Origin of the sequence: Lysinibacillus antri, assembly GCF_003977595.1 — a bacterium.
Lineage (GTDB): Bacteria > Bacillota > Bacilli > Bacillales_A > Planococcaceae > Ureibacillus > Ureibacillus antri.
Map to the genome: position 1 here is coordinate 1 of NZ_RYYR01000013.1, position 57671 is coordinate 57671.

Below are 57671 nucleotides of genomic sequence, written 5' to 3' on the forward strand. Positions count from 1 at the left end.
GTTTTCATTTTACTTTTAGAAATTTCTTAAGTTTATTGTAAAAGAAAAAAGACTGTAGGCAAACTCGAAATTTATCGAGTTTGTCTACAGTCTGAGGCATTCAGAAGTGATCTGAATGCCTTTTTTGTTTCATAATGATACAATGGTTTATTTGTTGTTATTTTGCAGTAATTGTTAACCCCATTTTCATCATTGCATCGGATAAATCATGTGATGTTTTGTCATAGATGGATAAACGGTAAATGAATTCATCTTTTTCAAGTACAACCATAATAACTTCTTCTTCACCTAAGTTTGCCATATATGCAGTCGAATTTTTATATTGACCAGCTTTCACATAAGGTGTTAAATCAAAGGCTTCATATTGCTCACTTATAGCTTTCATCGTTTCTTCTGTATTGGTAACGATATTTTCAAACGTTGTATCATTTACAGACATTGGTTCAATACGCATAAATATAGCGTCATCTTTTTCAAGGAATAACACATCTCGACCAGGTTCTTCTGCAGTTAGTGAAAACCCAGGTATCGCTTGTATTGTATATAGTTCGCTATCGATTGAAGTAGTTTTTTCTGTATGCTCTTTATCATTTGACGTATAAGTAATGGATTGCCCGTTTCCATCGTTTGTTGGTTCTTCTTCGTTCGTTATAGGTGGATTATCCGTTTCTACACTATCTTTAATTTTACTATCGTCAGCAGTAATCGTATCACTAGCGGGTTCTGTTTGTGGATCTGCAGTGTTACATGCTGTTAGAACTAGTAATGCTAGCACAAAGGTCAATAATAATCGAAAGTTCATTTTCATAAAATTTATCCTCCTTGTTGTATTAAACGTTTAAATTTGCTAAAAGTTTCAAAATTCCTCCATCGCTTTAAGACAATGGGGCAATCATAAATAATAATAAGATAAATACTTCGTGAGAGACGATGATGAGTGGCATACTCTTCTTCCACTCATAAAGGAAGCCCCATACAAGGCCTGTAACAAGCGCTGCAACGGCTCCAAGTACAAATCCACTAATCCATACTGAAAAGGCAAATAACACGCTTGTAATCAGTACAGCAATCCAAGGAGATACCCATTTTTTTAATTGTTGCTGAATATACCCTCGCCAGAATAGTTCTTCACCCACAACGATAATAAAAATTAATAATAGGTAATGCCAAATGTTTGCTGGACCATATTCATTTAAAAATTTTGAGATAGTTTTTGCAGTACTTCCATCAATTTTTACTAATACAATATAACCTAACTTTACGATTGCATAGAGAATGGTACCGTAACCCACTCCAAAAATTAGATATTTCCATGTTGGAAGCTCGTCCTTAAAATCTCCTGCAATTGTCGCGATTGCGATACCGACAAGCAGTGTAAAGGTGTAAAGATACCAAAAGATTTGAGATTCCTCAAAAGTGTAAAATAATATGGTATAGATGAATAACAATGAAAGAAGGAGTGCTACATTTTGTTTAGAAAATCTCATTTGTTCTAACCTCCTCCTTAACATATTATCAAAAAAAAATTTCCCTATCATCTTTTAACGATAGAAAGGGAAATTAAATTAATATACTGTTTGATGTAGGAAAGTGAAAATGACGGTTATTTGTTTTAATCAGTACCATGATATATGGTAGTAATTTCATTGGTTAAAATTGAGTTACTATTTTATATCGTTTATGGTTTACAACTGTTTTTTCTTCCATCTCAAGGTCATGAAAATTATCCATAATTGTTAAGTCTACAATTACAGAGTTTTCATTTACTTTTTCAACAATGCCTTTTAAACCCTCTTTAAACTCGACAATATTTCCAACCTCTGCTATTTTCATAAGAGTCAGCTCCTTATCGACTAATATTAAGAAAGTTTGCATTAATTTTTAAAAAAAGTAAAGAGCTTTTTGAATAATTCATCAATTTTAACTATTTTATCTTCATTAAGCTAATAAATATCAGCTAAATGAAGATAAAGCCCCGACGGATGTCACGGATTTTTACATGAAAGTAAGGTGTTTTTTATGGAAATTTATAAAAATATGATTGAACAACTAAAAAAACGGGAAGTAAAGAGTATAGAAATTAAAAAAGAAGAGTTTTTACAATTTCGTGAGGTATTAGTGAAGGACGAATTATTTAAACATTTCCGGGGAGAGGCTAAACAGGGGGGGAATGTTGTTTTTACCTTTTTAGACCAGCCTAGAAGTTAAATGTCGAACTTTGTCAAAGGATTTTCACCCTATTATTAGTAGGAAAATATTATAATGGGAGAACATCACGAATTTTAGGAGGGGTTTTGTGGGAAGAAACCTTTTGAAAAAACTTGAAGAGACAAGACAATTGATGATTGAATCGGGAATGGAAAATGGTCTTCAAAACCCAAAAACAATTCGTTTGAGTAAAAAATTAGATCGACTAATGAATCAAATTGATGATGAACCCACTCTATTAGAAAATGAACAGCACCATAAATATATACAATAATTTTTTTGAAATATTGGTTTAAAATTTTTTAGGCATGGGAATATTAATTATGAACACAGCAACATTCTCATTTCCCCCTTTTAGAGCAGGAGTTTATACTTCCTGCTCTCTTTTTTGTGGGTAAAATGTAAAAAATGTGTAATTATTCCACACAAATATCTACAAGTAACAATTCTTTTGATACACTAAAATAAAGTGAAACTTCAATCCGTGGGGGTTTTCTTCATCCCCCACGGATTGTTAGTTGAACCAATCGGGCTTTTATAGGCAGTTGATCTCCCACTTATCTTTTTCGCTTCACTAAAATCTTGAAGTGGGAGTCTTGTACCTGTCGTAAAGCTTTCGGTACAGATACATTACTGCCCGTTAATGCGGGATAAATGGAAGATGTAAAGGAGACACGTAGTCATGGGACAAAGTAAAAAAATCGCCTTTATCGGTACTGGTGTAATGGGATCAAGTATCGTTCAACATTTATTAAAAGCGAATTATGAAGTAACAATTTATACGCGTACAAAAGAGAAAGCACAAGAGTTATTAAATCAGGGTGCTTTATGGGCTGAAACCCCAAGTAAAGCGGCAGAAAATAAAGATATTATATTCACAATGGTTGGTTTTCCATCTGATGTCGAAGAAGTATATTGTGGTGAAGATGGTATATTTCAAGCCGCTAAAAAGGGTGCCATTGTTATCGATATGACGACATCTGAGCCCTCACTAGCAATCAAACTGTACGATGAGGCAAAGAAGAATGGCATTGGTAGTCTTGATGCACCTGTTTCTGGCGGTGATATTGGTGCAAAAAATGGCACACTTTCGATTATGGTCGGGGGAGATCAAGATACATTTTCAGAAGTATATCCGATTCTACAATTATTCGGCTCGAATATAGTGTATCAAGGTGGAGCTGGAGCTGGTCAACATACAAAAATGTGTAACCAAATTTTAATAACGACAAATATGATTGGTGTTTGTGAGTCCATTAGCTATGGCTTAAAAGCAGGTTTAGATATTGAAAAAGTATTTCAATCAATTTCGAGTGGTGCAGCAGGATCGTGGTCGTTATCGAATCTTGGTCCCCGTATGATAAAAGGGGATTTAGAACCAGGCTTTTACATCAAACACTTTCTAAAAGACATGAATATAGCAATTAACGAAGCAGAACGCATGAATTTAGATTTACCGGGTTTAAAATTATCAAAGGAGCTATATACAACCCTTATAGAAAAAGGCTATGGAGAAAAAGGAACCCAAGCATTAATAAAGTATTATGAAGGATAAAGTGAAACTTCAATCCGTGGGGGTTTTCTTCATCCCCCACGGATTGTTAGTTGAACCAATCGGGCTTTTACGGGCAGTTGATCTCCCACTTATCTTTTTCGCTTCACTAAAATCTTGAGGTGGGAGTCTTGTACCTGTAGCTAAAGCTTTCGGTACAGATACATTACTGCCCGTTAATGCGGGATAAAGTAGACCTTGAAACCAATTTAAAGGATAGGAGAGAGTAAATGGCCAAACAACAAAGGAATACAATCCCTGGGCAAAGAAGTCAGCTTGCTTTATTTCTGTCTTTACCTATTCTTTCATGGGCATTTTATGACTTTGCTAACACGATTTTTTCGTCCAACATTAATACGGTGTTTTTTCCTTTCTACATGGATGAAGTGTTAGGGACAAACGAAGTACGACAGCAAGTAGCGAGCACATTTATTTCATATGCCAATGCGGTTGCAAGTTTCTTTTTAGTTTTATTTTCGCCTCTGTTTGGGGTATGGATTGATAATACCGGATACAAAAAAAGGTTCATTGTTTGGTTTGCTTCGATTTCCATCCTTTTCACGTTTCTCATGGGTGTTTTTGCTCAGTTTGATTTTAATCTCGACTATTCGGGAATACCATTGAGTTTATTTTTAGTTGTGATTAGCTTTGTTATCGCAAAATTTTTCTTTAATTCAAGTTTAGTATTTTATGATACGATGATGGCCGACCTTGGGACAAAAGAAGAAATGCCCCTTATATCAGGTTTTGGAGTTGCAGTAGGGTATTTAGGTACGATTTTTGGTTTACTAGTTTACTTGTTTGTAAGTGATGGAGATTTCCATCGCGCCTTTATTCCAACCGCCATTCTTTATTTGCTTTTCTCATTGCCATTATTTTTCTTTATAAAAGATCAACCTATTCCTAAAGCCCAACGTAAGTCGATGAAATTTTTAGATGGTTATAAGGAAATTGTTCATACATTTAAAGAAATGAAAAAGCACAAATCTATATTTACCTTCATGATTGCATACTTTTTCTTAAATGATGCTATTGCAACAACTATTGCCATGATGGCCGTATATGCAACAGCTATTGTAGGGTTTTCTTCTGGTCAATTTATCATTCTTTATTTAGTAAGTACCATCTCTACAGTAATAGGTTCTTTAGTTTTTGGTTATATTACAAAAGCAATTGGTGCAAGGAGAGCGGTTACCATTGTGGCAATTCTCATGATCATAGCCCTAACTGTTGCGGTTTTCGCTACCCACCAATGGATGTTCTGGATTGCAGGTAGTATGTTTGGGATTTCCCTTGGCTCAATGTGGGTGACGTCTCGAACACTTATTATTGAACTCTCACCAGAGGAAAAACGCGGTCAATTTTTCGGTCTATTTGCTTTTTCCGGGAAAGTATCGTCTATCATCGGACCAGCCACTTATGGAACTGTGACACTTTTGTTAAAAGACTACGGTACATTAGCTAGTAGAGTTGCATTAGGGTCATTAATTATCCTTACAATTATCGGACTTCTTGTACATTTAAAAGTTAAGAATGAAACGTAAAAACGATTATAGGAGAAAAGACTTCCCTATGATACAATCAAATTATATTACTAGATATTTATAGTTAGGGAAGGAGCGGGAAACTTATGGAGCAAAAAGGTATTTTACTTGAGAGTGGAACAAATGAACTTGAAATAGTAGAGTTTGAAGTTTCAAATAATAAGTTTGGAATTAATGTTATTAAAGTAAAAGAAATCATTCAACCGATTCCAGTTACATTTATTCCCCATGCACACCCACATGTTGAGGGGATCGTTCAGTTGCGCGGTGAAGTATTACCAGTTGTAAACATGCTAAAAGTATTAGGTATTCCGAGTGGGGAATTTAGCTCACAACAAAAATATATTGTGGCGGAATTCAATAAACAAAAAGTAGTTTTCCATGTGGATAATGTTACGCAAATTCACCGTATTTCTTGGGATCAAATTGAGAAGCCATCTGATATGTATCAAGGTGGTACTTCACAAGTAATCGGCGTAATTAAACAAAACAACTCGATGATCTTATTATTAGATTTTGAGAAAATTATGGTCGACATTAACCCAGATTCAGGCATTAGTATGGAATCGGTTAAAAAACTAGGGAAACGCCAACGCTCAGAAAAGAAAATTGTCTGTGCAGAAGATTCCCCGCTTCTACGTAAATTGCTTCATGACACAATGAATGAAGCAGGATATGTAAATCTTGAGTTTTTTGAAAATGGACGAGATGCATATGAGTATTTAGAAGGACTATTAAAATCAGGTAAAAAAATTGAAGAACAAGTCCAATTAGTTATTACAGATATTGAAATGCCTCAAATGGATGGTCATCATTTAACGAAAAAAATCAAATCACATCCAGAACTTGGGAAATTACCTGTTATTATTTTCTCAAGTTTAATTACAGATGATTTACGCCATAAAGGTGAAGAAGTAGGCGCTGAAGATCAAATTAGTAAGCCAGAAATCGCTGAGTTAATCATAAAAACAGATGAATTGATTTTATAATAAATAATATAAACTCCGACTCGAAGTTTAAGCAAATTTTATATGTTTTGACGAAGGCCGGTTAATTAAAATATCCGGTCTTTTCTATTGTTCATTTTGGAGCAGCTAGCAACTTGCTTTTTAATTTCCTTTTGGAAAATATTGTTTAAACCAAGAACGAATGAACCATTCTGATAGTAGAAGGTTACATACAATAAAAGTAGCCCATATCGAATATAAAAGAGAGAAGTGATACTGTGGAAAGTTTAAATACAGCTATTATTGATATTGGTTCAAATACGATCCGTCTTGTTCTTTATAAATACAATTCAAAAGAAGGGCTACGTGAATTTGGCAATATTAAAACGGTTGCAAGACTACGCACCTATATTCAATCAAATGGTGAAATGTCTGAGCAAGGAATTACTATTTTAGCAGATACTTTAAATGCATTTAAAAAAATATTAGATGACTATGAAGTAACGGACATATATGCTGCTGCTACAGCGGCAGTTCGTCAAGCGAAAAATAAAGATTTGATTATAAAGCGCATGGCAGAAGAAACTGGTATTACCATTGATTTATTAAGCGAAGAAGAGGAAGCTTATTTTGGTTATATCGCAGTAGCTCATTCCATGGACACTCCGTCTGCCGTTACAATAGACATTGGTGGAGGATCAACGGAGCTTACGTTGTTTGTGAACAAAAAATTACAAAAAACGATAAGTTTTCCATTTGGTACAGTTTCTCTTAAGCAAAAGTTTGTTGCTGGCGATATAATTAATGAAGAAGAAAAAAAACTTTTACATCAATATGTTAAAAAGCAATTTGAAAAATTAGAGTGGATCAGGGACGTACAATTACCAGTTGTTGCAATTGGTGGTAGTGCTCGTAATATTGCACAAGTTCATCAACATATTGTTAACTATCCGATATCAGGAGTACACCAATATGAAATGAAGATAGACGATTTAACTAATTTAAGTACAACCTTAAGTAAAATGTCTTTTGAACAGTTAAAACAGTTAGATGGTTTATCTTCTGATCGAGCAGACATTATCGAAATTGCCCTCGAGGTATTTCGTAGTTTAATGAGTGTTGTCCGTGCTAAGAAGTTCCAAGTAAGTAAAAAGGGATTACGTGAAGGATTAATTATCAATCGTGTACTACAAAGCGATCCACAAAGCTTTGATAAAAATAATGTATTTAATGTAAACGCAAAAAGACTTACCTATGAGTATGGGCGCCAAAATGAAGAATGTTTGATGCTAACAACAATCACAGAACAGTTTTATAAAGAAAGTTGTAGGTTGAATTTATTTATTTATAACGAGGATCACTTAAATTTACTTAAAAAAGCAGCTAAGGTTTTTTCATTAGGTGAATACATCGAGCAGGATTCTTCCAATCAACATACGTTTTATTTACTTGCAAATCAATCGATTGCAGGACTGTCCCATGTAGAACGGGTGAAAGTAGCATTACTCGCATCTTACAAAAATAAAGACTATTTCCGTCGCTTTTCGGCGCCATTTTTAACTTGGTTTACACGGGAAGAATTGAAGTCATTGAAAGATTTCGGTGCCATATTGAAATTTATTTATTCTTTAAATGTTTCCAAACGGAATGTTGTAAAGGATATTAAATTTGAAATAGTCAACGATACGATACACATTTATATTACGGCGAGTAAACTTCCAATGGCAGAGATATACCACGCTGAGCGCCAGAAAAAACATATCGAACGTGTGTTTAAGAAACCTGTAAAAATTGAATTTATTAAAGAGGGTGTAGGAGATGACAACAGAAATTTCTCAAGGTGAACATGAAAATCAGTTAGAAGGTTCTTATCTTCAAATGTTACAAGAAATTGCCAAACCACAATACTATAATAACCGTGAATTAAGTTGGTTAGCTTTTAATGAACGAGTTCTAGAAGAGGCTGAAGATATAGAGAATCCTTTATTAGAAAGGTTAAAATTCCTTGCCATTTTTAGTTCCAACTTGGATGAATTTTTCATGGTTCGTGTTGCGGGACTCCAAGATCAAGTTCGAGCAGGATTTCATAAACCAGAAAATAAATCTGGTTTAACACCAAAAGAACAACTAACAAAAATTGCTGAACGTACACAAGCATTAGTTCGTCGCCAAATGGAAGTGTTCCGTCATTTAATTTTTGAATTACTCCCAAAAGAAAACGTCAATCTTCGTGAATTTAAAACGTTAAATAGTGATCAGAAAAAGTATATTGATGAATTATTTGAAGAAACGGTTTTTCCAGTTCTTACACCAGTAGCGGTGGATGCTTATCGTCCATTTCCTACTTTACTTGGGAAAACATTAAATTTACTTGTGATGTTAGAAGAAGAAAGTAATTCTCTAGAGCCACATGAAAAAGTGGCAATTGTGCAAGTGCCATCTGTTTTGGAACGCTTTATAGAGCTACCAAGCATGAACGGAGAAAAAGATTTTGTTTTATTAGAGGATGTTATAACAAGTCATATTTCTAAGTTGTTTTATGGGTATAATGTGAAGTCTACTCAAGCCTTCCGATTAACACGAAATGCTGATCTAACGATTCATGAAGAAGGCGCCCAAGATTTACTTGTTGAAATTGAAAAGGAATTAAAGAAACGTAAATGGGGAGTAGGGAGCCGTTTAGAAGTACGTGATGGTGAAATGAGCGACGACGTACTGGATTACTTGCTGGAAGAATTTGAAATTGAGGAATCGGATGTATTTAAAATAGATGGTCCTCTGGATTTAACTTTTTTATTTGGATTTGTCAAGAAGATCTCGCCTGGATTAGAGCATTTAGAATATGAAAGCTTCATTCCCCAACCACCAAAAGATTTAAAATCCGACGAAAATATATACGAAAAAGCCTTATTACAAGATATTTTCTTTCACCATCCATTTGAATCGTTTGAACCAATTGTTGATTTTATAACGGAAGCTTCTACTGATCCGACCGTTTTAGCAATCAAGCAAACATTATATCGAGTAAGTGGAAATTCACCAATTATCGGTGCATTAAAGCAAGCAGCAGAAAATGGAAAACAAGTAACAGTTTTGGTAGAATTAAAGGCTCGTTTTGATGAGGAAAATAATGTACACTGGGCTAAAGAATTAGAACAAGCGGGTTGCCTTGTTATTTATGGTATGAACAATCTAAAAACCCATTCCAAAATTACCCTTGTTGTTCGACGAAATCATGGGAAAATTGAACGTTTTGTTCACTTAGGAACAGGGAATTATAATGATGCTACTGCAAAAATTTATACGGATATGGGAATTATTACATCGGATAAAGAATTTGGGATTGATGCAACAAACTTCTTTAATTATTTAAGTGGGTATACAGAAAAACCAACATTCCATCATATCGTAGTAGCACCTTTTGATATTCGTGACGAATTTATTAAACTAATAGACGAAGAAATTCGAATGCATAAAATATACGGCAATGGATTTATTCGTGCAAAAATGAATTCATTAACCGATAAAGATTTAATTGTGAAGCTTTATGAAGCATCCGTTAATGGTGTGAAAATTGAACTGCTTATTAGAGGAATCTGTTGTTTACGTCCTGGTATCCCAGGGATCAGTGAAAATATTACTGTCTCAAGTATTGTTGGACGCTTTTTAGAGCATTCTCGAATCTTTTGGTTCCATCATAATGGGGAAGATAAAGTATTCCTTTCTTCAGCGGATATGATGACGCGAAATATGGTAAAGCGTGTAGAAATTTTATTCCCTCTCTATTCTCAACAAATTAAAAATAGAGTGATGGACATTTTATTGACGCAATTAAAAGATACTGCAAAAGCACGTATACAAGATTCTACTGGAAAGTACCACTATAAAACGGAGCGTCAAAGTTCTGAAGTGTTAAATTCACAAGAACAATTTTTAATTGAAGCAATGAGTACGGTTGTTGTGGAAGAATAAAAATTCATGTAGAATAGTGTAGTCTTGGAAAAGACTGCACTATTTCCGAAAAGTTGTAATTTTACTTGTATTTAATGGGGGATAACCTATGATAAACTTTCCAATTATGGAAATTGAAGATTACTTGCGTGATATTTTGAAACTAAATCCTTTTGAAGCGGTTATCATCTTAAAACAACAAGAACGACAAGCGTATAGCGTTGAAATGATTAATTCGAAAGCATCGATTTTATCTCCTGTTACATTTTCAAGAGGAATGGATGCAAAGCAATTTTTTCAAGGGTTACATTGGGATCAGTTGGTAAATATCATTCAAAATAGTAATGGTGAATTAAATTACATATCAGTTGATGAGGATAAAAAACGACTATCTTTTTATGTGCAGCCTGTTTCTTCAAAGGAAGATGTGTATTTTATCTTAATCATTAAGCAAGTATTACAAGATAATACCCCATTTAGTTTATTAACTTTCCAAGATGAAAATACGGGCCTTTTAAATCGACGTGCATTAAATGTAAGATGGTCTGAGCATTATCGTGATTATAAAGATGATAAGAATATTGCACTATTACTCATTGATTTAGATCGATTTAAAAAATATAATGAATCCTTGGGTAAACACAATGCGGATATTATGATAAAAAAAATAAGTGAACGCTTTAATGATTTACGAAATGAACAATGTGAACTGTTTCATTACAATGGTGATGAATTTATCTTGTTAGTTCGCTATTATTTGCGAGAAGAAGTAGATCTCATTGCAAATCAAATTTTTGAAAAGCTCAAAGATTCATTTTTTATTGATGGACAAGAATATTTTGTGACATGCTCTATTGGGATTTCCACGATACTAAATGATCAAAGCCGTGATTTAGAAACGATGTTACTGCAAGCGGAACAAGCTTTATTTTATGTGAAAAAACATGGTAGAGCCCATTATCGATTTTATCGTGAAGAAATGAGTCATACGTTCCAAAATGAAGTGCTGATGGAATCGCATTTACGAAGAGCCATTGAATTTAATGAGCTGATTATCCATTTGCAACCTCAAATTGATTTTGAAACCAATGAAATTGATAGCTTTGAGGCATTGATTCGATGGAATAACCCGAAATTTGGTTTCGTTCCGCCTTCTCAATTTATTCCTCTTGCAGAATCATCTGGACTCATTCTTCAAATTGGGGATTGGGTTCTTGAGGAAGTTTGTAAGTATCAAAAACAATGGCGAGAAAAAGGGTATCGTCCTGTCCGAGTGGCGGTAAATATTTCACCAAAACAATTTAAACAAGAACAATTTACTGAGAAAATAAAAATGATTTTAGAGAAATATGAAGTCGAGCCAAAATATATTGAACTGGAAATAACGGAAAGTTCCATGGAAAATGTGGATGAAACACAGAAGATTTTAACGAATTTAAAAGCGTTAGGTGTATATGTGTCTGTGGATGATTTTGGTACAGGTTATTCTTCCTTAAGTTATTTGAAAAAGTATCCAATCGATATTATTAAAATTGATCAGTCGTTTATAGCGGATTTAAATAAAGATGAAAAAAATGAAGCGATTGTGAAAGCGATTATTGCGCTTTCTCAAAATCTTGGGATGGATGTCATAGCTGAAGGTGTGGAAGAACTTTCTCAGGAAGTTTTCTTAAAGCAGCATCGTTGTAAGAAGGGGCAAGGGTATTTATACAACAAACCGCTCCCGGTAGAAGAGATTATTGAACAATATTTAATCCGTTAATATGAACCAACAAATTTTATGTGAATAGAATTTGTTGGTTTTATTATTGTTGTTAAGTAGATACTGAAAAGTTTTTAATAAAGTGTTGCTTTGTGAAGATCATTAAAAGTTTCTAGATATAGTGCGCGGCTTACGGTGGTAGGTCACGACTTTTCAGTTTGTTTGTAATACTTGACCTTGAAGGGAAAATGCAGAAACGTTTTAGAAATTAAGTTACTATGCCATATCTTTATGAGGTGTTGCTTAGTGAAAGATCCGCTCACATTTGTGAATACCTACAAAAGTTTCTAGATATAGTACGCAGCTTACAGTGGTAGACCGCGGCGCTTAAGTTTAGTTATAATACTAGATCTTTAAGGAAGAATACATAAATACATTAGCCAAGTCCGTGGAAAGCGAAGTGAACTTCACTTCATAGTTAGAAAAGTGTAGATTATTAATTAAGATTAGGAACTACCTCCTCAAACAGGTGTATCACTGTATCTTGAGGTTGCGATTTTAAACTGTTAACCTCGACTTTTGGTGAGGAATTCTTAAACATTAGGTTTAGTATTTTCTATATTTTCAGAAAATAGAATGACAGTTTGACTCCAATGCTGTAAAATTGAAAATGAATATTCATTCAGTTTTGATAGGATAGGGGATATGGGATGTTAAACAATGAAACGATTATTGTAACTGGTGGGTCTAGTGGAATGGGACTAGCGATGGCGAAACAGTTTGTAAAAGAGGGCGCGAACGTCGTGATTACTGGTCGGGATCAAGAACGATTACAACAGGCAAAAAATGATATTTTGAAAAATGGTGAATCGATCGAAACTTTTCAAATGGATGTACGAGAAGTGGAACATGTGAAAGCGATGGTCCAATTCACTATTAATAAGTTCGGGAAGGTTAATAGTTTAGTAAATAATGCAGCTGGAAATTTTATCGTTCCTGCTGAAAAGCTATCACCAAACGGATGGAAAGCAGTCATTGATATTGTATTAAATGGTACATTTTATTGTTCTTCCGAGGTAGGAAAGTATTGGATTGAAAATAATATCAAAGGAAAAATCTTAAATATGGTAGCAACCTATGCATGGGGTGCTGGTGCGGGGATTGCTCATTCTGCTGCTGCCAAAGCTGGAGTCTTATCACTAACTAGAACGTTAGCGGTGGAATGGGGTCATCAATATGGTATTCGAGTAAATGCCATCGCACCAGGACCAATCGAGCGAACAGGTGGTGCGGATAAATTGTGGGAATCTGAGGAACAAGCCAAACGAACACTTCATTCTGTCCCTTTAAAACGGTTAGGTACACCTGAAGAGATAGCGGACCTTGCTACATTTATTTTATCCAATAAAGCCTCGTATATGAATGGAGAATGCGTCACTTTAGATGGCGGTCAATGGTTAAATCAGTTTCCTTTTTAATTATGGAAAATAGCACCAAAGAATAAGCGCTTTTATGAAACACATACTAAGTACACTTTCTAAAGTAAAAAGGGGGTGTACTAATGTTTGGGGTTTGGACAATACCAGCGCTTATAGCAGGGATTATTCTAGTCTTTATTTCGTACTACTTAACGGTAGGAGTCATGAAAAAAGTTGAAAGACGTGCAGCCATAACGGATACGCCAATCAGTAAAGTAATCAGGGATCATCCGATAGCCTTAAACCCAATAATTTTATCATATGTAGTATTCCTGGCGTTTACTGGGATTATAATATTTTATTATTGGGCTAAATACGGCTATTAGTATGTGACATTTACCAAAAATCATCCTTCTACTCCGAAATACTACCTCCTTATCATGGTCAATTGTGAACAATTTGTGATATTATATAAGTGAGGTAGTAATTGTACGTAAGTTTTACAAATAAAGGAGTAGAAGGCCATGATTTCAACAAACAGAAGAGCATTATTAGATACTCCAATCAGTGAGTTTATTATTTCGGCGGAAAAAGTTGCTCATGTTCAAGTAGGAAATAGTGCGGAACATGCTTTACTCGTATTAACAAAAACAGGTTATTCATCCGTACCCGTATTAGATACGAAATTTCGGCTACACGGATTATTAAGTACAAAAATGATTACCGAATCAATTTTAGGACTTGAACGTATCGAATATGATAAATTAGCGAATATAAAAGTAGATGATGTGATGGATAAAGGCGTCATGTACTTAAAAATTACAGATACATTCCAAAAAGCATTAGACCTTGTCATTAACCATGCCTTTTTATGTGTGGTTGATGATGAAGGTACTTTTGCGGGTATTTTAACTCGTCGTGTAATATTAAAGCAATTAAAGAAATACATTTATCAAGTAGATTAAGAGATTTCAATCGACAAAACCAGAGTTAAAGGTTTTGTCGATTTTTCATTACGTTTGTGATAGGGATGATGATTTTGACTGCAACAGAGGCAGAAATTATAAAAATATTAGCTGAAGAAAAAAATATGAGAAAAGCGGCAGAACGACTTTTTCTTACTCAACCCGCTCTTTCTCAACGTCTTCAGTCCATCGAAAAAGATTGGGGAGCGCAACTTTTTATTCGCTCTCAAAAAGGACTGACTCCCACACCAGCAGGAGAACTAGTGATTCAATATGCAATTGAAACGATTACTCGCAAAGAAGAAGTTTTCGAAACGATACAGGCACTTCAGTCGAAAGTACATGGAACATTAAAAATCGCCTGCGCTTCAATTGTCGGACAAAATTGGTTGCCAAAAGTACTGAAGGATTTTGTGACACAATATCCAGATGCGAAAATTTCGCTCATTACCGGCTGGAGTTCAGAAATTGTAAAAGCTTTATATGAGGGGGAAGCGCAAGTAGGGATTGTGCGCGGACAAGCAGAGTGGAAAGGAAAAAAAGTACACCTTTTTCGAGATATGATGTATTTAGTGGACAAGGAAATTGAAAAAATAGATGATATCTTAACAACAGATCGGCCCTTTATTCAATTCAAAAGTGACTCAAGCTATTATCAAGAAATCCAACTATGGTGGCAGCGACATTTTTCATCCAATCCAAAGCGTCAAATTATAGTCGATCAAATTGAAACATGTAAACAAATGGCCATGAATGGCATTGGGTATGCGATTCTACCTTCTATTACGTTAAATGAAGGGGAGGAGGTAAATAAAATTCCGATTACAAACACAGATAAAGATTTAGGGTTAACTCGTGATACATGGTTAATTGGTTATGAATCTTCCTTTGAATTACGGCAGGTGGAAGCTTTCGTTGAGGTCGTACAAAAACATGCGAGTTGTCTTTATGATTATACAAATTAATTACGTGCTATTTAGGCGGAAATTTAGTACAATCTTCATGTTAGAAGAAATTACATGTATGGGGGATTCAATATGTCGAAAAAATTAACTGCACAAGAAATTATACAATTTATCTCAGAATCTAAAAAAGTTACGCCTGTTAAAGTTTATGTTAAAGGTGAAAATGTAGCTAACTTAACATATGGAGCGAATACAAAAGTATTCGGAGAAAATAACTCTGCTGTAGTATTTGGCGAGTGGAGCGAAATCGAACCAACTTTAAAAGAACATGCTGATCAAATTACAGATTATGTAGTTGAAAATGATCGTCGTAACTCGGGTGTGCCAATGCTAGATATTAAAAATATCAATGCACGAATTGAACCAGGCGCAATTATCCGTGACCAAGTAACAATTGGTGACAATGCTGTTATTATGATGGGATCAATTATCAACATTGGCGTTGAAATTGGGGAAAAAACGATGATTGATATGGGTGCTGTATTAGGTGGCCGTGTAATTGTTGGGAAGAGATGTCACATCGGTGCTGGTACGGTTCTTGCAGGTGTAATCGAACCACCTTCAGCAACGCCAGTTATTATTGAAGATGATGTAGTAATCGGTGCTAATGCGGTTGTTTTAGAAGGTGTACGTGTTGGGCAAGGTGCAGTTGTTGCAGCCGGAGCAATCGTTATTAGCGACGTTGAACCATATACGGTTGTAGGCGGAGTACCTGCTCGTGTATTGAAAAAAATGGATGAAAAGACAAAATCAAAAACAGAAATCATGGATGCTTTAAGAAATATTTAAGAAGGTGTAAAAGATGGATTCACTCGTTCAAATAAGAAGGGAATTACATCAAATCCCCGAGTTAGGTTTTCAAGAATTTAAAACACAAAAATATTTACTTGAAAAAATTGCACAACTTCCACAACAATATTTAGAAGTTGTGACATGGAAAACGGGAATTGTTGTAAAAATTACCGGAAGTAATCCAACAAAAACAATTGGGTGGCGAACGGATATTGATGGATTGCCGATAATAGAAGAAACGGATTTACCTTTCGCTTCCATTCATGAAGAAAATATGCATGCATGTGGTCATGATTGCCATATGACGATTGCACTTGCGCTTGTTCAAGCTTTTGCTATTAATCAGCCAAGTCAAAATGTTATTGTATATTTTCAGCCAGCCGAAGAAGGCCCAGGTGGAGCAGAACCGATGCTACAGTGGTTGAAGTCGGAAAGAGCGGATTTAATACCTGATGAGATCTATGCATTGCATATTGCACCAGAGTATCCAGTAGGTACCGTCGCAACCCGTCCTGGATTGTTGTTTGCCGATACGTCTGAATTATTTATTGATTTAAAGGGGCTTGGTGGACATGCAGCTTATCCTCATAAAACACGTGATATGACTGTTGCTGCTGCAAACTTAATTTTACAATTGCAAACAATTATTAGTCGTAACATTAATCCATTAGATAGTGCAGTTATTACAATTGGGAAAATGACATCTGGTACTGTACAAAATATTATTGCGGAAAATGCTCGACTTGAAGGGACAATTCGTACCTTAAATGCAGAAGCGATGAATGATGTGAAAAGAAGGATCGAAGCAATTTGTTCAGGTATTGAAGCCTCTTTTGAATGTTCGATTTCCATTGACTATGGTTCTATGTATTATGAAGTGAATAATAATGAGCGATGTGCGAATGCTTTACTTTCTTTTGCGGAAGAGTTTGAAGGATGTAACGCTTATTTATGTTCTGAATCAATGACCGGTGAGGATTTTGGTTACTTTTTAAAGGAAATCCCGGGGGCACTGTTTTGGGCAGGGGCAAATTGTGAATATGGGTTACACCATGCAAAATTGACTCCTGATGAAAATTTACTTTCGATCAATGCAAACTTTGTTGAACAATTTATTAGAAGTTTATAAGGAAAAAACGGTGAAGAGACCTACTTCTTCACCGTTTTTTTATTTATCCCGCGGGATAATGCTATAGAAAATTCTAATAAAGTATTGCTTTGTGAATAGCATCAAAAGTTTCTTGATATAGTACGCGACCTACAGTGGTAGGCCACGGCTTTTAAGTTTGGAAATATTACTAAGGATAAACGTTTTAGAAATTAAATTACTACAAGATATTTTTAGGGGATATTGCTCAGTGAGCGGATACTTTTATACATTTTTATAGTATAACTTCTTTTTTCTTTCCTATTTTTTGAATCGTAATCTTATTCATTGTACTGTATAGCCTCCATCTAAAATAACGGCTTGGCCTGTCATGCCCGATGTTGCGTCGTCTGCTAGAAATAGTGCTACATTGCCAATTTCTTTTACATCGAGTAACCGTTTTTGTGGAACGAGGGGATAGATGACTTCCTCTAACACATTGTCTAAAGGAACGTTTCGTGCTTTTGCTAAATCTTCCAATTGGTTCCGAACGAGGGCGGTATCGACATAGCCAGGGCATAGAGCATTGACTGTGATGCCATCTGTAGCCGTTTCTAACGCTGCTACTTTTGTTAATCCAATTACGCCATGTTTTGCTGAATTGTAGGCAGCTTTTCCTGCAAATCCTACAAGTCCATTAATAGAGGAAATGTTAATAATGCGCCCGAACTTCTGTTTTTTCATATGTGGAAGTACATGTTTCATCGTGATAAAAGGTGCAGTTAACATAATTTTAATTAATAGCTCAAAACGCTCTGTTGGAAAATCTTCAATCATCGCGACATGCTGCATTCCTGCATTGTTAATTAAGATATCTACTCGTCCAAACTGATCAATTGTCGTTTGAATAGCACGTTTGATGTCCTCTTCACATGTCACATCACATTTTAGCGCAATTGCATTTTCGTTTAGTGATGCCGCCGCGACTTTTACTTGTTCTTCATTGCTATCCGTTAATACAATTTGTGCACCTTTTTCATGGAATTGTTTGGCGATTTCGAATCCAATCCCCTGTGCGGCGCCCGTAATCAAAACAACTTTATTTTTTACCATAAAATGCCCTCCCTTTTAAATAAGATAATGATATATATGCTTTTAATTGGAATAAAATAGAGGCTGCACCAAATAACTGGTACAACCTCTACGAAATTATTCTGCTTTCATTAAATTTGGAGCTTTTTTCATAGTCCATCCATAAGCTAGGGCAAAGCAACCAAGTAAAATAATTGCACCTAATATGAATGGTGAAGATAGCTTCCATTCAAGTAAAACCCCTGCTAGAGCAGGTCCAATCATATTTCCTAAGCTCATATAGGCATTGTTCATCCCAGCAGCGAAGCCTTGATCATTTCCAGCAAATTTTGAAATTAACGTGTTAACAGCTGGTCGAATAAAGACAGTGGCAATTTGGAATAGCGTTGTCACGAGAATGATAACAAAGAAACCGCCAATAAAGATCATGAGTACCATCGTAATCGCGGCTGCAATTAAGTTGACTAAAATCACTTTCATTTCACCGTATTTTCTAAACAACTTATCAATAATAAACACCTGCAGAATAACACCTGCAAGACCACCAATAATAATGACGATGGCGATATCAGTAGGAGAGTAATCAAATTTGATCGTTAAAAACATGGATAATGTAGATTGGAAATTAGCAATTCCGAAACTAAATGTAAAGACAACGATTAGAAAAACAAAATACGGTGTTTTTACTGAGCGTACAAGTTGTTTGAATAGATTTTCGCGTTTACCACTTGTCGCTTCGGTAACTTCCGGCTTAATGTTAGGTAGGACAATAATTGAGATAACAGATGCAGCTAATGCAACAGCTCCTGCTAAATAGAATGGGAAATGTAAGTTGACATTGGCTAATAATCCACCAAGTCCAGGTCCAATCATGAACCCAAGTGAAATGGCTGCACCAATCATGCCCATTCCTTTACCACGTTCTTCTAAAGTCGTAATATCCGCTACGTACGCCATCACTGGAGGCATAATAAACGCAGCACCTAATCCACTTAAAAATCGTCCAAGGAATAACATCCATATATCAGTAGCTAAACCAAAAAGAATTTGTGATAGTCCATAAATGATTAACCCAGTAACAATGAATATTTTTCTACCATAGCGATCTGACAAATCACCGGCAATCGGTGAGAAGATAAATTGTGCCAAAGCAAAAATGGCGATTAAATAACCATATACTTGGCCACCCACGCCAAAAATTTCTAAATAAGAGGGTAATACTGGAATGATAATCCCAATACCACCCATTGTAATGAACATATTAAACATTAAAATGCCTAAAGCTAACTTTTTCTTTTTTTCAGACATTCAAGTTCTCCTTCCCATAAATTCCCCGACATATCTTTTGAATTCGTATTTCATAGCTTACCATATTGTATATGGATAAACTACAAAAAAGTCGTAGTTTCCAAGAGTAAGGTAGAAAGGTGCATGGAAGAAAATTATTTTACTTTTGATCATAAAAAAACTAACCTAAAAGAGAGAATACTTTCATTTTTCAGGAAGTTTAGGGAAGGGGAGGGATTGAATGGTTGAAGCAATAAAATCAGGGGATAAAACGGTGTATCCTTTCATTTTTCCAATCAATTACGGTGCGATGACATCTATAAATTATTTTTTATATGACGATGGCAAGTCGCTTACGTTAATTGATGGAGGGATTCAGAGCATAGAAAATGAAAAATATTTTTTTACTATGTTACAACATCATAATCTTTCAATTCACGATATTGATCAAATTTATTTAACGCACCACCATGAAGATCACATCGGGGTAGTCAATCGGGTACTATCAGACAAAAAAGTTCCCATCTACGCCCACCATTTAGCACTTCCACGATTATATTTTGAAGAACAGTATTTACGGAATAAAAAAGAGTTCTTTCAAAAGATTTATACAGAATATGGTTGTATCCACCTAGCAGGAAATCGCTTTGAAAAAATGGAGCAAACGTATCGAAATCGTGAAAAACTAAAATTAAAAGCAGATATTATACCACTCTATGATGGGGATTCCATTGGTGGTATGACAGTAATTGAAGTTCCGGGGCATTCGCCAGATTCCATAATTTTTTATAACGATGCGACGAAATGGCAATTTGCTGGTGACTTAGTTTTAGAAAATACGCCGACAAATGCATTAATTGATTATGATGAAAATTTAAACCTTTTACCATCAGTCCTGCAATATGAAAATTCTTTAAAGAAAAGTTTGGAATTACCAACGACTTGGATATTCCCGGGACATCAAAATCCGTTTCAAAATCATAAAGTAGAAATTGAAAAGAAACTTCAACGTCTAAAAAGAAAAGAATCGAGAATTGTGGAAACAGTAGAGAAGGGGTACCAGACTACATTGGAGATTGCAGAGGCGCTGTATCACAAGCGGGTGGAAAGAGAATTTTTGTTTATTATGTCAGAGGTTATTGGCTACTTAGACTATGCAATAAGCAAAGGAAAATTAGAAAAGACGATGCGAAATGGGCAGTGGCATTTTACGAAAATTGAAGAAAACGAGCAATGACTAGGAACGTCAAAGCTCGTTTTTATGTTTTCCGCCAAATTGCTAAAAATATCCGCCAAAAAGAGCGATTTATCCGCCAAAATTAAGTAGAAATCCGCCAAAATTTCAACTATTTCCGCCAACTGCTTTTACTGTCGGAGCTGGGCGAGCGTCTTCCGCTTTTCTAACGTATACTCATTTTAAATTCTAAAAAGTATTCATTGTATTTGCCTAGCCATTCAAGACCGAGGTTTTCGTATACTTCGAGTTTGTCGCGTAATGCCTCACTTGGATAAAACCGTTCATCTTCAATTACTTCAGGGTCCATTAAATCCATTGCTGCGCGGTTGGGTGTTGAATATCCAACGTAATCATTGTTTTGAGCAGAGTTTTTTGCATCTAGCATAAAGTTAATAAAGGCATGGGCCCCATCAATGTTTGCGGCTGTTTTTGGAATGACAAAGCTATCAAACCATAAATTAGATCCTTCTTCCGGTACGGCAAAGTCTAAATCTTCATTTTCCCACATCATATCTTGTGCTTGCCCAGACCATGTGAGGGCAACGGTTGCTTCATTATTAATCATTAAAGGGGTAATTTCGTCCCCAATGATCGCTTTCACATTTGGCGATAATGTAATTAATTTATCCGTTGCTTGGCGAAGGAGTTGTTCATCTTTTGCGTTAAGTGATTCGCCTAATGAATTTAACCCCATCCCCATCACTTCGCGGGCACCGTCTACTAAAAAGACTTTTCCTTTTAGGGAAGGGTCCCATAAATCTTTCCAAGTTGTAAATGTTAAATGATCTGCTACTTTCGTTGGATTAAACACAATGCCAACTGTTCCCCAAAAATAAGGGACTGTATATTTGTTGCCAGGATCAAAAGCTAAATCTAAAAAGTATGGGTCGATATTTTGTAAGTTTGGTAACTTCGAATGATCTAGTGGGATCAGTAAATCTTCTTCTTTCATCATCTCTACCGTGTACTCAGAAGGAACGGCGATATCATAGGCAGATCCACCTTGTTGAACTTTGGTCATCATAGCTTCATTCGAATCGAACGTTTCATATACGACTTTAATGCCTGTTTCTTCTGTAAATTGTTTTACTAAATCTGGGTCAATATATTCTCCCCAGTTGAAGACGGTAATGGTATCTTTATTGCCTTTTGACCCGGCTGATTCAAGTCGATCTGCTGCGAAAAAAAGAAGGGCACAAACGACTAGGATGGCGATCACAGCTTGCATTAATGATTTCATCGTCGTACCTCCCCGTTTTTAAGTTTTGCGCGATTATTAAAGTAATAATAACCAATAACTACAAGGACAGTTACAAGGAACACAAGGCCAGATATTGCATTAATTGTGAGTGTAATTCCAGCACGAGCCATCGAATAGATTTCTACCGATAATGTGGAAAATCCATTTCCTGTAACGAAAAAAGTTACGGCAAAATCATCTAAAGAATACGTTAGTGCTAAAAAGAATCCAGCAAAAATTCCTGGTTGGATATACGGGAGAATGACTCTTGTTAAGACATCCTTTTTTGATGCGCCTAAATCACGGGCAGCATCAATTAGTGAAGTGTTCATTTCTAATAATTTTGGTAAAACCATTAAGACAACAATTGGAACACTAAAGGCAACGTGGGAAACGAGGACAGATGCAAATCCAAGTTTGACCCCAATCATCGTAAATAAAATTAAAAAGCTTGCACCGATTACAACGTCAGGACTAACAATTAAAACATTATTTAACGATAGTAGAGTATTGCGCATTTTTTTATCTTTGATTGAAACAATCCCAATCGCTCCTAACGTTCCAATGACTGTCGCAATTAATCCAGATAGTAAGGCAATGATGACTGTATTAATTAGGATGACAATGAGTCTTGAATCTTCAAAAACTGCTTTGTAGTGTTCGAGTGTAAAGGATTCAAATTCATTCATTGAACCGCCGCTATTAAATGAGTAGTAAATAAGATAGAAAATAGGCGCATATAAAATGAAGAAAACGATGACTAGATAAAGTCTTGAACCAATGGATAATTTTCTCATCGTATACGGCCTCCTTTCTTTTGACCCCCCGTTACTGACATGATGACTACCATGATGATAATTAAGAATACGGCTATGGTTGAACCCATTCCCCAATTTTGTGATACAAGGAATTGTTGTTCAATCGCTGTACCAAGCGTGATGACTTGGTTTCCTGCGATTAAACGTGTAATCATGAAGAGGGAAAGGGCGGGGATAAACGTTACTTGGATTCCTGATTTCACCCCATCAATCGTTAGGGGGAAAATGACCCGTCGAAATGTGGTAAAGCTTGACGCCCCTAAATCACGAGCAGCATACACTAAAGTTGGGTTTAATTTATCCAACGAGTTAAATATTGGAATAATCATAAATGGAATAAAAATGTAAACTGATACGAAAATAAAACTAAAATCTGTAAATAAAATTTGTTGTGGTTCTAAGCCAAAAACTTCTACAATTGCATTAATTGGTCCATATAATCCGAAAAGACCAATGAAAGCATACGTTTTTAATAGTAGGTTAATCCAAGATGGAATAATAATAAGCATTAACCATAGATGCTTATGTGTTGTTTTTGTTAAAAAATAAGCAGTTGGATATGCGATTAAAAGAGTGAATGCAGTAATTAAAAATGCATACCAGAAACTTGTTAATGTCATTTTTAAATAAACTGGTGTGAAGAATGCTTGGTAATTTTCTAAGGTGAAATTTCCTTTTAAATCTAACATGGAATAATAAACGACAAGGGCAATCGGTGCGATTACAAATAGAGCAATCCAAATTACATATGGGAGTAGAGACCCTTTTGATGCTTTATTAAACATTATCTTCTTCTCCGTAAGATTCAAGTCGTTTATCAAATTCTTCTTCTGTTTCGTTCAGTCTCATGACATGAATTGCTTCTGGTTCAAAATTTAAACCGATTTGTGCACCGACATCTGCTTTTTTTAAGGAATGGATTAACCATTCATTGCCATCTTGATCATAAGTAGATAGTTCGTAATGGACACCGCGGAACAGTTGCGTATCTAAGGTTACTATGAGTTTTCCTTTATCTATAGACGTAATTTCTAAATCTTCTGGTCGAATGACAATATCCACTTTTTCATTGGGCTTCATTCCTTGGTCAACGCATTCAAAGGTTTTCCCAGTAAATTGCACTTGAAAGTCGTCTATCATAACACCATCAACAATATTAGATTCGCCAATAAAGTCCGCAACGAAGCGATTAATAGGTTCATCATAAATATCTACAGGTGTTCCGGATTGTTGAATTTCACCATCATTAATGACGAAAATTTCATCGGACATCGCGAGCGCTTCTTCTTGGTCATGGGTAACAAATACAAAAGTTTTTCCTAAATTTTGTTGTAATTCACGAAGCTCATATTGCATTTCTGAGCGTAATTTTAAATCAAGAGCGCTAAGTGGTTCATCTAGCAAAATCACCTCTGGATCATTAACGATTGCACGAGCGATTGCCACCCGTTGACGTTGACCACCAGACATTTCCGAAATTTCACGATTCTCATACCCAGATAAATTAACAAATTTTAAAGCTTCGAAAACTCGCTCTTTAATTTCGCTTTCTTTTAACTTCTTAATTCGTAGTCCAAAGGCAACATTTTCAAATACATTTAAATGGGGAAAAAGCGCATAGTCTTGGAATACGGTATTCACTTGGCGTTCGTTTGCTGGTACATTGTTAATTTTTTTATCATTAAAATAAACAGAACCGTTTGATGGGGAGGTAAACCCAGCTATGATTCGAAGTATAGTCGTTTTACCACAACCAGATGGACCAAGTAATGTGTAAAACTTACCCCGCTCCAACTCAAAATTGATATTTTTTAAGACAGTTGTTCCGTCATCATAGGACTTTGACACATTTTCGAATCGAATAATTGTCTCGCTCATTTTCTAACCTCCTAATTATAAATAAGATTCTGTTGCGACTAACAACACCCTCGTTACACCATCATTGGCATTATAAATTTGATGGTTATGACTTGCTTCGTAATAAACGGAATTGCCTTTAATTGCGATATATTCTTGATTTCCTAAAACGACACGAATTCTTCCTTCTAGTACATAAATAAAAGTTTCCGCAACGGAAGGCTCAAATTGTTTATACTCGCCACCTTCTTCAAGTGTTATAATGACAGGCTCCATTTCTTTTTCATTTGAAGTAGGAATTAACCATTGCAATCGATATTTTTTTTCATCATCAAAATGAATGGTTTGATCATCCTCGTTGTAGACAACTTGTTGATCTTCTAAAGAATCATCAAAGAAATCTTTTGGTTTTGTACCGAGTACTTCCAATATAGAAAATAGTGTTTCGATCGAAGGGGAGTTTAAATCTCGTTCTAATTGAGAAATGTACCCTTTTGTTAAATCTGTTCTTTCGCCTAATTCTTCTTGTGTTAATCCCTTTTTAATACGTAATGCTTTAATTTTTGCTCCAATTTGCATGTATGGTCTCCTTTAGTTTACTATATATAAACTTTAAGTATATAAGTTTACTTTAACGAAACTTTATGTTTACAATTGACGATACCATTATACTGAAGTCTTTAAAGAAAGCAATAAAAATGTTAAAAAAACATTTTTCATTGTAAAACGTATAAATAAATAAGAAAAAACCAATAAATAAATTTGACAATTTTTTGTCGATTATAAAAGTTATAATTTAAGAATGAGACCAAATTATTGAAAAAAATTTTGTCGTTTGTTATCGTAAAGTTGTAGAAACATCTAAAATGATGGAATAATGAAACGAAATGAAGGAGAGATAAATATGGCAGAACGTATGGTAGGGAAACAAGCACCTAGCTTTGAAATGGAAGCAGTATTAGCTGATAAATCTTTCGGTAAAGTATCTTTAGAAGAAAACATGAAAAATGATAAATGGACAGTTTTATTCTTCTATCCAATGGACTTCACTTTTGTATGTCCAACAGAAATTACAGCAATGTCTGATCGTTATGATGAATTTGAAGATTTAGATGCTGAAGTTATCGGGGTTTCAACTGATACAATCCACACGCACTTAGCATGGATTAACACAGAGCGTACTAAAAATGGTTTAGGTCAATTAAAATACCCATTAGCTGCAGATACAAACCACACTGTATCAAAAGAATATGGTGTATTAATTGAAGAAGAAGGTATTGCTCTTCGTGGATTATTCATCATCAACCCAGAAGGCGAATTACAGTACCAAACTGTATTCCACAACAACATTGGCCGTGATGTAGATGAAACATTACGTGTACTTCAAGCGCTTCAAACTGGTGGATTATGCCCAGCGAACTGGCGCCCAGGTCAAGCAACTCTTTAATATTAACGTTATTAGAAAAGTAAATCCCCACAAATAGCAGTGGGGATTTTTACTTATCAAGGAGGAAATAAAATGAAATTACGTTCACCGATGCCTGAATTAGAAGGCGCAACAAAGTGGTTAAATGGTCAAGTATCAAAACAAGATTTAGTCGGCGAAAAACCAACATTAATTCACTTTTGGTCTGTTAGTTGCCATTTATGTAAAGAGGCAATGCCAGATGTAAACAACTTCCGTGACCAATACAAAGAAGAGCTAAATGTAATCGCGGTTCATATGCCACGCTCTGAAGAAGATACAGACTTAGACCAAATTGAAAAAGTAGCAGCTCAATTTGATATTTTTCAACCGATCTTTGTAGATAACGACATGAAATTGACAGATGCATTTGAAAATCAATACGTACCAGCTTATTATGTATTCGATAAATCAGGCGTATTACGTCATTTCCAAGCTGGTGGCAGCGGAATGAAAATGTTAGAAAAACGTGTTAACCGTGTATTAGACGAAGTTCGTAACGAACAACAATAATGCAATAAGAACGTGAGGGGTTTTGTTACCCTCGCGTTTTTATTTTGTCTAAATAAATCAATGCACAAAGTAAGCTTATAAATAAAAGTTATAACAACTATTAAAATTATCAAATATTTTTATTAACAATACATCGATATAATGAGGATAGATTTAACAATAAATTCCAAACCAAGGAGATGGTAGTAATGTCCAATAAAGTAAAGGATCAGTGGAATGCTGCATTATACGACCAAAGTCATTCATTTGTATCGAAATTCGGAAGTAATATTGTTGAGTTATTAAACGCATCAGTAGGCGAAGAAATTTTAGACCTTGGTTGTGGGACAGGAGATATAGCAAATCAATTATTTAATAAAGGCGTTCATATTTTAGGAATTGATAAATCGGAAAATATGGTTTCTGCTGCAAAAGAAAAATATCCCCACATCCCATTTAAAGTAGAAGATGCAACAGAAATTGATTATGATCGACAGTTCGACGCCGTTTTCTCAAATGCCACTTTACATTGGGTAAAAAATCCGAGTAAGGCTCTAGCAAGTATCTACAAAGGTTTAAAAAGAGGTGGACGATTTGTTGCTGAATTTGGTGGGAAAGGGAATGTGGCCATCATTACCAATGAAATAGTTCAGCAAATGCAACAAACAGGCTTTGAATTTGAGGAAGAAAGATTCCCTTGGTTTTATCCAAGTATTGCTGAATATACAACGTTAATGGAGAAAGCAGGATTTCGTGTTATTTTCGCGCAGCATATTGATCGCCCAACACCATTAGAAGGAGAAGATGGATTGAAAAATTGGATAACGATGTTTGGAATGGATTTGTTAAAAGGAATTGATGAAGAGATGAAAAATCAAATCATAACGAATGTAGAAAATGCTTTAAAACCAATCCTGTATAAAGATAGTGGCTGGGAAGCGGATTATAAAAGAATTAGAGTAATTGGTATAAAAGAGTAAAAGAGGCCAAATAATCAAAGTTTGTACAAACATAATGAGTACGTTAAAATAGTACCAAATAGTTTGGTGCGGAGGATATTATGAAAAAGGAATTTGTAGTAATTGGTCTTGGGAGATTTGGAGGAAGTATTGTTAGGGAGCTTGTTCGACTAGGTGCGGATGTATTAGCAATCGATTCTTCAACAGAACGTGTCGATGAGTTTGCAAAAATTGCAACACAAGCTGTGATTGCAGATACTTCAGATGAAGAAGTGATTAAAACGCTTGGCATACGAAATTTTGAACATGTGATTGTTGCAATTGGCGAGAATATCCAAGCAAGTATCTTAACAACGATCATATTAAAAGAATTAGGGGTTCAACAAATTACGGTCAAGGCACAAAACGATTATCATGCAAAAGTATTACGAAAAATTGGGGCCGATAATGTTGTTCATCCAGAGCGTGATATGGGCATTCGAATTGCAAATAATATGATGTCGAATAACGTGCTGGATTACTTAGAACTTTCGGATGAACATTCCATTATGGAGATTAAAGCGAATGATCGAATCGCAGGCTATTCTCTGATTGATTTAGATATTCGTGCGAAATATGGAATCAACATTGTCGGCATTAAACGAGGAGAAAGTATTATAATTTCTCCAGCTGCAGAAGATAAAATTTTGTTAGGCGATATTTTATTAGTGATTGGTGCAGATGTGGATATTAATCGATTTGTTAAAAAGGCGATGAGCTAATAAATAGAGAAATCTCAATGTAACAATAAGTAGGTGAGTTTCTCAAGGTTATTCATTTTTGTTGTTGGTATAGGCAGATATTAGAAGGGGAGGGGCTATCCAGAAAGTATTACACTTTCTGGATAGCTATGCTTCTAATGATATAATTTTGCTGAAAATTTGTGCTCCTGCGGTAGTAACAATAAATTGCCACTATCCTCGTCGCAAGGGGGCGTTCGAAAATCACTTCGGACGCCCCTTTCTTTACTTTTGCTAAAGCTCTCGTTACTTCAATGACATATATTTAGGGTATTCTGTAACTTCCTAAGCCGGATTCCAAGCTATTTCCCACAAATGTTCGTCTGGGTCTTGGAAGTATCCACAGTATCCTCCCAAAAGGTATCCTGTACTGGAACTATAGTTATTGCACCGGCCCTCTTTGCCTGTTCCGTTACCCCCATTGACCTCTTCTTTACTTCCAACATTATGACCAATTGTAAATTCAGTTGGGCTTATTCCTCCAGTAAAATAATATTAGTATTACTCAATTTGACGTATCTAATTATGACTCTTTTAGTTAATGGGAGTCCACTAACTAAAAGGGATACTATCCAAAATGAATCGTTGAGGGAATAATAATATAAATTTTATTGGATTTTATAATTATTTCCCCCAACTTTTGCATCCTTTTTGCGATCATTATCGCCTATTAAGTACAAAAAGAAGCAAGGAGGTGTTCCTACATTGGAACTTAATGACATTATGAAAAGGATACGAAAAGGAGAAGACGAGGCGTTTGCTGAACTTGTTCACCCTCATATCGAAAGGGCATATCGGACAAGTTACAGTCTTCTCGGATCGAAGGAACTTGCTGAGGAAGTTGTCCAGAACAGTATGTTAGAAGCGTACCGGTATATAAAAGATGGAAAGGGAATCCAATTTTTCCCCACCTGGTTTAGTCGCCTCGTTTCTCATCGTTCGATTGATATGATGAGGAAAATCGGAAGACTGAAGGAAAGTGAGCTCGAAACCAAACATCATGGACATACCTCAGGAGCCATGGATGAAGCGATTATAAACGAAACGAGGTCTGAAATTGAAATGAGTATACATAGCCTCGAAAACAGTGACTATCGGAACGTCCTCCTCCTCTATTATTATCAGGAACATACCGTACAAGAAGTAGCTGAAATGCTCTGTCTCAACCCATCTACAGTGAAAAGCCATCTGAGGCGGGCACGGATTGCTCTAAAGGAAAGATTAATGAAAAATCTAGCTATGGGGGTGAACTAACTATGAAAGTTGATAATTTGTTGAAAAAGGGCATCGAAAAAGATATGGAACAAATCAAGGCTCCATTGTCTCTATACACTTTCGCAGAAAATATTAAGGAAGAAAATATGAAAATGGCTATGTCTGTTAAGGTAACGAACAACGCTAAAAAGAAGAAAAAGAGGAACTTCAAATTTATCAGTGCGGCTATCGTCGGAATCGGAATCTTAACTGGAAGTGCCTTTCTCAACCCGTCCATGGCGGAAATGGCATCCAAGATACCGTACCTCGGACAAGTATTTAAGCAAAAGCCGGCTACCCAAGTGATGTACGAAAGACTTCTAAATGAAAACTATCAGGATATCGGTATCACCGAAACTCCTGGTGACGTGGTAAATTATGAGGTCCGTATTAAGGGAGCGACTGAAGAAGTGAATCGTGAAAGAGAGAATATCACTTCAATCGTCGAGAGTATCCTAGAAAGTCGCGGTTATGACAACTATAAAATCACAGTTAAAGCCAATAGGTCAGAATATATACCTCTTACGGAAGAAGAGAAGAAAATGACAGAACTAGCTAGCATCCTTGAAAAGGAACTGAAGTTGAAAGGTTATGACATTATTGGAGCGAACCCATTCGATTCGGAAATAGAAATTCGTATCCCTGCAACGGAAATGCGGGTGGAAGAAATCAAAGCGGATACATTTGAAATTGCTAAAATGAACGGAATCAACAAATCTGTGAAACTTGACATTATTGACACCGAGGTTTCGGCACGCCAAAACCAATGGATGAATTATCTTAGTAGTATCGGTGAAGGACTCGCTTCTAAAAAGGAATTTAAAGTGACTAACTACGGATTCAGCTATAAAAATCAAAAGATGAAAATTTTCATCTATACGAGCATGAATCAAAACGATTCATTCGCTAAAGAGACGGTCGTTAAAATTAAAAAGGAAATTCAATCTTTCTTATCTAGTGAAGAGGTGAGGAATTCAATCATTGGGGAAGAAACATATGAGCTTCACATCACCGATAAAAAAAAGCAGGATTTCCAATTTTAATAGCAAAGAAGCGATCAATTTGTCCGTTTTTCTTTGGTTTTACTATCAGAATATTTAGCGCATTTCATAGATGTATATTAAGAAGGTGAAGAAAGCGATTCGTTTTCTTTACCTCTTTTTTTGTGAATTTCAGAGATCCAAAGGGAACTAGTAATGAAATTCTATTATCGGGCGAAGTTTGGCTAAAATTTAGATGAATTTGACTAATAATTAGTCGGATTTGGCTAATATTCTGTTCAATTTGACTAATATAGAGTAAATAAAAGTAGTTTTGTATACAATTTTATAGTTTCTCTACAATAAAAGAACCACCTCCAATGAATTTCGGAGGTGGTTCTTAACTCGCCGTCTTATTATACTTCCATAATAATCGGAAGAATCATTGGGCGACGTTTTGTTTTTTCAAATAAATATGGACCTAAAACATCAGTAATTTCATTTTTCAATTCAGTCCATTGTGTAGACTTTTCTTGAATCATATTATTTAAATGAACGTTTAACACTTTTTGTGCTTCATTAATTAACGTTCCTGATTCACGCATATAGACAAAGCCTCGTGAAATAATGTCTGGCCCCGCTACTAGCTTTTGCTTCTTCATATCGACACTCACCACTACAATGACAAGCCCTTCTTCAGAGAGAATGCGTCTGTCGCGTAGAACGATATTGCCTATGTCGCCAATTCCACTACCATCAATGTATACATCGCCAGAAGGAATTCGCCCGGCAACATGTGCTTCGTTAGGACTTAAAGCTAATACGTCGCCATTTTCCATAACAAATGTATTTTCTGGTAATACATCACAATCAACGGCAAGATTCGTATGCATTTTTAACATACGGTATTCACCATGAATTGGCATGAAGAATTTTGGTTTAATCAGTCGAAGCATTAACTTTTGTTCTTCTTGTGAGCCGTGACCCGATGTATGAATATTATTTAATGAACCAGAGATTACTTCTGCACCTGCACGGAACAATAGGTTAATAATTTTATTAACGCTCATTGTATTTCCAGGGATTGGGGAAGATGAAAATACAACTGTATCGCCTGGTTGAATTTGAATTTGACGGTGAGTTCCGTTTGCAATACGTGATAGGGCTGCCATTGGTTCACCTTGAGAGCCTGTACATAAAATCATGACTTCATTTGCTGGAAGACGATTAATTGTTTGTGCATCAACAAATGTTTCTTTCGGTGCAGTAATGTAGCCTAATTCTCGTCCGATTGAAATGGCATTGTCCATTGAACGGCCAAACACAGCAATTTTTCTACCGTGTTGTGCAGCTGCATCTGTTACTTGTTGTAGTCGGTGAATATTGGATGCGAATGTAGCAAAAATAATACGACCTTCTACTTTCCGTAAAATATCATGGATGCTTTCACCAACTTTACGTTCAGACATTGTAAAGTTTGGTACTTCAGAATTTGTACTGTCCGATAACAAACAAAGAACACCGTCTCGGCCGATTTCTGCCATCTTTGTTAAATTCGCTGGTTCACCCACAGGAGTAAAATCAAATTTAAAGTCTCCTGTATGTACGATATTACCAGGAGGAGTTTTTACAACTATTCCATAAGCATCTGGAATACTATGGGTTGTACGGAAGAAACTAACGGACGTTTTTCTGAATTTAATCACGTCATCTTCTTGGATTTCGATTAATTTTGTTGTGCGCAATAAGCCATGTTCATCCAGCTTATTTCTTAATAATCCAAGAGCAAGTTTCCCGCCATATACTGGGATATTTACTTGTCGCAGAAGATATGGAATCCCACCAATATGGTCTTCATGTCCGTGCGTAATAAATAAACCTTTAATTTTGTCTGCATTTCGTACTAAATATGTGTAATCCGGAATTACATAATCGATCCCTAATAGGTCGTCTTCCGGAAATTTAATTCCAGCATCAATGACAATAATTTCATCCTGGAATTGAACTGCGTATGTGTTTTTACCGATTTCGCCTAGTCCGCCAAGTGCGAAAACAGCTGCTTGATCATTTTTAACGAACTTCATATTCGCTTATGCATTCTCCAAACGGAAGTTCGGGCTGTTTTTTTCGTATTCTAAATAGTTACCCTCAAGTAATTGAATATATTCAATATTAAGGTTTCTGTCTTTAAGATATTGGCGGACTTCTCTTTCAGAAGATGCTTCTAAATAAAGACTTTTCGTATTTTCGCGAACTGGTACTTCATTAGCATTTTCTTGATAATAAACTTTGTAAATCATGATTTCTCTCCTTTAATTACGTACATTATCGTGCAATCATAATTTTTCCACTTAATGTGAAACTATTCAATATGATGCATTTCCTTTATCTTATCATGCAAGTCCTTTAAAATAAAGAAAAGCCCTCCAATTTGAAGGGCTTAAGCAATTGATTTTTTTCTGAGGATGCCATTTAATCGTTTCAAAATTCTCTTTTTGAGTCGTTTTAACATGGCACATCACTCCTTAATAAAAATATACTAACTATTTGTCTATATGTAAAGTGTTTTCCATTTACATGTAAATATGCGTAGAAAGGAAGAGAAGGGATGAAAAACTCGATTTTATTTTTTGATGTAGATGGCACATTATATAACAGTGAGAAAAAAATTCCACCCCGAGCAAAAGAAGCACTGAAACAAGCACGATTAAATGGTTACGAAATTGCTATTGCAACAGGTAGAGCTCCTTTTATGATTCAATCAATTTTAGAAGAATTAGAGATCGATACATATGTAACGTTTAACGGACAATATGTCGTGTATAAGGGGGAAGTTGTATTTACAGATAGTGTGGATCAAAATTATTTATCGGAAATTATTGAATTTGGTCATAAACGAAATCATCCGGTTGTTTTTATTGATGATCAGAAGATGATTGCTTCAGTTGAGGAGGATGATTTTATACAAAAAAGTTTAACTACTTTAAAATACCCATATCCAACGATTAATCCATTATTTTATAGAGAAAATGCTGTTTATCAAACGCTGATTTTTATGGAAGAGAAGGATGAAGCTTTATACAGTGAGACCTTTGCTGATGTGAAATTTGTGCGTTGGCATCCATTTTCTTGCGATATTCTCCCAAAAGAAGGTTCCAAGGCGCGGGGGATTCAAAAATTATTACAGAAGATGAACATCCCGATTGAAAATACTTTTGCATTTGGTGATGGGTTAAATGATATTGAAATGTTGCAAGCAGTAGGTACGGGTGTTGCGATGGGAAATGGTCACGAAAAGGCGAAAGAAGTGGCAGATGTCATTGCTGGTCATGTGGATGAAGATGGGTTAGCTAAAATTATGAAAGAATTAAACATTATCTAATTCCTTACTATAGAATATGCGAAACAGTAAGCGATTGTTGGACTAACATTTAAACATTTTGTAAATAATGAAGGAGGTGCCATTTAATTTGGGCACCTCCTTTTGCTTTTCTTATTTATTCACCGTCTAGTGGTAGCGAGTTTGGTACAGGGGCAAATGGATTTTCTTTATTGATATGATCATAAAACATGATGCCATTTAAATGGTCTAATTCATGTTGAAATGCAATGGCAGGTAAGCCTTTTAATCGTAATTTTTTTTCTTCTCCATCGATTGTAAAGAACTTTGCAGTAATTCTCGCATAGCGCGGTACATACCCAGGTACTTGACGATCAACGGACAAACAGCCTTCACCAGTAGGAATATATGTTTTCTCTACAGAATGACTGACGATTTTTGGATTAATGGCAACAAAGCTTAATAATTCTCCATTGTCATTTTCTAAGTGTAGAGCAAACATTCTTTTTAATGAATTTACTTGATTAGCAGCTAATCCAATGCCTGAACGTAATCCGTATTTTTGTGCTACTTCTGGGTTTTGACTATTGATTAAATACTCTAACATATCCGATGCAAGTTTTTGGTCCTCCTCCGTTAAAGGAAACGGAATCTCCTGTGCACGTGTTCGTAATGTAGGATGACCTTCACGAATAATATCTTCCATTAAAATCATTTTTAAACTTCCTTTCAGTTACAACTATGTATATAAAGTATACCTAAAATTAATCTTGCCTGTTATTTAAAATGCACTATGGGACAAAATTTTTTCTCTGTTGTAGGTTTTGATTGATGTATTTATGTTAATTAGAGTAGAGTGATGCAAAGTAAATATTATGTAAGTAAAACAAAAGAATACTAATTTTACAAGTTATTGTTATAATACAGTTTTGTTATTAATATATAACAGTTTTAACATTATAGATTTCTAGTGGTAAGAAAAAAAGTGTAAAATAAACAGAAATCAATGATTGACCGATTGGATTTATTTTTATATACTCAATTTATCAATATATTGTACTAGTGATTTTCGAATTTTTTTTAATACAGAACTTAAGGAGAGGTGCTATATGGGAGCAAAGAAATCAACATTATTTAATCCAGCTGCAACTTTACAAGAAATCGAAAATAAGTTTGAAATGTTCCAAATTCTAAATGAACAAGGGGAAGTTGTGAACAAGGATGCAGTTCCAAACTTATCTGATGAAGAGTTAGTAGAGTTAATGACACGTATGGTTTACACACGTATTTTAGATCAACGTTCTATTTCATTAAATCGTCAAGGTAGATTAGGTTTCTATGCACCAACTGCCGGACAAGAAGCGTCGCAATTAGCTTCTCACTTTGCTTTAGAAAAAGAAGACTGGATTTTACCAGGTTATCGTGATGTACCACAAATTGTATGGCACGGACTTCCATTATGGAAAGCGTTCCTATTTAGCCGTGGTCATTTCGTTGGAAATCAAATTCCAAAAGGCGTTAATGTTGTCCCACCACAAATTATTATCGGTGCGCAATATGTACAAACTGCTGGAGTTGCACTAGGCCTTAAAAAACGCGGTTCAAATACAGTAGCCATTACGTATACAGGTGATGGCGGTTCTTCTCAAGGTGATTTCTACGAAGGAATTAACTTTGCTGGAGCACAAAAAACACCGGCAATCTTTATCGTACAAAATAACCAGTTCGCTATTTCAACGCCACGTGAAGTACAAACGGCAGCAAAAACAATTGCTCAAAAAGGGATTGCAGCAGGTATTCCGAGTGTATTAGTAGATGGTATGGATCCGTTAGCAGTTTACGTAGCGACAAAAGATGCTCGTGACCGTGCAGTTCGTGGAGAAGGTCCTTCATTAATAGAAACAATGTGTTATCGTTATGGTCCACATACAATGTCTGGTGATGACCCAACTCGTTACCGTACTTCTGATATTGACAATGAATGGGCAGCAAAAGACCCAATCGTTCGTTTCCGTATTTACTTAGAAGGAAGAGGCTTATGGAATGAACAAAAAGAAACAGAAGTAATCGAACGTGCAAAAGAAGAAATTAAAGAAGCGATCAAAAAAGCAGACGAAACACCAAAACAAAAAGTAACAGACTTAATTTCAAATATGTATGAAGAAATGCCTTACAACTTACAAGAGCAATATGAAATCTACAAAGCAAAGGAGTCGAAATAACCTATGGCACAAATGACGATGATTCAAGCAATTACTGATGCGCTTCGATGCGAACTAAAAAATGATAATAATGTTTTAGTATTCGGTGAAGACGTTGGTGTAAACGGTGGGGTTTTCCGTGCGACAGAAGGCCTTCAAAAAGAATTTGGTGAAGATCGGGTATTCGATACTCCTCTTGCAGAATCTGGAATCGGTGGTTTAGCAGTAGGGTTATGTCTAACTGGTTTCCGTCCCGTACCAGAGATTCAATTTTTCGGTTTCGTTTTTGAAGTAATGGATTCAATTAGCGGACAATTAGCGCGTTATCGTTACCGCACTGGAAATACATTTAGTATGCCTGTAACAATTCGTTCTCCATTCGGTGGAGGCGTTCATACACCTGAAATGCACTCAGATAGTTTAGAAGGATTAATGGCACAACAACCAGGTTTAAAAGTGGTTATTCCATCAACTCCTTACGATGCAAAAGGTTTATTAATTTCATCGATTCGCGACAATGATCCAGTTGTATTTTTAGAGCATTTAAAATTATACCGTTCATTCCGTGAAGAAGTTCCTGAAGAATCATATACAGTTCCTATTGGAAAAGCGGATGTAAAGCGTGAAGGTACAGACTTATCAATTTTTGCTTATGGCTTAATGGTTCATGAAAGCTTAAAAGCAGCTGAAGAACTTGAAAAAGAAGGATACTCAGTTGAAGTAGTTGACTTACGTACAATTCAACCATTAGATATTGAGACAATTATTGCTTCTGTTGAAAAAACAAACCGTGCAATCGTTGTTCAAGAAGCACAAAAACAAGCAGGTATTGCAGCAAATGTAGTATCAGAAATTACTGAACGTGCAATTTTAAGTTTGGAAGCTCCTGTATTACGCGTAGCAGCGCCAGATACAATTTATCCATTCCCACAAGCTGAAAATATTTGGTTACCAAACTTTAAAGATATAATCGAGACTGCGAAAAAAGTATTAACATTCTAATAGTTGCATAAAGGAAAGGGTGAATAGTATGGCGTTTGAATTCCGCATGCCTGACATTGGGGAAGGTATACATGAAGGTGAAATCGTAAAGTGGTTCGTTAAAGCTGGTGATAAAGTACAAGAAGATGATGTGCTATGTGAAATCCAAAATGATAAAGCTGTTGTTGAAATTCCATCACCAGTAGAAGGAACTGTTGAAGAAGTAGTGGTAGCAGAAGGAACTGTTGCGGTAGTAGGAGACGTATTAATTCGTTTAGATGCTCCTGGCTATGAAAATATGCAATTAAAAGGTGATATGCATGCTGAAGAAAATAACACTGCAACAACAGCAGCACAAGTTCAAGCAACTGCTGAAGATGGGGATAAAGTAGAAAAAGCGCCTGTTGAAGGTGATTCAGGTGAAGTCGATAACACGATTAAACCAGTTGCTGCAGCCTCAACTGCGCCAGCTACGTCATCAGATAAACGAGTAGTCGCAATGCCTTCTGTTCGCAAATTTGCAAGATCAAATGATGTAGATATTACACAAGTAAATGGTTCAGGTAAAAATGGACGCATAACAAAAGAAGATGTAGAAAGCTTTATGAAGGGTGGAGCGGCTCCTACACCTGTTCAAGCAGCGGTTGAAGTGGAACAAACAATTAGTGAAACAGTTGAAGAAACTACTCCTACTAAGGTTCCTGTTAACCTAGAAGGAGAATTCCCAGAAACGCGTGAAAAAATTTCTGGAATTCGTAAAGCAATTGCAAAAGCTATGGTTCATTCAAAACAAACTGCGCCTCACGTAACATTAATGGACGAAGTAGATGTTACGGAATTAGTTGCACATCGTAAAAAATTCAAAGATGTAGCTGCATCTAAAGGAATTAAATTAACATACTTACCTTATGTCGTAAAAGCGTTAGTTTCAACTTTACGCGAATATCCAGAATTTAATGTTTCATTTGATGATGCAACAAGTGAAATTATTCAAAAACATTACTATAATATTGGAATAGCTGCAGATACTGAAAAAGGATTACTCGTACCAGTAGTAAAACATGCTGACCGTAAATCAATTTTCACGATTTCAGCAGAAATTAACGAATTAGCGACAAAAGCTCGCGAAGGTAAATTAGCACCAAATGAAATGAAAGGCGGTACAATGTCGATTACGAATATTGGATCCGCTGGTGGACAATGGTTTACGCCAGTAATTAACCACCCAGAAGTAGCTATTTTAGGTATTGGAAGAATTTCTGAGAAACCAATAATAAAAAATGGTGAAATTGTAGCCGCACCTGTGTTAGCATTATCATTGAGCTTTGATCATCGCATGATCGACGGTGCAACGGCGCAAAATGCTTTAAATCACTTAAAACGTTTGCTAAGTGAACCGGAACTTTTATTAATGGAGGCGTAATCATAATGGTAGTAGGAGATTTTGCAATTGAAATTGATACATTAGTCGTAGGGGCTGGTCCTGGTGGCTATGTAGCAGCAATTCGTGCAGCTCAAACTGGACAAAAAGTAACAATTGTAGAAAAAGATGTAGTAGGTGGCGTGTGCTTAAACGTTGGATGTATCCCATCAAAAGCGTTAATTTCAGTTGGTCACCGTTTCGAACAGGCAAAACATTCAGAAGACATGGGAGTATTTGCTTCTGAAGTTTCTCTTAACTTTGAAAAAGTTCAAGAATTTAAAAATAGCGTTGTTAAAAAATTAACAGGCGGCGTTGAAGGTCTTTTAAAAGGAAATAAAGTAGAAATCGTAAAAGGTGAAGCGTACTTCGTTGATGCGAATACTGTTCGTATTATTGATGGAGATTCTGCTCAAACATATACGTTTAAAAATGCAATCCTAGCTACTGGGTCACGTCCTGTAGAAATTCCAACATTTAAATACTCTAAACGTGTTCTTAACTCAACTGGAGCACTTAACTTAACGGAATTACCAAGCAAATTAGTTGTAATCGGTGGCGGTTATATCGGAACAGAATTAGGTTCTGCATTCGCTAACTTTGGTACTGAAGTGACAATTATCGAAGGTGGCAAAGACATCTTAGCTGGTTTCGAAAAACAAATGACTCAAATCGTGAAAAAAGGTCTTAAGAAAAAAGGCGTAACAATCGAAGTAGGCGCTTCTGCAAAAGGTGTGGAAGAGACTGAAACTGGTGTTGTTGTTACTTATGAAGTAAAAGGCGAAGAGAAAAAAGTCGAAGCGGATTACGTATTAGTAACAGTAGGACGTCGACCAAATACAGATGAAATTGGTTTAGAACAAATCGGTGTTGAATTTGCTGAGCGTGGATTAATTAAAGTCGACAAACAATGCCGTACGAACATTCCAAACATTTATGCAATTGGGGATATCGTTGATGGTCCACAACTTGCGCATAAAGCTTCATATGAAGGTAAAGTTGCTGCGGAAGCAATTGCTGGTGAAAAATCAGTAGTTGATTACTTAGCAATTCCAGCTGTATGCTTCACAGATCCAGAAATGGCTACTGTAGGCTACAACGAAGAACAAGCAAAAGCTGAAGGATTAGAAGTATCTGTTGCAAAATTCCCATTTGCTGCAAATGGTCGTGCACTTGCATTAAACCAAACAGAAGGCTTCGTAAAACTTGTTGCTCGTAAAGAGGACGGTTTATTAGTTGGTGCTCAAATCATCGGTGCTGGAGCTTCTGACATGATTTCTGAATTGTGTTTAGCAATTGAAGGTGGTATGACTGCAGAAGATATCGCCCTAACAATTCACCCTCACCCAACATTAGGTGAAATCACAATGGAAACTGCTGAAGTATTACTTGGTAACCCAATTCATATTATTTCAAAATAAATTTTAATTATTAAACACGCCATTTTGCGCATATCATATAGCGTAAAATGGCGTGTTTTTATTATTGTATTTGTTAAATCAATTTAAATACCTTATATTATGGAAATATAAATTCATTAAAAGTTCACAAAACCTTCAAAAGGTTCTCTGGATTTATTATAATATTATAAAAATTCTTAAAAGGCATCCTTGGGAGATTAAGATGAAATTTCATTCAATGCAGTCAAAAATGTTTTTATATAATATTTTAATTATCATTCTTATTATGATCGCTACAAGCTTATCATTTTACTTTACGCTTTCAAGTTCGATTAAACAAGAGATTGGGTTAAAGTCATTACAAATTGCAAAAACAACTGCAAATCGTCCAGATATTATTTCAGCATTTTATACCGAGGACCCATCAAAAATCCTTCAGCCGATTGCAGAGCAAATAAGAATTGAAACGGAGTCAGAATACGTTGTAATCGGTGATAAAAATGGGATTCGATATGCTCATCCAGTTGAAGAACAGATTGGACAATCTATGGTAGGTGGCGATAATGATGATGCCTTAAAAAGGGGCTTATCTTACACGTCTGAAGCAACGGGTTCACTAGGACCCGCTATTCGAGGGAAGTCACCCATTTTTGGATATGATGGTGCAATCATTGGTGTTGTTTCAGTAGGTTATTTAAAAACAGATATCTTTACAATGTTTTTAAAATACTTAGATAATATTATTTTAATTGCTATTTTCGGTGTGCTAATAGGTGTAATTTGTTCCATACTGTTATCTTCCCACATAAAAAGAGAATTATTAAATTATGAACCTATTGAGATTGCCGAACTATTAAAGCAACAAAATGTTTTGATTGAATCTGTAAGAGAAGCAATTATTATGATTAATCATAAAGGGATTATTACAGTTGCAAATTCAGCAGCATACAAAGTGTTATCGATCGATGAGGAAAAATCAATAATAGATATGCCTATTCAAAAAGTGATACCAAATTCGCCTATGTTAGAGGTGTTAGCAACTGGTGAGAAACACCTTGACCGACTAATGGTTATCGCTGGTAAGAAAACGGTTGTTAATCGTATTCCCATTTGGAATGGAAATAAGATTATAGGTGTTGTTTCAAGTTTTCGATTACAATCTGAAATTGATCGTCTTGCTATGGAACTTTCACAAGTAAAAAAATATACAGAGGCACTTAGGGCACAAACCCATGAGTATAATAATTTCCTATATTCGATTTCGGGATTAATTCAGCTACAAAATTATGATGAAGCGTTAGAGTTAATTAATAGCGAGCGAGCAGAACAAGGAAGCCTAATCCATTTTATTGCTGAACGTTTAAACGACCCATTTATTAGTGGTATTATAATAGGATTTTTTAATAGAGCAAAAGAATTAAAAGTAAAACTTATTTTAGATGAAGACTCTAATTTAGAACGATTACCAAAATCTTTATCAAAACATTTATTTGTCTCTATTTTAGGAAACTTAATAACAAATGCTTTTGAAGCAGTAGAAGAATTGGAAGAGAAGAACCGAGTTGTTCGGATATTAATAAGTGATAACGGAAAGGAAATAATTATTGAAGTAGAAGATAGTGGGAAAGGCTTAGATAATAAGATAAAGGATTTAATATTTGAAAGAAGAGTATCAACAAAGACTTCATCAAAAGACCGGCATGGATATGGTTTATTAAAAGTAAATGAAAATGTAAAAGATCTAGGTGGTATTATCTACACAGAGAATGGTGATTTAGGGGGAGCATTGTTTGTCGTCGTGATTCATAAGGGGGAGTAAAGTAATGCATGATGTAATAGAAGTATTAATAGTTGAAGATGATAAGAGAATTGCAAATATCCATAAGAAGTTTATTGAAAAATTGAATAACTTTCGGAATATTGGAATAGCGTTAACAACTGAGGAAGCCTTTGACTGGATAGATTCCTTTAAACCTCATTTAGTTTTACTAGATGTATATTTTCCAGATCAATTAGGAACTGAAGTTTTAGAATATATTAAGAATAATAGTCCAGATACTGATGTGATATTTATTACTGCTGCTTCTGAATCGGATATTCTGAAAAAGGCTTTTCGAGGAGGGGTAGTGGATTATCTATTAAAGCCATTAACCTTTGAACGTTTTAAAGAAAGTTTAGAAAGCTATCATGCGAAAAGAATGTTGTTAGAAAAGAAAACCCATTTGGATGAGCATGAAATAAAAGAAATATGGAAAAAGTCAAAAGACAAACAAATGGAAGCAGTTACTCCAAAAGGCATTGATATCATTACAAGAAATAAAGTTTTTGATTATTTAAAAGTATGTTATGAAGGAATTACGGCAGAAAGACTTGGAAATGATTTAGGGATGAGTCGTTCAACTGCAAGAAGATACTTAGAACACTTAGTATCTGAGAATAAGGCATTTACAGACTTAATTTATGGAACAGTAGGAAGACCAGAGCGACGGTACTTTCTAAATAAAATTTAAAATCGTACTAAAAGGTATAGATCTGTTGGAAAGAAAAACAGGTCTATACCTTTTTTTCATAAATAATATGAACAAAATTACCTTTATGCAACAAATATGAGTTTATTCTCCTTTTATTGTTTTTAGAATACGCTTTCATTAATGTATTCTTATACACCAAACAAGATGTTGGTTTTTAACAAAAGGGGAGATAAAACATGAGAAAAAAATTAATCACTTTTGGTACAGCCTTAATGCTTTCTCTAGGCTTAGCGGCTTGTAGCAGTTCTTCGGAAAAAACTGAAACAAGTGGGCCAGCTGCAGATGGTTCATCTGGCTATCCAGAAAGTAATATTACAATTGTTGCACCATCAGGGGCAGGTGGTGGATGGGATTTAACAGCACGTGCAGTCTCAAAAGTAATGAGTGATACAAGTCTAGTAGAAAAGCCAATCACTGTTGAAAATAGAGCAGGTGGCGGCGGAGCAGTATTTATGGCTGAGTATGCAACGAAAGAAGCAGAAAATGATTACATGCTAATGGCAAAATCACCACCTATTTTAATTAACAATTTAAAAGCTGAGGGAAATAGTCCTTATGGATATAAAGATACAACACCACTTGCACAGTTAACACGTGATTATGGTGCAATTGTAGTGAAAGCGGATTCACAGTTTAATACGTTAACTGAGTTATTAGAGGCAATCAAAAAAGATCCAACTTCTATTACGATGGCGGGTGGATCTGCACCAGGTTCAATGGATCATCTTGTAGGTGTTTTACCTGCATATGGATATGGGATTGATCCAAAAACAGTAAAATATGTTTCTTACGATGGTGGGGGAGAAGCGATTGCAGCATTATTAGGTGGAAACGCTGATGCAATTGCAACGGATGCTTCAGCAATTGCAGAATATGTAAAATCTGGAGATGTAAAAGTCCTTGCAGTAAGCTCTGCTGAACGCTTATCAGGCGAATTAGAAAATGTCCCAACTTTCCAAGAAGAAGGCGTTGATGCAGAATTTACAATTTGGAGAGGCCTATTCGGTCCGAAAAATATGTCAGAAGAAGCATATGAATATTGGACTACAAAATTATCAGAGATGGTTGAAACAGAAGAATGGAAATCTGAATTAGAACGAAATGGTTGGCAATATGAGTATCGTAATGCAGAAGAGTTCACAGCATTTTTAGAAGAGCAAGAAGCTGTAATTAGCGATTTATTAAAAGCTTTAGATATGCATAAATAATCACAAGCTGTCCGATAAGCTGATGCTTAAAGGACAGCCACTTTTTTACATTAATAAGCAAATCCAGGTGTGTAATAGGGATAAATCATGTTCTTCTAAATGAATGGAGGTGCAACAATGACAAAGACGTTTGATAAAATTACGGGAATTGTGTTCTTATTAATAAGTATTTTATTTATTTATGAAAGTTTACAAATTTCAGGAAGTGCTTATGGTTCCGCTGTTGGACCAAAAACATTTCCGTTAATTTTAGGAATTATATTAGGATTATTAAGTTTACGTTTATTATATGAAACGTTTAACAGCAAATCAGAGCAAAAAGGTAAATCTAATTTAGATATTAAAAGATTTGGAATCATACTCTTATCTGCTATTGTTTATGTCTTTTTACTAGAAATCTTAGGTTATGTCATTACAACATTTATTTTCCTCGTAGTAGCATTTCAAGTTATGGAAAAAGGAAAAATTACTAAAACCCTCATTATTGCTGCTGTTTTTGCTGTAGGAGTGTATGTAATGTATGTAAATCTGCTAGGTGGGAATCTACCGAAATTTTCTTTATTTTAATTGTAGGAGGTGGATAAATGAATACATTTCAATTTTTAATAGATGGTTTTGCTACGGCGCTCCAATGGCATAACATATTGTTTGCACTTGTAGGCGTTATTATTGGAACGGCTGTTGGTGTTTTACCAGGAATTGGTCCAATGAGTGGTGTAGCATTACTTATACCAGTTACAGCATCATTAACATCAGGAATGCCAACTGACGCAGCTGCAGCAAGTTCGATTATTCTTTTGGCAGGTGTTTATTATGGAGCGATGTATGGTGGATCGACAACTTCAATCTTATTAAACACACCTGGGGAATCATCCTCTGTAGTGACAGCACTTGATGGATATCAAATGGCGCAACAAGGTCGTGCAGGTGCTGCTTTATCTATCGCTGCTATCGGTTCATTTGTAGCGGGCATTATTTCGTTAATTGGATTAGTACTATTAGCAGAACCTTTATCAAACATTGCATTAGAATTTGGACCTGCAGAATATTTTTCATTAATGCTTTTAGGGTTATGTGCTGTTAGTGGTCTTGCAGGTAAGTCTATGACAAAAGCTTTAATGATGACTATTTTTGGTTTAGTGCTAGGAACAATTGGAATTGATGCGGTTTCTGGAATAGCACGCTTCACATATGATCTTCCAGTTTTATATGGAGGTTTAGAATTCTTAACAATCGCTGTTGGTTTATTTGCTTTAGGGGAAGTTTTTAAAACGATATTAGAACGTGAGGCAGATGCTCAACCAATAGCAAAAATTAATCGTATATTGCCAACAAAACAAGATTTGAAGGATAGTGCAAAACCAATTACAAGGGGCTCTCTACTTGGGTTCTTCATAGGAGTATTACCAGGCGCAGGAGCAACTTTAGCATCTTTCTTTTCTTATATTACAGAAAAAAAGTTTAGTAAAAAACCAGATTCATTTGGTAAAGGGAATATCGCTGGCGTGGCAGGTCCAGAATCAGCGAACAATGCTGCATCAGGCGGTGCAATGATCCCGCTTTTAACTTTAGGAATTCCGGGGTCTGGAACAACAGCTATACTAATGGGTGCGCTAATTATGTATAATGTCCAGCCAGGCCCGTTATTATTTGATGATCATCCACAAATTGCTTGGGGTTTAATTGCTAGTATGTTTATTGGGAACGTAGCTTTGCTTGTATTAAACATGCCATTAGTTAAAGTGTTTGCGAAAGTTATCCAAACACCTCAAAAGTATTTACTACCGATTATTATTGCTATTTCATTTTTTGGAGTTTACGCAGTTCAATATTCAACGTTTGATTTATATTTGTTGCTTGCTTGTGGTGTATTGGGTTATTTGTTTTCAAAAAATGATTATCCTGTTGCCCCACTTGTTTTGGCATTAGTTCTAGGTCCGATGCTTGAGAATAATATGCGTCGCGCTTTAACAATTTCTAATGGAGAATGGAACATTTTTGTTACTAGTCCATTATCGTTAATCTTCCTAGTAATTGCTATGGCTTGGATTTTAGTACCGTTAATTTTAAAATTCACAGGTCGAAAAGTGATTGTTAATGAAGAAGAATAAATTCAAAACATTTTAGAGGGAATTTTAGCTAAGTTCCTGCGGGGTTTTTAGATCATGCTTTTCCCGTTTCGATATTTACTAGGTTACTGTTGAGAAGTAAATATTATATAATAGAATATAAAAAAGCATGTTGAGGTTACTATATGAATAATTATCTATCGTTAAAAGACCATGTTTATAATTATATCGTAGAGCAGATTAACAACGGGAGTCTAATTGCTGATAAAAAAGTAAATGAGAACGCTATCAGTGAAAGTTTGAATGTTAGTAGAACACCTGTGAGAGAGGCATTAATACAACTTGCATCAGAGGGTTTATTAGAAAATGTTCCAAGAAAAGGTTTTGTCATCAAGAGCCTGACAAAGGAAGAAGCGAAGGAAACTTATTTTATCATCGGCACATTAGATGGCCAAGCTGCATCGCTGGCCGTACCACTATTGACGGAAAAACACATGAAAGAAATGGAGTTCTATATTCAGAGTATCGATTTAGCAATAGATTCTGATAATTTATCAATGTATCATAAAATGCAACAGGCTTTTCATGAGGTTTATTTATCTGTGTGTCCGAACAAAAGTCTGGTTAACCTTTTGTTACAACTTCAAAAGAAATTCTTGAAAGATTTTACTCATTTAGATCCGGAATTTACCAAGAAAAAACTTACAGAAACAAATAATGAACATCGTAAAATGTTGGAGTTTTTTAAAGATAAAAAAGCGAATGAGCTGGAAAAGTTTATGAGAGATGTACATTGGAATATGGAAAAAGCAGAGCAAGTCCCACTTTAAGTTCTAAATAATAAAAAAATTCTGTTTCAATTAAAATTGAAACAGAATTTTTTTATTGCTAAAAATACAAAATGCAATATATAATATACAATATACAAAAAGAGTGACAATTCTGTTTTGTTGAAATACTAGTAATAAAGAGAAAAGAAAGATAGAAAAGTAGAAAAAATAGAATAGGGGATGTCTTAAAATGAAAGTTGAAAATTATCAATTAGCAGTAAATTTGCGACACGAACTCCACCAACATCCCGAGCTTTCGAACGAAGAAGTTTGGACAAAGCAACATTTACTAGAGTTTTTGAAAACGCATACAACAAACCTGGAAATTATTGATAAAAGGAATTGGTTCTATGCCGTTTATCGTGCAGGGGAGACAAAACCGAATATTGCTTTCCGTGCAGATTTTGATGCACTTCCAATGGATGAGGTGATTGATCTACCATGGGGTTCACAGATTCCAGGAAAAGCACATAAATGTGGTCATGATGGTCATTCGGCAACTTTAGCGGGATTTGCACTTGAAATTGATCAAGAGGGGGCGGATAAAAATATTTTTTTCCTCTTCCAACCTGCAGAAGAAACAGGGGATGGTGCGATTCAATGCGTCGATTTTATTAAAGAAGAAAAGATTGATGAAATTTTTGCTTACCATAATATGAGTGGTTTTCCTTATAGGGCTATAGGAATAATTGATGGAACTGCATTGTGTGCATCTAAAGGGATGACAATCCATATGAAAGGTGCCCCTGCCCATGCCAGTCAACCAGAAGTAGGAATCAATCCATCTTTTGCAATTGCCAATATTGTAAAGAAGATTCCAGAGTTCACGAAGATGGAACACAATAAAGGGCTTGTTCTTTGTACTGTTGTTCAAATTGATGTGGGAGAAAAAGCATTTGGTATTGCAGCATCTAAAGGTACTCTTCGTATGACAATTCGTGCTCTTTATGAAAATGAGTTAAATAGACTTCAAGAAAATCTTGAAAATTTTGCAAAAGCACAGGCAGAAGCATTTGGTTTAAAAGTAAGCTTCTCTTACAATGATGAATTCCCAGAAACAGTAAATCATAAAGAAAGTGCAGATAAAATTCGTTTCGTAGCAAAATCAAATGGTAAGGAACTCATTGAATTAGGAGAAGCGTTTCGTGGTTCAGAGGATTTCGGACACTTTACGAAATTAACTAGGGGGGCATATTGTTTTATTGGAAATGGAGAACAGTATCCTCAGGTTCACACAGATGAATTTGACTTCCGTGATGAGCTCATTGAAGAAGGGGTAGAACTTTTTAAAGGGCTTGTTCGATTGTAATTAAACTAATAAAAGGGATGGAGGATTTAACATGTCAACAAAGGAAAAAAGAAAAGGGATTAATTTCCCTCATGTTTATATCATGTTCATGCTTGTGATGTTACTAGTTGTGGTATTATCTTGGATTGTACCAAGTGGGCAGTATGAACGCGTAGTGAATCCTGAAACAAAAATAACGGAATTAAATACAGAGAATTTCCAATATGTCGAACAAACGAATGCAATTGGCTTTATGGATTTCTTTACAGCATTACATAATGGGGTAGTACAATCTGCCGATATCATTGTAATGCTACTATTTGCAAGTGGAGCTCTTTATATCTTAGAAAAATCCGGTGCAATTGCGGCAGGTATTCACAAGTTATTAAGAGTTGCAGCAGGAAAAGAGATTTTAATTATTAGTGCCTTACTTATTTTGTTTGCAATTATGGGGACAATTGGTTTTGGCGAAGGTGGAATTCCATTTATTCCACTAGCGATGGCTGTAGTTATGGGAATGGGTTATGACCGAATCACCGCTTTTGCAACATCAACAGTTGGTTTAGCGATTGGTTTTACAGCGGGTGTTGTTAATTTTTATACGACAGGTGTTAGTCAAACGATTGTTGGATTGCCGATTTATTCAGGTCTTGGATTCCGTATTGTTGCATTAGTCATCTTTATTGTCATTTCACTTTTATACATTTTGAACTATGCGAAAAAGACAAAAGCTGACCCAAGTAAGAGTATTGTTGCAGCAGAATATGCGGAACAATTACAGGGTACAACAGAAGCCGAGTATGAAGAAGAAGAATTTACATTATCACGAAAAATTGCATTATTAGGGCTAGTTGCCGTATTAATAGGAAGTGCTTATGGTGCAATTCAGCTTGGCTGGGGCATGCCACAATTATCAGGGGTTTACGCAATCTATGCAGTATTCTTAGTAATTGTTTTAAAAATCAATCCGAGTGAAGCGGCTGCTACATTTGGAACAGGGGCGGCACGACTTTTGCCAACCGGTTTAGCAATTGGTTTTGCCCGTTCAGTTATGATTTTAATGGACCAAGCTCAAATTATCGATACAGCAGTTCATTCTTTATCTCAACTATTAAACAACACTGGGTCCGTAATTACTTTATTGATACTATTCTTAGTTGTCATATTCTTCAACTTCTTTGTTGTATCAGGAAGTGGGAAGGCAATGATTTTAATGCCAATCATGGGACCGTTAGCGAAAATATTAGGAATTAATCAACAGGTAATGGTAGTACTTTATCAATTTGGTGATGGATTTACGAACTATTTATGGCCAACTTCTGGAGGGTTAATGGCTGCTCTGGGTATGTCAAATGTAGACTATGCAGCTTGGGTAAAATTCTCGATGAAGTTATTCCTAATCCTACATTTCGTAGCGTTTATCTTAATTTTAGTCGCGCATTATATGGGGTTAGGACCATTTTAGAAATTGAAAGATTTATAAAATCATAGATAAGGGGATGTTTTTATGACGAATATTTTAGAAGATTCAAAGAAATACGAAGAACAAATTATTAAAGATCGTCGACATTTACATCAATATCCAGAAATCGGGTTTGAACTTCCAAACACGCAAAAATATATTCAAAAACGTCTTGATGAAATGGGTATCCCACATAAATCTTGTGGGGTAGTACCACCGGAGATTAAAGAAAAGTATAAGAAAGCTGGATTTGGTGAACAGGATAATTGTACAGGTGTTGTTGCGACAATTGGTCAAGGTGAGCCTTGTATTCTTCTTCGTGCGGATATGGATGCACTTCCAATCCAGGAAGAAGTAGAAACCGAATATAAATCAAAGAAGCTTGGTATCATGCATGCTTGTGGTCATGATTCACATGTTGCAATGCTATTAGGAGCTGCTCAAATTTTAAAAAATCGTGAATCTGAATTAAAAGGTACCGTAAAATTAATGTTCCAACCTGGAGAAGAATGGGGATACGGTTCAAAATTAATGATTGATGATGGGTTACTTGAAAATCCAAAAGTGGATGCTGCTTTCGGTATTCACATTATGCCTGATCAGCAAGCAGGCACATTATCTGTTCATAAAGGTACATTATCACAAGCAATGGATACGTATATTGTTGATATTCAAGGAAGTGGTGGCCATAGTTCGCAACCACATAAAACAATTGATGCAAATATGATTATGAATCAACTTTACACAAGTTTAAATTTACTATTTACTCGTGAATCTGATCCTAGTGCAAGTGTAACGTTTTCTGTAGGTGCTATGGGTGGTGGTACTGTAACAAACGTTATTCCAGATAAAGCAACATTAAGTGGCAATATGCGTAGCTATGACCAGGAAGTTCGTGATCATTTATGTGCTCGTATTCCAGAGATGATTGATCATGTTGTAAAGGCTTGGCGCGGACAGTACAGTATAACAGAATTCCACACACCGACAACCTATAATAATCCAGAATTTGTTGATACCATTACACCTTTCTTAGAGGAGATCGTTGGAAAAGAAAATGTAGTTGATCATGGGGTAATGAGTGGTTCAGAAGACTTTTCTTATATCTCTCAAGAAGTACCATCTGCATTTGTTGTGCTAGGTACAGGAAAAGAAGGGGAGGCGCCAGTTCATAATCCCCGTATGTACCAACAAGAAGAGTTTTTCAAGTACGGTGCCGCGTTACATGCAAATGTGGCAATTGAATGGTTAAAACAAAACTAAAGTTTGATTTAAACTTAAATAGCATCCAAAACATGGCGAGTGAATACTTTTACGGTCGTGAAGATAATAAAGAGAACTCGCTCGTTTAATTGAGCGGGTTTTTCTTTGTATTCTTTACCCCCTATAATCTAGCCACTTTATCCCTTTTCATTTAATATTCTTTCTCTTTAAATGGTTTTTTAATTCATTATTCTATTTGTAATAAAACATCTTAGCCATCAACTTAGGGGGAAAAGAACTTGTTATTCTAAAATGGAATAAGTTTTTTTGCATGATGTTGCGTTTTCCATTTTCTATTTTCAATAATCTCAAATGTTTGTTACATAAGCGTTTTTTTAGTTTCCCAATATAGCAAAGTTTCATGATGCCTCACTTTTTAGGGAAGATGAATAGAGAGAGGGAACGGATGCATCGTGTCCCCTCAGTGAAAAGATTAATTTTTGGTAATTCTAATTATAGAAATAAAAATATATCAATCGTTGTTAATGGGAGAAAGAGGTGTATCGTTGTCTTTCTTTTTAAAGACTATTTTATGGATAATGGCTCCTAGTACGAATCCACTAACAGCCGGCACAAGCCAAGCAAAGCCATTACCGCTAAGTGGAAGTGTAGAAATCAGATGAGCTCCTGGAATTGTAAAACCGAGTGATGCCATTGTTTCAACAAAACTAATAACAAATGTAAATAAGATTGTTCCTCGATATGCCCCTTGATTAGGTATATATTTACGGAAAATACCGAGGAATACTAAGACAATTGCAACAGGGTATAGTGCTGAGAAAATCCATATCGTATAATTAATAATATTTTCAACACCTAGTGATCCGATTGATGCAGATACTATACAAATAAGAAGTGCGGCTGTTCGGTATTTCAGTTTGTTTTTTGTAAGTTCACTAATAAATTCGGCGATTACAGCAATAACGCCAATTGCCGAAGTTAAACATGCTAAGGCAATAGCTAGTGCTAATAAAAGCGTACCAGTGTTACCTAATAATAAGTGAATTAGTTCAGATAGTAGTGCTGTATTATCAATATCCGTAGGGAACATCCCACCGCCAACAGCTCCAAGATACAACAGGCCCCCGTAAACAAAGAACAGGCCAAGTCCGGCAATAATTGTCCCTGTAATGGCTACCTTTTTCATTTCAGCTCCTTTATAACCATGTGCAAGGATTGCTGCAATAAATATTGGTGCACAGAAAAAACCTGTAATCACATCACCAGTCTGGTAGGCATTAATAAAGGCATTTGAAAATGGGTTTATTAGTTCTGTTACAATAGGTGTTCCAATCGGATCAATGATTCCTTTACCGACAATAAACAAGAGTATGATGACTAATAAAGGTGTCAAAATTTTTCCGATTTTATCAATTACATTTGATTTATCCATCGCAAAATAAAAACAAATTGCAAAAAAGATAATAATTGTAATAACTAAAGGAAATTCATTTGAAAAAGTTTGCACTCCTAATTCATGAGTTGTCGCTGCCATTCGGGGAATCGTAACGAACACACCAACGCCAACCATTAGTAATAAGTTAAATACTTTATAGAACCAAGGGCTAATGGGTCTTGTTAAATCTTCAAATTTTCCCCCAGCAAATATAATTGCAATCACCGCTAACAGAGGTAGTAAAATCCCTGTAATTGAAAACCCAATTAGTGCAGGAACCCAATTCGTTCCTGATACATGCCCTATTGAAGGGGGGAAAATTAAATTACCAGCACCAAAAAATATTGCAAATAGGGCAAACCCTAAAAATAACGTATCAAATATTTTTTTCATTTTAATTCACATCCAATTTCTCTAAGTCGTTTTTGAATATTAATACAATTTTCTAATTATTTAAAATACTCTATTTCCATCTAATGAAAACCTTCGCACTGTACATGATGAATTGCTCTGAAAGTACATTCATTGAATTTCTCCAATACCTCTTTGTAAATAAAACAGAACATCTATTATTTTCTGAAAAATCTTTATGAAATCGCTTTAATGAGTGGATAATGATTTAGGAGCTATACTATTAAAATAGAAATAGTTTAGCTCCTAAAGTATTCCCTTTAATTTATCCCGCATTAACGGGCAGTAAGACTCCCACTTCAAGATTTTAGTGAAGCGAAAAAGATAAGTGGGAGATCAACTGCCCGTAAAGGCCCGATTGGTTCAACTAACAATCAGTGGGGGATGAAGAAAACCCCCCACTAATTGAAGTTTCACTTTATCTAATTTTTTTAGCTCTTGATAAAGTACAATCCAAATGATGTACAATCAACAATCGCTTTTATATCAGTTCGCTCACTAAAAGAACTAAATGACCTCACAAAAGTAGAAGTACCACTTTTGCGAAGTTCTTTCTTTAATTGCTAGACGCTGCTATTTTTGTCGTTTCTTTAAAAATTGCCTGAGTAGTTTGATTCTTTAGGGATAATGCAGCGGAATCTATAATTGTTGTAAATATTTTTGTACCATCTATTTTATCGTATAATTCAACAGCCTCTTGTTCGCAATCAAATTCATAGAGAGTTACACTGTGGTTTGTATATTTAGCTATTATAAAAATAAAGATCACCTCTATACTAGATTTTACTTAGATTCATAGATTCAAACTTATCTGAAATTTCTTTAGAAACTATGTTTTTCATTAGTGAAATTGTCACTTTCTAAAAAAGCTCTCCTTCATAATTAAATCCAACCTCTAAAACGAGATGCTTCAGACATTCTACGGACACCAACCATATAAGCTGCAAGGCGCATATTTACATTTCTTTGTTGGGCTGTATCATACACATTATTGAAGGCCTGAACGAGCGATTTGTGAAGTTTATCGTTCACTTCTTCTTCCGTCCAGTAATAGCCTTGATTGTTTTGAACCCACTCAAAATATGATACTGTTACTCCTCCAGAACTTGCTAACACATCAGGAATAAGAAGAATTCCACGGTCAGTTAAGATCTTTGTAGCTTCAATTGTTGTTGGTCCATTCGCTGCTTCCACAACGATAGCTGCTTTTATATTATTTGCATTCTCATCTGTAATTTGATTAGATATAGCAGCTGGTACAAGAATGTCGCAATCCAATTCGAGCAGTTCTTTATTTGAAATCGTATTATTAAATTGTGTTGTCACTGTTCCAAAACTATCTCTTTTGTCTAATAGATAATTAATATCTAGTCCATTAGGATCGTGGAGAGCACCATATGCATCCGAAATTCCAATTACCTTTGCACCAGCATCATGCAAGAATTTTGCTAAAAAGCTACCTGCGTTACCAAATCCCTGAACTACGACACGCGCACCTTCGATTGAAATGCCTCGTTTCTTTGCAGCTTCTACTATACAAATGACAACACCTTGGGCAGTAGCCTTCTCTCTTCCTTGTGATCCACCAAGTACAATCGGTTTGCCCGTAATGAATCCTGGAGAATCTTGTTCACGTAAATGGCTGTACTCATCCATCATCCAAGCCATGATTTGAGCGTTCGTATAAACATCTGGTGCAGGAATATCTTTTGTTGGACCTACGATTTGGCTGATCGCTCTTACATATCCACGGCTTAAACGTTCTAATTCTCCCATAGACATGGTGCGAGGATCACAAATAATTCCTCCTTTAGCGCCCCCGTACGGAAGATCAACGATACCGCATTTTAAACTCATCCACATTGATAATGCTTTTACTTCATCTTCATCAACTTCTGGGTGGAATCTTACTCCGCCTTTCGTTGGTCCTACTGCATCGTTATGCTGTGAGCGATAACCAGTAAAAATTTTAACTTCTCCACTATCCATCCTTACAGGGATTCTCACTGTCAGCATTCTTAAAGGCTCTTTAAGAAGCTCATACATCTGATCTGAATAACCTAATTTATTCAAAGCATCTTGGATAACAACTTGAGTTGACGTAAAGAGATTTAATGTTTCTTTCACTTTTTGTTCCGCTTTCTTCGTTTCTACTGCAGTCCCCATAATGGCACCTCTTTTTAGTTATATTAAAAAACTTCATTCGTTTAAATTAACCTAAAATTCTTCTGATCCGTTCGATTGCCCAATCTAATTCTTCTTTGCTGATTACTAGTGGAGGAGCGAAACGGATTACGAAATCATGCGTTTCTTTACATAATAATCCTAAGCCCATTAGTTCTTCACAATATTTACGAGCGGGTTCAGATAATTCAACACCAATGAATAACCCCTTACCACGAATTTCTTTAATGATTGGGTTGTGAATTAAGCGTAATTGTTCTTGGAAGTAGTTACCTAATTCTAAAGAACGTTCTGTTAATTGTTCTTCTTCTAAAACTTCTAAAGAAGCTAAAGATACTGCACAAGCAAGTGGATTACCACCGAATGTTGAACCGTGAGAACCTGGATTTAATACACCAAGGATATCGCTGTTAGCAACTACCGCAGAAATTGGGAATACACCACCACCAAGCGCTTTACCAAGAATGATTATATCTGGAGTAACTTCATCCCATTGATGAGCAAACATCTTTCCTGTACGTGCAAGACCCGTTTGGATTTCATCACAAATAAGTAGTACATTGTTTTCTTTACATACTTGCTCCGCAGCTTTTAAGAAACCTTCAGTTGGAATTACAATACCAGCTTCACCTTGAATTGGTTCAAGAATAAATGCAGCTGTGTTTGGTGTAATGGCAGCTTTTAAAGCGTCGATATCACCATAAGGAATTAATTTGAAACCTGGAAGCATTGGTCCAAATCCACGTTGATATTCTTTTTCAGATGATAAAGATACAGCGCCCATTGTTCGACCGTGGAAGTTCCCGTTACAGCCGATAATTTCTGCTTTGTTATCTTCAACACCTTTTATTTCGTAAGCCCAACGACGAGCGACTTTAATTGCAGATTCAACCGCTTCTGCACCAGTGTTCATCGGTAATATCATGTTTTTACCAGTTAATTGAGTTAATTTTTCATACCAAGGACCAAGTTGATCATTATGGAAAGCACGAGATGTTAACGTAACACGGTCAGCTTGATCTTTTAATGCTTGAATAATTTTTGGATGGCGATGACCTTGGTTAACAGCAGAATAAGCAGAAAGCATATCCATGTATTTGTTACCTTCTGGATCTTTTACCCAAACGCCTTCAGCTTCTGAAACTACGATTGGAAGTGGGTGATAATTATGTGCACCTAATTGTTCTGTTTTTTTAATTAATGTTGCTGATTTTGTAGTCAACTCAAATTTCCTCCTTAATAATTCATGACAAGTCTCTTACTCGATTTAATTTTTTAAATTATTCTTCATCCATAAATGGATACGTAATATCTGAAGTTGGTGCAAAGTTTTCTTTGATGACACGTGGAGTTGTCCAACGAATCATGTTGAATACGGAACCTGCTTTATCATTTGTACCAGAACCGCGTGATCCACCAAATGGTTGTTGGTTAATCATCGCACCAGTTGGCTTGTCATTAATATAGAAGTTTCCAGCTGCACCAGATAAGCGATTTTCTAAGTGAAGAATTGCTTGGCGATCTTGTGCAAAAATCGCACCTGTTAATGCGTACATAGACGCGGTATCGACTGCTTTTAATGTTTCTTCTAATTGATTATTTTCATAGACATAGATTGTTAACACTGGTCCAAAGATTTCTTCTACCATTGTTTTGAAGTTGGGATTAGTTGTGACAATAATTGTTGGTTGAATGAAGTAGCCAACTGAATCATCATACGTACCACCAACGATAATTTCTGCGTCTTCTGAAGCTTTTGCATACTCAATATAGTCTGTAATGGTTTCAAAGGCTGCTCGGTCAATGACTGCCCCCATAAAGTTACGGAAGTCACGAACATCGCCAACTTTGAGTTTTGCAGTTGCTTCAATTAAACCTGCTTTTACGTCTTCCCACATATTTGCCGGGATATAAGCACGTGAAGCAGCTGAACATTTTTGACCTTGGTATTCAAACGCACCACGAACAAGGTTAGCTACTACTTTATCTGCTTGTGCAGATTCGTGAGCAAATACAAAATCTTTCCCACCAGTTTCTCCAACTAAACGAGGATATGAAGTATAGTTGGCAATGTTTTCCCCAACATTTTTCCAAATTGTTTGGAATGTAGCTGTAGAACCAGTGAAGTGGAAGCCAGACATACGTGGATCCGTTAATACGATTTCAGATACTTGTGAGCCACGAGAAGGGACAAAGTTAATCACACCTTTTGGTAATCCAGCTTCCTCTAAAATACGCATAAAATAATAGTTCGCTAGTAATGAAGTTGTTGCTGGTTTCCATACAACTACATTTCCCATCATGGCTGGAGCTGCTGGTAAATTACCACCAATCGCTGTGAAGTTGAATGGAGAAATGGCTAATACGAATCCATCTAATGGACGGTAATCTGTACGGTTCCAAACATTTTTCATGCTTGCTGGTTGAATGGAATACACTTGGTTCGCATAATTAACGCCAAAACGTAAGAAGTCCACTAATTCTTGTGCAGAATCGATTTCAGCTTGAATAGCTGTTTTAGATTGTCCGAGCATTGTCGCAGCATTCATGACATCACGGTATGGACCAGAGATTAAATCAGCAGCTTTTAAGAAAATCGCTGCACGGTGTTCCCATGGCATATTTGCCCATGCTTCTTTCGCAGCCATTGCCGCTTCAATCGCATCACGTAATTCTTGTTCGCCAGCTTGCGAATAGTTTGCTAAAACATGTTGATGGTCATGTGGCATTACCACTTGCTTCACTGTATCTGTTGTTATATGTTGACCATTGATAATCACAGGAATCTCCACTACGATTTCAGATTGGCGCTTTAATTCAGCTTTTAATGTTTCTCTTTCTTTTGTTCCTGGAGCATAAGTATTACCTGGCTCGTTTATAGGTGTTGGGATTTTAAAAATTCCGTTAGTCATACTTTCACTTTCCTTCCTGTTATTGTTAACTAATAAATTGCTTACGAAGCCAAAGTAAAATATACCATTCTATCATTTTAAAACAGCTGTTTCGTATACAATATATTGTATATTATATATAGTATTTGTGATTTTTCAACAAAATAATGTTTTTTTTTAGAAATATGAATCCTATTTCTAATTT

Annotated in this window: 52 protein-coding genes and 1 pseudogene; 35 read left to right on the forward strand and 18 right to left on the reverse strand. The window is 35.6% G+C overall.

The window, feature by feature from the left end; translation table 11 throughout:
* Nucleotides 1–157 precede the first annotated feature (157 nt).
* The 3 genes from EK386_RS10905 to EK386_RS10915 all read right to left on the reverse strand — a co-directional run bounded on the left by EK386_RS10905 (nucleotide 158) and on the right by EK386_RS10915 (nucleotide 1833).
* Nucleotides 158–808, reverse strand: coding sequence for a hypothetical protein (locus EK386_RS10905; RefSeq protein ID WP_126659202.1), 651 nt, complete (start codon nucleotides 806–808; stop codon nucleotides 158–160).
* A gap of 67 nt (nucleotides 809–875) precedes the next feature.
* Nucleotides 876–1487, reverse strand: a complete 612-nt coding sequence (locus EK386_RS10910; protein ID WP_126659203.1) for a CPBP family intramembrane glutamic endopeptidase — start codon at nucleotides 1485–1487, stop codon at nucleotides 876–878.
* Nucleotides 1488–1650: 163 nt separating this feature from the next.
* Nucleotides 1651–1833, reverse strand: coding sequence for a YkvS family protein (locus EK386_RS10915; RefSeq protein WP_126659204.1), 183 nt, complete (start codon nucleotides 1831–1833; stop codon nucleotides 1651–1653).
* A gap of 186 nt (nucleotides 1834–2019) precedes the next feature.
* Between EK386_RS10915 and ykzS the strand changes: the two genes are divergently transcribed.
* The 14 genes from ykzS to EK386_RS10990 all read left to right on the forward strand — a co-directional run bounded on the left by ykzS (nucleotide 2020) and on the right by EK386_RS10990 (nucleotide 17173).
* The gene (gene ykzS, locus EK386_RS10920) at nucleotides 2020–2208 is read left to right on the forward strand and encodes a protein YkzS (RefSeq protein ID WP_126659205.1); all 189 of its coding nucleotides are present in this window, start codon (nucleotides 2020–2022) and stop codon (nucleotides 2206–2208) included.
* An 88-nt stretch (nucleotides 2209–2296) separates the two neighbouring features.
* Nucleotides 2297–2482: an aspartyl-phosphate phosphatase Spo0E family protein gene (locus tag EK386_RS10925; RefSeq protein WP_126659206.1), complete on the forward strand. Its 186-nt coding sequence runs from the start codon at nucleotides 2297–2299 to the stop codon at nucleotides 2480–2482.
* A 408-nt stretch (nucleotides 2483–2890) separates the two neighbouring features.
* A complete protein-coding gene (locus EK386_RS10930) occupies nucleotides 2891–3763 on the forward strand; it encodes an NAD(P)-dependent oxidoreductase (protein ID WP_126659207.1) in 873 nt (290 codons plus the stop codon).
* 227 nt (nucleotides 3764–3990) lie between these two features.
* Nucleotides 3991–5304, forward strand: a complete 1314-nt coding sequence (locus EK386_RS10940) for an MFS transporter (protein ID WP_126659209.1) — start codon at nucleotides 3991–3993, stop codon at nucleotides 5302–5304.
* 86 nt (nucleotides 5305–5390) lie between these two features.
* On the forward strand, nucleotides 5391–6293 hold the full coding sequence (locus tag EK386_RS10945; RefSeq protein ID WP_126659210.1) for a chemotaxis protein: 903 nt from the start codon (nucleotides 5391–5393) through the stop codon (nucleotides 6291–6293).
* Between the two features lie 236 nt (nucleotides 6294–6529).
* Nucleotides 6530–8095, forward strand: coding sequence for a Ppx/GppA family phosphatase (locus EK386_RS10950; RefSeq protein WP_126659211.1), 1566 nt, complete (start codon nucleotides 6530–6532; stop codon nucleotides 8093–8095).
* Nucleotides 8070–10223 carry an RNA degradosome polyphosphate kinase gene (locus EK386_RS10955; protein WP_126659212.1) on the forward strand — a complete coding sequence of 718 codons (2154 nt, stop codon included), beginning with the start codon at nucleotides 8070–8072 and terminating at the stop codon, nucleotides 10221–10223. Before EK386_RS10950 ends, EK386_RS10955 begins: the two co-directional genes overlap by 26 nt.
* Nucleotides 10224–10311: 88 nt before the next feature.
* Entirely contained in the window at nucleotides 10312–11964 is a 1653-nt protein-coding gene (locus EK386_RS10960) for a putative bifunctional diguanylate cyclase/phosphodiesterase (RefSeq protein WP_126659213.1), read from the forward strand.
* Between the two features lie 650 nt (nucleotides 11965–12614).
* The gene (gene fadH / locus EK386_RS10965) at nucleotides 12615–13382 is read left to right on the forward strand and encodes a 2,4-dienoyl-CoA reductase (protein WP_126659214.1); all 768 of its coding nucleotides are present in this window, start codon (nucleotides 12615–12617) and stop codon (nucleotides 13380–13382) included.
* 83 nt (nucleotides 13383–13465) lie between these two features.
* Complete coding sequence (locus EK386_RS10970; protein ID WP_126659215.1) at nucleotides 13466–13708, forward strand: short-chain dehydrogenase; 243 nt, start codon at nucleotides 13466–13468, stop codon at nucleotides 13706–13708.
* A 138-nt stretch (nucleotides 13709–13846) separates the two neighbouring features.
* Nucleotides 13847–14287, forward strand: coding sequence for a cyclic-di-AMP-binding protein CbpB (cbpB, locus tag EK386_RS10975; protein ID WP_126659216.1), 441 nt, complete (start codon nucleotides 13847–13849; stop codon nucleotides 14285–14287).
* A gap of 74 nt (nucleotides 14288–14361) precedes the next feature.
* A complete protein-coding gene (gene ccpC, locus EK386_RS10980; protein WP_439331229.1) occupies nucleotides 14362–15252 on the forward strand; it encodes a transcriptional regulator CcpC in 891 nt (296 codons plus the stop codon).
* A gap of 72 nt (nucleotides 15253–15324) precedes the next feature.
* Nucleotides 15325–16041, forward strand: coding sequence for a 2,3,4,5-tetrahydropyridine-2,6-dicarboxylate N-acetyltransferase (gene dapD, locus EK386_RS10985; protein ID WP_126659217.1), 717 nt, complete (start codon nucleotides 15325–15327; stop codon nucleotides 16039–16041).
* Nucleotides 16042–16054: 13 nt separating this feature from the next.
* A complete protein-coding gene (locus tag EK386_RS10990) occupies nucleotides 16055–17173 on the forward strand; it encodes an N-acetyldiaminopimelate deacetylase (protein WP_126659218.1) in 1119 nt (372 codons plus the stop codon).
* A 303-nt stretch (nucleotides 17174–17476) separates the two neighbouring features.
* On the opposite strand, the gene EK386_RS10995 is transcribed toward EK386_RS10990, so the two are convergent.
* Entirely contained in the window at nucleotides 17477–18244 is a 768-nt protein-coding gene (locus tag EK386_RS10995) for a 3-hydroxybutyrate dehydrogenase (RefSeq protein ID WP_126659219.1), read from the reverse strand.
* 96 nt (nucleotides 18245–18340) lie between these two features.
* Nucleotides 18341–19531: an MFS transporter gene (locus EK386_RS11000; protein WP_126659220.1), complete on the reverse strand. Its 1191-nt coding sequence runs from the start codon at nucleotides 19529–19531 to the stop codon at nucleotides 18341–18343.
* 220 nt (nucleotides 19532–19751) lie between these two features.
* Between EK386_RS11000 and EK386_RS11005 the strand changes: the two genes are divergently transcribed.
* Entirely contained in the window at nucleotides 19752–20747 is a 996-nt protein-coding gene (locus EK386_RS11005; RefSeq protein ID WP_126659221.1) for an MBL fold metallo-hydrolase, read from the forward strand.
* 163 nt (nucleotides 20748–20910) lie between these two features.
* Here EK386_RS11005 and EK386_RS11010 read toward each other — a convergent pair whose 3' ends face one another.
* Genes EK386_RS11010 through EK386_RS11030 form a run of 5 tightly spaced genes read right to left on the reverse strand, consistent with a single transcriptional unit; the run spans nucleotide 20911 to nucleotide 25241 of the window.
* Nucleotides 20911–21987 carry an ABC transporter substrate-binding protein gene (locus EK386_RS11010; protein WP_126659222.1) on the reverse strand — a complete coding sequence of 359 codons (1077 nt, stop codon included), beginning with the start codon at nucleotides 21985–21987 and terminating at the stop codon, nucleotides 20911–20913.
* On the reverse strand, nucleotides 21984–22784 hold the full coding sequence (locus EK386_RS11015) for an ABC transporter permease (protein ID WP_126659223.1): 801 nt from the start codon (nucleotides 22782–22784) through the stop codon (nucleotides 21984–21986). Before EK386_RS11015 ends, EK386_RS11010 begins: the two co-directional genes overlap by 4 nt.
* Nucleotides 22781–23590: an ABC transporter permease gene (locus EK386_RS11020; protein WP_126659224.1), complete on the reverse strand. Its 810-nt coding sequence runs from the start codon at nucleotides 23588–23590 to the stop codon at nucleotides 22781–22783. The genes EK386_RS11015 and EK386_RS11020 overlap by 4 nt, the downstream gene beginning before the upstream one ends.
* Nucleotides 23583–24683: an ABC transporter ATP-binding protein gene (locus EK386_RS11025; RefSeq protein ID WP_126659225.1), complete on the reverse strand. Its 1101-nt coding sequence runs from the start codon at nucleotides 24681–24683 to the stop codon at nucleotides 23583–23585. Before EK386_RS11025 ends, EK386_RS11020 begins: the two co-directional genes overlap by 8 nt.
* A 15-nt stretch (nucleotides 24684–24698) precedes the next feature.
* Entirely contained in the window at nucleotides 24699–25241 is a 543-nt protein-coding gene (locus EK386_RS11030; protein ID WP_126659226.1) for a helix-turn-helix domain-containing protein, read from the reverse strand.
* Nucleotides 25242–25566: 325 nt separating this feature from the next.
* Between EK386_RS11030 and EK386_RS11035 the strand changes: the two genes are divergently transcribed.
* The 4 genes from EK386_RS11035 (at nucleotide 25567) to EK386_RS11050 (ending at nucleotide 28339) form a co-directional block, all read left to right on the forward strand.
* Nucleotides 25567–26109, forward strand: a complete 543-nt coding sequence (locus tag EK386_RS11035; protein WP_126659227.1) for a peroxiredoxin — start codon at nucleotides 25567–25569, stop codon at nucleotides 26107–26109.
* 72 nt (nucleotides 26110–26181) lie between these two features.
* Complete coding sequence (locus EK386_RS11040; RefSeq protein ID WP_126659228.1) at nucleotides 26182–26640, forward strand: TlpA family protein disulfide reductase; 459 nt, start codon at nucleotides 26182–26184, stop codon at nucleotides 26638–26640.
* A 188-nt stretch (nucleotides 26641–26828) separates the two neighbouring features.
* Nucleotides 26829–27599: a class I SAM-dependent methyltransferase gene (locus tag EK386_RS11045; protein ID WP_246027649.1), complete on the forward strand. Its 771-nt coding sequence runs from the start codon at nucleotides 26829–26831 to the stop codon at nucleotides 27597–27599.
* 80 nt (nucleotides 27600–27679) lie between these two features.
* A complete protein-coding gene (locus EK386_RS11050) occupies nucleotides 27680–28339 on the forward strand; it encodes a potassium channel family protein (protein WP_126659230.1) in 660 nt (219 codons plus the stop codon).
* Nucleotides 28340–28642: 303 nt separating this feature from the next.
* Here the strand turns inward: EK386_RS11050 and EK386_RS20445 are convergent.
* A pseudogene (locus EK386_RS20445) lies at nucleotides 28643–28831 on the reverse strand (VOC family protein); the annotation flags it as partial.
* A gap of 231 nt (nucleotides 28832–29062) precedes the next feature.
* Between EK386_RS20445 and EK386_RS11060 the strand changes: the two are divergent.
* Both EK386_RS11060 and EK386_RS11065 read left to right on the forward strand, forming a co-directional pair.
* Nucleotides 29063–29611, forward strand: a complete 549-nt coding sequence (locus EK386_RS11060; RefSeq protein WP_126659231.1) for an RNA polymerase sigma factor — start codon at nucleotides 29063–29065, stop codon at nucleotides 29609–29611.
* Between the two features lie 2 nt (nucleotides 29612–29613).
* Nucleotides 29614–30654 (forward strand): DUF4179 domain-containing protein, encoded by a 1041-nt coding sequence (locus tag EK386_RS11065; protein WP_126659232.1) that lies wholly within the window; start codon nucleotides 29614–29616, stop codon nucleotides 30652–30654.
* A gap of 353 nt (nucleotides 30655–31007) precedes the next feature.
* On the opposite strand, the gene rnjA is transcribed toward EK386_RS11065, so the two are convergent.
* A complete protein-coding gene (rnjA, locus tag EK386_RS11070; protein WP_126659233.1) occupies nucleotides 31008–32675 on the reverse strand; it encodes a ribonuclease J1 in 1668 nt (555 codons plus the stop codon).
* 6 nt (nucleotides 32676–32681) lie between these two features.
* Nucleotides 32682–32891 (reverse strand): DNA-dependent RNA polymerase subunit epsilon, encoded by a 210-nt coding sequence (locus tag EK386_RS11075; RefSeq protein ID WP_126659234.1) that lies wholly within the window; start codon nucleotides 32889–32891, stop codon nucleotides 32682–32684.
* A 308-nt stretch (nucleotides 32892–33199) separates the two neighbouring features.
* Here EK386_RS11075 and EK386_RS11080 point away from each other — a divergent pair, with 308 nt between their 5' ends.
* Nucleotides 33200–33973, forward strand: coding sequence for a Cof-type HAD-IIB family hydrolase (locus EK386_RS11080; protein ID WP_126659235.1), 774 nt, complete (start codon nucleotides 33200–33202; stop codon nucleotides 33971–33973).
* Between the two features lie 115 nt (nucleotides 33974–34088).
* On the opposite strand, the gene def is transcribed toward EK386_RS11080, so the two are convergent.
* Nucleotides 34089–34646 carry a peptide deformylase gene (gene def / locus EK386_RS11085; protein WP_126659236.1) on the reverse strand — a complete coding sequence of 186 codons (558 nt, stop codon included), beginning with the start codon at nucleotides 34644–34646 and terminating at the stop codon, nucleotides 34089–34091.
* 394 nt (nucleotides 34647–35040) lie between these two features.
* On the opposite strand from def, the gene pdhA reads away from it, so the two are divergent.
* The 13 genes from pdhA to EK386_RS11150 all read left to right on the forward strand — a co-directional run bounded on the left by pdhA (nucleotide 35041) and on the right by EK386_RS11150 (nucleotide 50584).
* Entirely contained in the window at nucleotides 35041–36153 is a 1113-nt protein-coding gene (pdhA, locus tag EK386_RS11090) for a pyruvate dehydrogenase (acetyl-transferring) E1 component subunit alpha (RefSeq protein WP_126659237.1), read from the forward strand.
* Between the two features lie 3 nt (nucleotides 36154–36156).
* Nucleotides 36157–37134: an alpha-ketoacid dehydrogenase subunit beta gene (locus EK386_RS11095; protein ID WP_126659238.1), complete on the forward strand. Its 978-nt coding sequence runs from the start codon at nucleotides 36157–36159 to the stop codon at nucleotides 37132–37134.
* A 28-nt stretch (nucleotides 37135–37162) separates the two neighbouring features.
* Nucleotides 37163–38536: a dihydrolipoamide acetyltransferase family protein gene (locus EK386_RS11100; RefSeq protein WP_126659239.1), complete on the forward strand. Its 1374-nt coding sequence runs from the start codon at nucleotides 37163–37165 to the stop codon at nucleotides 38534–38536.
* Nucleotides 38537–38541: 5 nt separating this feature from the next.
* A complete protein-coding gene (lpdA, locus tag EK386_RS11105) occupies nucleotides 38542–39954 on the forward strand; it encodes a dihydrolipoyl dehydrogenase (RefSeq protein WP_126659240.1) in 1413 nt (470 codons plus the stop codon).
* Between the two features lie 196 nt (nucleotides 39955–40150).
* Nucleotides 40151–41752 (forward strand): ATP-binding protein, encoded by a 1602-nt coding sequence (locus EK386_RS11110; protein WP_439331230.1) that lies wholly within the window; start codon nucleotides 40151–40153, stop codon nucleotides 41750–41752.
* A gap of 4 nt (nucleotides 41753–41756) precedes the next feature.
* Nucleotides 41757–42443: a response regulator gene (locus tag EK386_RS11115; protein WP_126659242.1), complete on the forward strand. Its 687-nt coding sequence runs from the start codon at nucleotides 41757–41759 to the stop codon at nucleotides 42441–42443.
* A gap of 197 nt (nucleotides 42444–42640) precedes the next feature.
* Complete coding sequence (locus EK386_RS11120) at nucleotides 42641–43672, forward strand: tripartite tricarboxylate transporter substrate binding protein (RefSeq protein ID WP_126659243.1); 1032 nt, start codon at nucleotides 42641–42643, stop codon at nucleotides 43670–43672.
* Between the two features lie 117 nt (nucleotides 43673–43789).
* Nucleotides 43790–44239 (forward strand): tripartite tricarboxylate transporter TctB family protein, encoded by a 450-nt coding sequence (locus tag EK386_RS11125; RefSeq protein ID WP_126659244.1) that lies wholly within the window; start codon nucleotides 43790–43792, stop codon nucleotides 44237–44239.
* Nucleotides 44240–44256: 17 nt separating this feature from the next.
* On the forward strand, nucleotides 44257–45783 hold the full coding sequence (locus EK386_RS11130) for a tripartite tricarboxylate transporter permease (RefSeq protein ID WP_126659245.1): 1527 nt from the start codon (nucleotides 44257–44259) through the stop codon (nucleotides 45781–45783).
* Nucleotides 45784–45926: 143 nt separating this feature from the next.
* Nucleotides 45927–46571: a GntR family transcriptional regulator gene (locus EK386_RS11135; RefSeq protein ID WP_126659246.1), complete on the forward strand. Its 645-nt coding sequence runs from the start codon at nucleotides 45927–45929 to the stop codon at nucleotides 46569–46571.
* Nucleotides 46572–46761: 190 nt separating this feature from the next.
* Entirely contained in the window at nucleotides 46762–47880 is a 1119-nt protein-coding gene (locus EK386_RS11140) for a M20 metallopeptidase family protein (protein WP_126659247.1), read from the forward strand.
* A 31-nt stretch (nucleotides 47881–47911) separates the two neighbouring features.
* On the forward strand, nucleotides 47912–49324 hold the full coding sequence (locus EK386_RS11145; protein WP_126659248.1) for a YfcC family protein: 1413 nt from the start codon (nucleotides 47912–47914) through the stop codon (nucleotides 49322–49324).
* Nucleotides 49325–49366: 42 nt separating this feature from the next.
* On the forward strand, nucleotides 49367–50584 hold the full coding sequence (locus EK386_RS11150) for a M20 metallopeptidase family protein (protein ID WP_126659249.1): 1218 nt from the start codon (nucleotides 49367–49369) through the stop codon (nucleotides 50582–50584).
* Nucleotides 50585–51056: 472 nt separating this feature from the next.
* Here the strand turns inward: EK386_RS11150 and brnQ are convergent, their stop codons facing one another.
* The 4 genes from brnQ to pruA form a co-directional block, all read right to left on the reverse strand.
* Nucleotides 51057–52373, reverse strand: a complete 1317-nt coding sequence (brnQ, locus tag EK386_RS11155; protein WP_126659250.1) for a branched-chain amino acid transport system II carrier protein — start codon at nucleotides 52371–52373, stop codon at nucleotides 51057–51059.
* Nucleotides 52374–53273: 900 nt separating this feature from the next.
* Entirely contained in the window at nucleotides 53274–54557 is a 1284-nt protein-coding gene (locus EK386_RS11160; protein ID WP_126659251.1) for a Glu/Leu/Phe/Val family dehydrogenase, read from the reverse strand.
* A 46-nt stretch (nucleotides 54558–54603) separates the two neighbouring features.
* Entirely contained in the window at nucleotides 54604–55797 is a 1194-nt protein-coding gene (locus EK386_RS11165; RefSeq protein WP_126659252.1) for an ornithine--oxo-acid transaminase, read from the reverse strand.
* Between the two features lie 58 nt (nucleotides 55798–55855).
* A complete protein-coding gene (gene pruA, locus EK386_RS11170; protein WP_126659253.1) occupies nucleotides 55856–57487 on the reverse strand; it encodes an L-glutamate gamma-semialdehyde dehydrogenase in 1632 nt (543 codons plus the stop codon).
* Between the last annotated feature and the right edge of the window lie 184 nt (nucleotides 57488–57671).

Coding starts and splice junctions, on each gene's coding strand:
- EK386_RS10910 (WP_126659203.1), bottom strand. CDS start 1,487: ATGAGATTTTCTAAACAAAATGTAGCACTCCTTCTTTCATTGTTATTC.
- pdhA (WP_126659237.1), top strand. CDS start 35,041: ATGGGAGCAAAGAAATCAACATTATTTAATCCAGCTGCAACTTTACAA.
- EK386_RS10955 (WP_126659212.1), top strand. CDS start 8,070: ATGACAACAGAAATTTCTCAAGGTGAACATGAAAATCAGTTAGAAGGT.
- cbpB (WP_126659216.1), top strand. CDS start 13,847: ATGATTTCAACAAACAGAAGAGCATTATTAGATACTCCAATCAGTGAG.
- EK386_RS10960 (WP_126659213.1), top strand. CDS start 10,312: ATGATAAACTTTCCAATTATGGAAATTGAAGATTACTTGCGTGATATT.
- EK386_RS11125 (WP_126659244.1), top strand. CDS start 43,790: ATGACAAAGACGTTTGATAAAATTACGGGAATTGTGTTCTTATTAATA.
- EK386_RS10990 (WP_126659218.1), top strand. CDS start 16,055: ATGGATTCACTCGTTCAAATAAGAAGGGAATTACATCAAATCCCCGAG.
- fadH (WP_126659214.1), top strand. CDS start 12,615: ATGTTAAACAATGAAACGATTATTGTAACTGGTGGGTCTAGTGGAATG.
- brnQ (WP_126659250.1), bottom strand. CDS start 52,373: ATGAAAAAAATATTTGATACGTTATTTTTAGGGTTTGCCCTATTTGCA.
- EK386_RS11130 (WP_126659245.1), top strand. CDS start 44,257: ATGAATACATTTCAATTTTTAATAGATGGTTTTGCTACGGCGCTCCAA.
- EK386_RS11030 (WP_126659226.1), bottom strand. CDS start 25,241: ATGCAAATTGGAGCAAAAATTAAAGCATTACGTATTAAAAAGGGATTA.
- dapD (WP_126659217.1), top strand. CDS start 15,325: ATGTCGAAAAAATTAACTGCACAAGAAATTATACAATTTATCTCAGAA.
- pruA (WP_126659253.1), bottom strand. CDS start 57,487: ATGACTAACGGAATTTTTAAAATCCCAACACCTATAAACGAGCCAGGT.
- EK386_RS11010 (WP_126659222.1), bottom strand. CDS start 21,987: ATGAAATCATTAATGCAAGCTGTGATCGCCATCCTAGTCGTTTGTGCC.
- EK386_RS11015 (WP_126659223.1), bottom strand. CDS start 22,784: ATGAGAAAATTATCCATTGGTTCAAGACTTTATCTAGTCATCGTTTTC.
- EK386_RS10940 (WP_126659209.1), top strand. CDS start 3,991: ATGGCCAAACAACAAAGGAATACAATCCCTGGGCAAAGAAGTCAGCTT.
- EK386_RS11140 (WP_126659247.1), top strand. CDS start 46,762: ATGAAAGTTGAAAATTATCAATTAGCAGTAAATTTGCGACACGAACTC.
- EK386_RS11075 (WP_126659234.1), bottom strand. CDS start 32,891: ATGATTTACAAAGTTTATTATCAAGAAAATGCTAATGAAGTACCAGTT.
- EK386_RS11035 (WP_126659227.1), top strand. CDS start 25,567: ATGGCAGAACGTATGGTAGGGAAACAAGCACCTAGCTTTGAAATGGAA.
- EK386_RS11020 (WP_126659224.1), bottom strand. CDS start 23,590: ATGTTTAATAAAGCATCAAAAGGGTCTCTACTCCCATATGTAATTTGG.
- EK386_RS11150 (WP_126659249.1), top strand. CDS start 49,367: ATGACGAATATTTTAGAAGATTCAAAGAAATACGAAGAACAAATTATT.
- EK386_RS11005 (WP_126659221.1), top strand. CDS start 19,752: ATGGTTGAAGCAATAAAATCAGGGGATAAAACGGTGTATCCTTTCATT.
- EK386_RS10915 (WP_126659204.1), bottom strand. CDS start 1,833: ATGAAAATAGCAGAGGTTGGAAATATTGTCGAGTTTAAAGAGGGTTTA.
- EK386_RS11025 (WP_126659225.1), bottom strand. CDS start 24,683: ATGAGCGAGACAATTATTCGATTCGAAAATGTGTCAAAGTCCTATGAT.
- EK386_RS11045 (WP_246027649.1), top strand. CDS start 26,829: ATGTCCAATAAAGTAAAGGATCAGTGGAATGCTGCATTATACGACCAA.
- EK386_RS11100 (WP_126659239.1), top strand. CDS start 37,163: ATGGCGTTTGAATTCCGCATGCCTGACATTGGGGAAGGTATACATGAA.
- EK386_RS11135 (WP_126659246.1), top strand. CDS start 45,927: ATGAATAATTATCTATCGTTAAAAGACCATGTTTATAATTATATCGTA.
- EK386_RS10945 (WP_126659210.1), top strand. CDS start 5,391: ATGGAGCAAAAAGGTATTTTACTTGAGAGTGGAACAAATGAACTTGAA.
- EK386_RS10970 (WP_126659215.1), top strand. CDS start 13,466: ATGTTTGGGGTTTGGACAATACCAGCGCTTATAGCAGGGATTATTCTA.
- EK386_RS11065 (WP_126659232.1), top strand. CDS start 29,614: ATGAAAGTTGATAATTTGTTGAAAAAGGGCATCGAAAAAGATATGGAA.
- EK386_RS11115 (WP_126659242.1), top strand. CDS start 41,757: ATGCATGATGTAATAGAAGTATTAATAGTTGAAGATGATAAGAGAATT.
- EK386_RS10930 (WP_126659207.1), top strand. CDS start 2,891: ATGGGACAAAGTAAAAAAATCGCCTTTATCGGTACTGGTGTAATGGGA.
- def (WP_126659236.1), bottom strand. CDS start 34,646: ATGATTTTAATGGAAGATATTATTCGTGAAGGTCATCCTACATTACGA.
- ykzS (WP_126659205.1), top strand. CDS start 2,020: ATGGAAATTTATAAAAATATGATTGAACAACTAAAAAAACGGGAAGTA.
- EK386_RS11120 (WP_126659243.1), top strand. CDS start 42,641: ATGAGAAAAAAATTAATCACTTTTGGTACAGCCTTAATGCTTTCTCTA.
- EK386_RS11160 (WP_126659251.1), bottom strand. CDS start 54,557: ATGGGGACTGCAGTAGAAACGAAGAAAGCGGAACAAAAAGTGAAAGAA.
- EK386_RS10905 (WP_126659202.1), bottom strand. CDS start 808: ATGAAAATGAACTTTCGATTATTATTGACCTTTGTGCTAGCATTACTA.
- lpdA (WP_126659240.1), top strand. CDS start 38,542: ATGGTAGTAGGAGATTTTGCAATTGAAATTGATACATTAGTCGTAGGG.
- EK386_RS11000 (WP_126659220.1), bottom strand. CDS start 19,531: ATGTCTGAAAAAAAGAAAAAGTTAGCTTTAGGCATTTTAATGTTTAAT.
- EK386_RS11050 (WP_126659230.1), top strand. CDS start 27,680: ATGAAAAAGGAATTTGTAGTAATTGGTCTTGGGAGATTTGGAGGAAGT.
- EK386_RS11095 (WP_126659238.1), top strand. CDS start 36,157: ATGGCACAAATGACGATGATTCAAGCAATTACTGATGCGCTTCGATGC.
- EK386_RS11040 (WP_126659228.1), top strand. CDS start 26,182: ATGAAATTACGTTCACCGATGCCTGAATTAGAAGGCGCAACAAAGTGG.
- EK386_RS10995 (WP_126659219.1), bottom strand. CDS start 18,244: ATGGTAAAAAATAAAGTTGTTTTGATTACGGGCGCCGCACAGGGGATT.
- EK386_RS11080 (WP_126659235.1), top strand. CDS start 33,200: ATGAAAAACTCGATTTTATTTTTTGATGTAGATGGCACATTATATAAC.
- rnjA (WP_126659233.1), bottom strand. CDS start 32,675: ATGAAGTTCGTTAAAAATGATCAAGCAGCTGTTTTCGCACTTGGCGGA.
- EK386_RS11145 (WP_126659248.1), top strand. CDS start 47,912: ATGTCAACAAAGGAAAAAAGAAAAGGGATTAATTTCCCTCATGTTTAT.